The 55,545-nt window shown below is 57.4% G+C and carries 60 protein-coding genes, 2 tRNA genes and 1 riboswitch (2 of these 63 only partly in view); of the genes, 25 read left to right on the top strand and 37 right to left on the bottom strand.

Annotated features, from left to right (window positions below):
• On the top strand, positions 1-894 hold the 3' portion of the coding sequence (locus V1566_RS10990; protein WP_395305878.1) for a PDR/VanB family oxidoreductase. Its footprint begins 42 nt before the window's first position; 894 of the gene's 936 nt are visible here — the last part of the coding sequence; its start codon lies off the left edge, out of view; the stop codon is at positions 892-894.
• Positions 895-1,042: 148 nt separating this feature from the next.
• Here V1566_RS10990 and V1566_RS10985 read toward each other — a convergent pair whose 3' ends face one another.
• From V1566_RS10985 to V1566_RS10975, 3 genes are read right to left on the bottom strand one after another with little or no spacing between them, the layout of a single operon-like run.
• Positions 1,043-2,233: a glycoside hydrolase family 88 protein gene (locus V1566_RS10985; protein WP_395305877.1), complete on the bottom strand. Its 1,191-nt coding sequence runs from the start codon at positions 2,231-2,233 to the stop codon at positions 1,043-1,045.
• 13 nt (positions 2,234-2,246) lie between these two features.
• Positions 2,247-3,527 (bottom strand): oligosaccharide MFS transporter, encoded by a 1,281-nt coding sequence (locus V1566_RS10980; protein ID WP_395305876.1) that lies wholly within the window; start codon positions 3,525-3,527, stop codon positions 2,247-2,249.
• Positions 3,524-5,362, bottom strand: coding sequence for a DUF2264 domain-containing protein (locus tag V1566_RS10975; protein ID WP_395305875.1), 1,839 nt, complete (start codon positions 5,360-5,362; stop codon positions 3,524-3,526). Before V1566_RS10975 ends, V1566_RS10980 begins: the two co-directional genes overlap by 4 nt.
• A 228-nt stretch (positions 5,363-5,590) precedes the next feature.
• Here V1566_RS10975 and V1566_RS10970 point away from each other — a divergent pair, with 228 nt between their 5' ends.
• A complete protein-coding gene (locus V1566_RS10970) occupies positions 5,591-6,448 on the top strand; it encodes a helix-turn-helix domain-containing protein (RefSeq protein WP_395305874.1) in 858 nt (285 codons plus the stop codon).
• Positions 6,449-6,486: 38 nt separating this feature from the next.
• On the opposite strand, the gene cobT is transcribed toward V1566_RS10970, so the two are convergent.
• Genes cobT through V1566_RS10865 form a run of 21 tightly spaced genes read right to left on the bottom strand, consistent with a single transcriptional unit; the run spans position 6,487 to position 23,592 of the window.
• Positions 6,487-7,542, bottom strand: a complete 1,056-nt coding sequence (cobT, locus tag V1566_RS10965) for a nicotinate-nucleotide--dimethylbenzimidazole phosphoribosyltransferase (RefSeq protein ID WP_395305873.1) — start codon at positions 7,540-7,542, stop codon at positions 6,487-6,489.
• A gap of 11 nt (positions 7,543-7,553) precedes the next feature.
• Positions 7,554-8,162, bottom strand: coding sequence for a histidine phosphatase family protein (locus tag V1566_RS10960; protein WP_395305872.1), 609 nt, complete (start codon positions 8,160-8,162; stop codon positions 7,554-7,556).
• Between the two features lie 3 nt (positions 8,163-8,165).
• Positions 8,166-8,924 (bottom strand): adenosylcobinamide-GDP ribazoletransferase, encoded by a 759-nt coding sequence (gene cobS, locus V1566_RS10955; RefSeq protein ID WP_395305871.1) that lies wholly within the window; start codon positions 8,922-8,924, stop codon positions 8,166-8,168.
• Positions 8,915-9,466: a bifunctional adenosylcobinamide kinase/adenosylcobinamide-phosphate guanylyltransferase gene (gene cobU, locus V1566_RS10950; protein WP_395305870.1), complete on the bottom strand. Its 552-nt coding sequence runs from the start codon at positions 9,464-9,466 to the stop codon at positions 8,915-8,917. The genes cobS and cobU overlap by 10 nt, the downstream gene beginning before the upstream one ends.
• Positions 9,463-10,986, bottom strand: coding sequence for a cobyric acid synthase (locus tag V1566_RS10945; RefSeq protein ID WP_395305869.1), 1,524 nt, complete (start codon positions 10,984-10,986; stop codon positions 9,463-9,465). Before V1566_RS10945 ends, cobU begins: the two co-directional genes overlap by 4 nt.
• A complete protein-coding gene (locus tag V1566_RS10940) occupies positions 10,983-11,801 on the bottom strand; it encodes an energy-coupling factor ABC transporter ATP-binding protein (protein WP_032649044.1) in 819 nt (272 codons plus the stop codon). The genes V1566_RS10945 and V1566_RS10940 overlap by 4 nt, the downstream gene beginning before the upstream one ends.
• A gap of 11 nt (positions 11,802-11,812) precedes the next feature.
• Positions 11,813-12,490 carry an energy-coupling factor ABC transporter transmembrane protein gene (locus V1566_RS10935; protein ID WP_159515610.1) on the bottom strand — a complete coding sequence of 226 codons (678 nt, stop codon included), beginning with the start codon at positions 12,488-12,490 and terminating at the stop codon, positions 11,813-11,815.
• Positions 12,477-12,758 (bottom strand): energy-coupling factor ABC transporter substrate-binding protein, encoded by a 282-nt coding sequence (locus V1566_RS10930; protein ID WP_024908226.1) that lies wholly within the window; start codon positions 12,756-12,758, stop codon positions 12,477-12,479. Before V1566_RS10930 ends, V1566_RS10935 begins: the two co-directional genes overlap by 14 nt.
• A gap of 1 nt (position 12,759) precedes the next feature.
• Positions 12,760-13,497 (bottom strand): cobalt ECF transporter S component CbiM, encoded by a 738-nt coding sequence (gene cbiM / locus V1566_RS10925; protein ID WP_395305868.1) that lies wholly within the window; start codon positions 13,495-13,497, stop codon positions 12,760-12,762.
• Entirely contained in the window at positions 13,494-14,207 is a 714-nt protein-coding gene (locus tag V1566_RS10920) for a cobalt-factor II C(20)-methyltransferase (protein ID WP_395305867.1), read from the bottom strand. The genes cbiM and V1566_RS10920 overlap by 4 nt, the downstream gene beginning before the upstream one ends.
• The gene (locus V1566_RS10915) at positions 14,204-14,998 is read right to left on the bottom strand and encodes a sirohydrochlorin cobaltochelatase (protein ID WP_395305866.1); all 795 of its coding nucleotides are present in this window, start codon (positions 14,996-14,998) and stop codon (positions 14,204-14,206) included. Before V1566_RS10915 ends, V1566_RS10920 begins: the two co-directional genes overlap by 4 nt.
• Positions 14,999-15,008: 10 nt before the next feature.
• Entirely contained in the window at positions 15,009-15,794 is a 786-nt protein-coding gene (locus tag V1566_RS10910) for a cobalt-precorrin-6A reductase (protein WP_395305865.1), read from the bottom strand.
• The gene (locus tag V1566_RS10905) at positions 15,791-16,516 is read right to left on the bottom strand and encodes a precorrin-3B C(17)-methyltransferase (RefSeq protein ID WP_395305864.1); all 726 of its coding nucleotides are present in this window, start codon (positions 16,514-16,516) and stop codon (positions 15,791-15,793) included. Before V1566_RS10905 ends, V1566_RS10910 begins: the two co-directional genes overlap by 4 nt.
• On the bottom strand, positions 16,516-17,571 hold the full coding sequence (gene cbiG, locus V1566_RS10900) for a cobalt-precorrin 5A hydrolase (protein WP_395305863.1): 1,056 nt from the start codon (positions 17,569-17,571) through the stop codon (positions 16,516-16,518). The genes V1566_RS10905 and cbiG overlap by 1 nt, the downstream gene beginning before the upstream one ends.
• A complete protein-coding gene (locus V1566_RS10895) occupies positions 17,552-18,325 on the bottom strand; it encodes a cobalt-precorrin-4 methyltransferase (protein WP_208763720.1) in 774 nt (257 codons plus the stop codon). The genes cbiG and V1566_RS10895 overlap by 20 nt, the downstream gene beginning before the upstream one ends.
• Positions 18,318-18,887 (bottom strand): decarboxylating cobalt-precorrin-6B (C(15))-methyltransferase, encoded by a 570-nt coding sequence (locus V1566_RS10890; RefSeq protein WP_395305862.1) that lies wholly within the window; start codon positions 18,885-18,887, stop codon positions 18,318-18,320. The genes V1566_RS10895 and V1566_RS10890 overlap by 8 nt, the downstream gene beginning before the upstream one ends.
• The gene (locus tag V1566_RS10885; RefSeq protein WP_395305861.1) at positions 18,877-19,482 is read right to left on the bottom strand and encodes a cobalt-precorrin-7 (C(5))-methyltransferase; all 606 of its coding nucleotides are present in this window, start codon (positions 19,480-19,482) and stop codon (positions 18,877-18,879) included. The genes V1566_RS10890 and V1566_RS10885 overlap by 11 nt, the downstream gene beginning before the upstream one ends.
• Entirely contained in the window at positions 19,476-20,615 is a 1,140-nt protein-coding gene (cbiD, locus tag V1566_RS10880; protein ID WP_395305860.1) for a cobalt-precorrin-5B (C(1))-methyltransferase CbiD, read from the bottom strand. The genes V1566_RS10885 and cbiD overlap by 7 nt, the downstream gene beginning before the upstream one ends.
• On the bottom strand, positions 20,612-21,244 hold the full coding sequence (locus V1566_RS10875) for a cobalt-precorrin-8 methylmutase (RefSeq protein WP_395305859.1): 633 nt from the start codon (positions 21,242-21,244) through the stop codon (positions 20,612-20,614). Before V1566_RS10875 ends, cbiD begins: the two co-directional genes overlap by 4 nt.
• A 12-nt stretch (positions 21,245-21,256) precedes the next feature.
• On the bottom strand, positions 21,257-22,216 hold the full coding sequence (gene cbiB, locus V1566_RS10870) for an adenosylcobinamide-phosphate synthase CbiB (RefSeq protein WP_395305858.1): 960 nt from the start codon (positions 22,214-22,216) through the stop codon (positions 21,257-21,259).
• Positions 22,213-23,592 (bottom strand): cobyrinate a,c-diamide synthase, encoded by a 1,380-nt coding sequence (locus V1566_RS10865; protein WP_395305857.1) that lies wholly within the window; start codon positions 23,590-23,592, stop codon positions 22,213-22,215. Before V1566_RS10865 ends, cbiB begins: the two co-directional genes overlap by 4 nt.
• Before the next feature lie 99 nt (positions 23,593-23,691).
• A riboswitch (cobalamin riboswitch) is annotated at positions 23,692-23,868 on the bottom strand.
• 453 nt (positions 23,869-24,321) lie between these two features.
• Here V1566_RS10865 and V1566_RS10860 point away from each other — a divergent pair.
• The gene (locus V1566_RS10860) at positions 24,322-25,188 is read left to right on the top strand and encodes an L-threonine kinase (protein ID WP_395305856.1); all 867 of its coding nucleotides are present in this window, start codon (positions 24,322-24,324) and stop codon (positions 25,186-25,188) included.
• Here V1566_RS10860 and V1566_RS10855 read toward each other — a convergent pair.
• Genes V1566_RS10855 through cobA form a run of 3 tightly spaced genes read right to left on the bottom strand, consistent with a single transcriptional unit; the run spans position 25,180 to position 27,707 of the window.
• On the bottom strand, positions 25,180-25,824 hold the full coding sequence (locus tag V1566_RS10855; protein WP_395305855.1) for a bifunctional precorrin-2 dehydrogenase/sirohydrochlorin ferrochelatase: 645 nt from the start codon (positions 25,822-25,824) through the stop codon (positions 25,180-25,182). The two genes, V1566_RS10860 and V1566_RS10855, sit on opposite strands and share 9 nt — an antisense overlap.
• Before the next feature lie 4 nt (positions 25,825-25,828).
• Positions 25,829-26,899 (bottom strand): threonine-phosphate decarboxylase CobD, encoded by a 1,071-nt coding sequence (cobD, locus tag V1566_RS10850; protein ID WP_395305854.1) that lies wholly within the window; start codon positions 26,897-26,899, stop codon positions 25,829-25,831.
• A gap of 37 nt (positions 26,900-26,936) precedes the next feature.
• Positions 26,937-27,707: a uroporphyrinogen-III C-methyltransferase gene (gene cobA / locus V1566_RS10845; RefSeq protein WP_395305853.1), complete on the bottom strand. Its 771-nt coding sequence runs from the start codon at positions 27,705-27,707 to the stop codon at positions 26,937-26,939.
• A 518-nt stretch (positions 27,708-28,225) separates the two neighbouring features.
• Between cobA and glmS the strand changes: the two genes are divergently transcribed.
• The 10 genes from glmS (at position 28,226) to cobO (ending at position 39,316) form a co-directional block, all read left to right on the top strand.
• A complete protein-coding gene (gene glmS / locus V1566_RS10840; protein ID WP_121425791.1) occupies positions 28,226-28,675 on the top strand; it encodes a methylaspartate mutase subunit S in 450 nt (149 codons plus the stop codon).
• The gene (gene glmL, locus V1566_RS10835; protein ID WP_395305852.1) at positions 28,675-30,063 is read left to right on the top strand and encodes a methylaspartate mutase accessory protein GlmL; all 1,389 of its coding nucleotides are present in this window, start codon (positions 28,675-28,677) and stop codon (positions 30,061-30,063) included. The genes glmS and glmL overlap by 1 nt, the downstream gene beginning before the upstream one ends.
• A gap of 18 nt (positions 30,064-30,081) precedes the next feature.
• Entirely contained in the window at positions 30,082-31,527 is a 1,446-nt protein-coding gene (locus V1566_RS10830; protein ID WP_028019186.1) for a methylaspartate mutase subunit E, read from the top strand.
• The gene (locus V1566_RS10825; protein WP_395305851.1) at positions 31,527-32,768 is read left to right on the top strand and encodes a methylaspartate ammonia-lyase; all 1,242 of its coding nucleotides are present in this window, start codon (positions 31,527-31,529) and stop codon (positions 32,766-32,768) included. The genes V1566_RS10830 and V1566_RS10825 overlap by 1 nt, the downstream gene beginning before the upstream one ends.
• A 3-nt stretch (positions 32,769-32,771) precedes the next feature.
• Positions 32,772-34,142: an acyclic terpene utilization AtuA family protein gene (locus V1566_RS10820; RefSeq protein WP_395305850.1), complete on the top strand. Its 1,371-nt coding sequence runs from the start codon at positions 32,772-32,774 to the stop codon at positions 34,140-34,142.
• Positions 34,139-34,456 (top strand): DUF4387 domain-containing protein, encoded by a 318-nt coding sequence (locus V1566_RS10815; protein WP_121425786.1) that lies wholly within the window; start codon positions 34,139-34,141, stop codon positions 34,454-34,456. Before V1566_RS10820 ends, V1566_RS10815 begins: the two co-directional genes overlap by 4 nt.
• Positions 34,457-34,621: 165 nt before the next feature.
• The gene (locus V1566_RS10810; protein WP_395305849.1) at positions 34,622-35,914 is read left to right on the top strand and encodes a dicarboxylate/amino acid:cation symporter; all 1,293 of its coding nucleotides are present in this window, start codon (positions 34,622-34,624) and stop codon (positions 35,912-35,914) included.
• Between the two features lie 53 nt (positions 35,915-35,967).
• A complete protein-coding gene (gene glsA, locus V1566_RS10805) occupies positions 35,968-36,969 on the top strand; it encodes a glutaminase A (RefSeq protein ID WP_395305848.1) in 1,002 nt (333 codons plus the stop codon).
• An 82-nt stretch (positions 36,970-37,051) separates the two neighbouring features.
• A complete protein-coding gene (locus V1566_RS10800) occupies positions 37,052-38,704 on the top strand; it encodes a class I fumarate hydratase (protein WP_395305847.1) in 1,653 nt (550 codons plus the stop codon).
• A gap of 9 nt (positions 38,705-38,713) precedes the next feature.
• Positions 38,714-39,316, top strand: coding sequence for a cob(I)yrinic acid a,c-diamide adenosyltransferase (cobO, locus tag V1566_RS10795; RefSeq protein WP_395305846.1), 603 nt, complete (start codon positions 38,714-38,716; stop codon positions 39,314-39,316).
• 45 nt (positions 39,317-39,361) lie between these two features.
• Here the strand turns inward: cobO and V1566_RS10790 are convergent, their stop codons facing one another.
• Both V1566_RS10790 and V1566_RS10785 read right to left on the bottom strand, forming a co-directional pair.
• The gene (locus tag V1566_RS10790) at positions 39,362-40,267 is read right to left on the bottom strand and encodes a LysR substrate-binding domain-containing protein (protein WP_121425781.1); all 906 of its coding nucleotides are present in this window, start codon (positions 40,265-40,267) and stop codon (positions 39,362-39,364) included.
• Positions 40,268-40,728: 461 nt separating this feature from the next.
• Positions 40,729-40,816: transfer RNA gene (locus V1566_RS10785), tRNA-Ser, on the bottom strand.
• A 277-nt stretch (positions 40,817-41,093) separates the two neighbouring features.
• On the opposite strand from V1566_RS10785, the gene V1566_RS10780 reads away from it, so the two are divergent.
• The 6 genes from V1566_RS10780 to V1566_RS10755 all read left to right on the top strand — a co-directional run bounded on the left by V1566_RS10780 (position 41,094) and on the right by V1566_RS10755 (position 46,231).
• Entirely contained in the window at positions 41,094-42,230 is a 1,137-nt protein-coding gene (locus V1566_RS10780; RefSeq protein WP_395305976.1) for a D-alanyl-lipoteichoic acid biosynthesis protein DltD, read from the top strand.
• Complete coding sequence (locus V1566_RS10775) at positions 42,227-42,349, top strand: hypothetical protein (protein WP_023335174.1); 123 nt, start codon at positions 42,227-42,229, stop codon at positions 42,347-42,349. The genes V1566_RS10780 and V1566_RS10775 overlap by 4 nt, the downstream gene beginning before the upstream one ends.
• A 9-nt stretch (positions 42,350-42,358) precedes the next feature.
• Positions 42,359-43,477, top strand: coding sequence for an MBOAT family O-acyltransferase (locus tag V1566_RS10770; RefSeq protein ID WP_395305975.1), 1,119 nt, complete (start codon positions 42,359-42,361; stop codon positions 43,475-43,477).
• Complete coding sequence (locus tag V1566_RS10765; RefSeq protein ID WP_395305845.1) at positions 43,474-44,907, top strand: AMP-binding protein; 1,434 nt, start codon at positions 43,474-43,476, stop codon at positions 44,905-44,907. Before V1566_RS10770 ends, V1566_RS10765 begins: the two co-directional genes overlap by 4 nt.
• A gap of 17 nt (positions 44,908-44,924) precedes the next feature.
• Positions 44,925-45,143, top strand: coding sequence for an acyl carrier protein (locus V1566_RS10760; protein WP_008499867.1), 219 nt, complete (start codon positions 44,925-44,927; stop codon positions 45,141-45,143).
• Between the two features lie 251 nt (positions 45,144-45,394).
• On the top strand, positions 45,395-46,231 hold the full coding sequence (locus V1566_RS10755) for an alpha/beta fold hydrolase (RefSeq protein ID WP_395305844.1): 837 nt from the start codon (positions 45,395-45,397) through the stop codon (positions 46,229-46,231).
• A gap of 71 nt (positions 46,232-46,302) precedes the next feature.
• Here the strand turns inward: V1566_RS10755 and V1566_RS10750 are convergent, their stop codons facing one another.
• From V1566_RS10750 to V1566_RS10740, 3 genes are all read right to left on the bottom strand, one after another.
• Positions 46,303-46,560 (bottom strand): YjhX family toxin, encoded by a 258-nt coding sequence (locus V1566_RS10750; RefSeq protein WP_395305843.1) that lies wholly within the window; start codon positions 46,558-46,560, stop codon positions 46,303-46,305.
• 290 nt (positions 46,561-46,850) lie between these two features.
• Positions 46,851-46,938 (bottom strand) — tRNA-Ser (locus V1566_RS10745).
• 130 nt (positions 46,939-47,068) lie between these two features.
• Positions 47,069-48,697: an ABC transporter substrate-binding protein gene (locus V1566_RS10740; protein ID WP_395305842.1), complete on the bottom strand. Its 1,629-nt coding sequence runs from the start codon at positions 48,695-48,697 to the stop codon at positions 47,069-47,071.
• A 269-nt stretch (positions 48,698-48,966) separates the two neighbouring features.
• Between V1566_RS10740 and yccA the strand changes: the two genes are divergently transcribed.
• The gene (gene yccA, locus V1566_RS10735) at positions 48,967-49,626 is read left to right on the top strand and encodes an FtsH protease modulator YccA (protein ID WP_023335168.1); all 660 of its coding nucleotides are present in this window, start codon (positions 48,967-48,969) and stop codon (positions 49,624-49,626) included.
• 87 nt (positions 49,627-49,713) lie between these two features.
• Complete coding sequence (gene tusE / locus V1566_RS10730; protein WP_213328351.1) at positions 49,714-50,043, top strand: sulfurtransferase TusE; 330 nt, start codon at positions 49,714-49,716, stop codon at positions 50,041-50,043.
• On the opposite strand, the gene yccX is transcribed toward tusE, so the two are convergent.
• The 3 genes from yccX to V1566_RS10715 are packed head-to-tail and all read right to left on the bottom strand — an operon-like array spanning position 50,040 to position 51,689.
• Positions 50,040-50,321 carry an acylphosphatase gene (gene yccX / locus V1566_RS10725; protein ID WP_395305841.1) on the bottom strand — a complete coding sequence of 94 codons (282 nt, stop codon included), beginning with the start codon at positions 50,319-50,321 and terminating at the stop codon, positions 50,040-50,042. The two genes, tusE and yccX, sit on opposite strands and share 4 nt — an antisense overlap.
• 11 nt (positions 50,322-50,332) lie before the next feature.
• Positions 50,333-51,121, bottom strand: coding sequence for a helix-turn-helix transcriptional regulator (locus V1566_RS10720; protein WP_395305840.1), 789 nt, complete (start codon positions 51,119-51,121; stop codon positions 50,333-50,335).
• A gap of 10 nt (positions 51,122-51,131) precedes the next feature.
• Positions 51,132-51,689: a kinase inhibitor gene (locus V1566_RS10715; RefSeq protein ID WP_395305839.1), complete on the bottom strand. Its 558-nt coding sequence runs from the start codon at positions 51,687-51,689 to the stop codon at positions 51,132-51,134.
• A gap of 174 nt (positions 51,690-51,863) precedes the next feature.
• Here V1566_RS10715 and rlmI point away from each other — a divergent pair, with 174 nt between their 5' ends.
• Both rlmI and hspQ read left to right on the top strand, forming a co-directional pair.
• A complete protein-coding gene (gene rlmI / locus V1566_RS10710; RefSeq protein ID WP_061715623.1) occupies positions 51,864-53,054 on the top strand; it encodes a 23S rRNA (cytosine(1962)-C(5))-methyltransferase RlmI in 1,191 nt (396 codons plus the stop codon).
• Between the two features lie 60 nt (positions 53,055-53,114).
• On the top strand, positions 53,115-53,432 hold the full coding sequence (gene hspQ / locus V1566_RS10705) for a heat shock protein HspQ (protein WP_008499919.1): 318 nt from the start codon (positions 53,115-53,117) through the stop codon (positions 53,430-53,432).
• Positions 53,433-53,469: 37 nt separating this feature from the next.
• Here the strand turns inward: hspQ and V1566_RS10700 are convergent, their stop codons facing one another.
• Positions 53,470-53,883 (bottom strand): CoA-binding protein, encoded by a 414-nt coding sequence (locus V1566_RS10700; protein ID WP_047346875.1) that lies wholly within the window; start codon positions 53,881-53,883, stop codon positions 53,470-53,472.
• Positions 53,884-54,056: 173 nt separating this feature from the next.
• Here V1566_RS10700 and V1566_RS10695 point away from each other — a divergent pair, with 173 nt between their 5' ends.
• Together V1566_RS10695 and mgsA are read left to right on the top strand one after the other, a co-directional pair.
• On the top strand, positions 54,057-54,719 hold the full coding sequence (locus tag V1566_RS10695) for a DUF2057 family protein (protein ID WP_395305838.1): 663 nt from the start codon (positions 54,057-54,059) through the stop codon (positions 54,717-54,719).
• An 80-nt stretch (positions 54,720-54,799) separates the two neighbouring features.
• Positions 54,800-55,258 (top strand): methylglyoxal synthase, encoded by a 459-nt coding sequence (gene mgsA, locus V1566_RS10690; RefSeq protein WP_115874655.1) that lies wholly within the window; start codon positions 54,800-54,802, stop codon positions 55,256-55,258.
• Between the two features lie 58 nt (positions 55,259-55,316).
• On the opposite strand, the gene helD is transcribed toward mgsA, so the two are convergent.
• On the bottom strand, positions 55,317-55,545 hold the end of the coding sequence (helD, locus tag V1566_RS10685; protein WP_395305837.1) for a DNA helicase IV. Its footprint extends 1,826 nt past the window's final position; only the last 229 of its 2,055 coding nucleotides appear in the window; the start codon falls outside the window, past its right edge — the gene reads right to left on this strand; its stop codon occupies positions 55,317-55,319.

Below are 55,545 nucleotides of genomic sequence, written 5' to 3'. Positions count from 1 at the left end.
AAAAGCCTCGCCGTCAGGCTGGTGGCTGAAGACGGCGAAGCGCTGCCGCCGTGGCAGCCCGGCGCGCATATTGACGTCCACCTGCCCTGCGGCGTGGTGCGCCAGTATTCCCTGACCGGGTCATGTCAGGACGAGAGCTATCTTATCTGCGTGGGCCGGGAAACCGCCTCGCGCGGCGGGTCGCGCTACGTTCACGAGACGCTGCGGCCCGGACAGACGCTGACCATCTCTGCCCCGCGCAATCTGTTTCCGCTTGCTCAGGCAGAGCGGGTTTTGCTGCTGGCGGCGGGCATTGGCATTACACCGCTGTATGCGATGGCCCTGCAGCTGAAGGCGGCCGGAACGCCGTTTTTGCTGCACTATTACGTCAGAAACCGCGAAAGCGCGGCGTTTGCGCGCGAACTCTCGCAGTGCGATGGATCCATCATTCATACCGCCAGCCCGCGCACAGCGCTGGCAGAGCATCTTCCGGCGGCCGAGGCGGGGCTTCATGCCTGGATCTGCGGTCCAGCGGGGTTTATGGAAAAAGTGCGTGAGGTCGCCACGGCGAAGGGCTGGGAGGACGCCCATCTTCACAGCGAGGCGTTTCAGCCCGCAGCCCCTGCCACAGGCGGCGTCGCGGGTGAGATCTTTACGGTCAAACTCGCTTCCACCGGGGAGCGCTGGCCGGTGCCTGCGGACAAAACCATCGCCCAGGTGTTACAGGCAAACGGCGTGGACGTGCCGCTGTCCTGCGAGATGGGGATCTGCGGCGCCTGTCTGACGCCAGTGATTGACGGCGTAGTGGATCACCGGGATAGCGTGCAGTCGGAGGCGGAAAAAGGCGCGCCGGACCAGCAGGTGGCGCTGTGCTGCTCGCGGAGCCATTCCGGGGAGCTGGTGATCGGACTGTAAAACGACATCAACATTTTAGCGGCCCTTCTTGCCGGGTGGCGCTGCGCTTACCCGGCCTACATTGTGCAAATATATCAATTGGTTGCATGTTTTATTGTAGGCCCGTGCAAGCGTAGCGCCGCCGGGCAAACGCACAAGCGCTTAAGGGTTACCAGTACAGATGCCAAATCTGTCGCAGCCGCGCCAGCAGCTCAAGATAGAAATAGTCCCCCCAGCTACAGCACTGATCGACCCCCTTACCGCTGCCCATATGATAAACCGAGTGCTGCAGTAGCCCTTCAGTCGGATCGTCGTCGTGAGCAAGGTAGTTATCGGTCAGCGACAGCGCGATACGCAGCGCCATTTCTTCATAATACGCACGGTGTGCGTCGAGCGTCGGCAGCGCCTTAACCAGCTCCAGCAGGCCGCAGGCGGCAATCGCCGCCGCTGAACTGTCGCGCACGGCGTCGGTACCGAGCAGGGCCAGATCCCAGTGGCAAACATCATCTTCCGGCAGACGGTTGAGGAAGTAATGCGCCAGGCTGCGCGACAGCTCAACCATCTGCTTATCGCCGGTGTGCTGATAGCTGAGCAGAAAGCCGTAAATGCCCCACGCCTGGCCGCGCGACCAGCACGAGGTATCGCTGTAGCCCTGATGGGTGTTGCCAAAGCGCGGCTCACCCGTCTGCACATCCATATACCAGGTGTGGTACGTCGAGGCATCCTCACGCACGATATAGTTCGCGGCCTGTCCTGCATGAGCCGTCGCCGCTTGCGCATAGCGCGGATCCCCGGTCTGTTCGCTGGCCCAGTACAGCAGCGGCAGGTTCATATTACAATCGATGATCATTCGCCCCTGCTGCTCCGGGTCGTTTAAATCACCCCACGCCTGAATAATGTTGGCCGTCGGATTAAAACGCTCCATCAGGCACTCGGCTGCCAGCAGCGCCGACCGGCGAGCGGCCTCGTTGCCGGTGAGCCGCCAGGCGCTGATGCAGGAGAGCGAATAGAGGAACCCGAGATCGTGCGTTGCGGTGTCGATACGCTGCTCAATACGCCGGGCGAATGACGGTAAATAGCGCTCGGCGGCTTCGCGATAATGCGCTTTGCCGGTCATCTCCCACGCCAGCCACAGCTGGCCTGGCCAAAAGCTGGTGGTCCACTCCACGTTATCGGTGAGCGGCCAGACCCCCTTCTCACAGGCTTCGCCGGGGAACTTATCCCCGAAGGCGACAATATTGTTGTCGAGCTTGCGCGTTACGCGGGTCAGCGCCGCTTCCAGCTTCTGGCTCAGTGCCAGGCGATCGACCTGATGCAGTTCGATCGGCCGCAGCGCTTCGGTGATAACAGATTTGGTCATAACAACTCCTGAATTAATGTTTGGCCGGTTCAACCGGGGCGGTATCTAAAGCCGGAGCAAAGGGTCGTGAGGCATCGCGCGTCGACTGGCAGCGCGACAGCGTAAAGGCGGAAATCAGCGTAAATATCAGGGCGCAGCAGCCCATCAGCAGATAGGTATGCTCAAAGCCTATCCTGTCGTACAGGTAGCCGGCAGGCGGGGCGACCACAATCGAGCCAACGTAAATCATCGCCTGATAGCCCAGCAGGTACATCGTGGCGTTAACCCGACGATGGAAATGTTCGGCGATGTATTTGAAGACCGAAATCAGCAGCAGCGCGATCTCGACGCCATAAAACGGTTTGATGATGGAGATAACAATCGGGTCGCTGGTCAGTCCGGAGGCGATCAGCCGTGCTCCTACCACGCAGCCGCAGAACAGCAGGCCGCGCTTCGCGCCGTAGTGGTTCACCAGCCACGGGATAAACATCATCATCACGAACTCCATCCCCGACTGGACGGTGCTCAGGTAGCCGTACCAGGCATTCCCCTGCTCTTTGGTGGCGAAGAACGACACGAAGTAGCGCGGGAACTGCTGCTCGGCGATAAACATCATCCACGCCACCCCGGCAACATAGAGGCTGAACATCCAGAATTTGCGGTTTTTCAGCAGCATCAGCACGTCGGCAAAAACGATCTTATTGGCGGAGATGACGCTGTTGTTGCGCAGCTGCTCGTCGCCGATTTTGAGGCTGATCAGCACCAGCAGCATCAGTACCGAGGTACCGCTGCTGAGCAGAAAGTTGGCCAGCGGCGTGACGTTAAACAACAGCCCGGAGACCGAAGCCGCCATCGCCCAGCCCAGCGAACCCCACATTCTGATGCGGCCAAACTCCAGCCCGTACAGGCGGCTAAAGCGGTCGGCGTAAGATTCTGACGCCGCCACGCCGGCGTACCAGCCCAGGCTCAGATACAGCGCGCCGATGATAATCCCCACCATCGCATGGCTTTGCAGCAGCGGCTGATACACCAGCGCGAAGAACGGCGCCATCAGCGCAGAAATGGCGCAGACAAAATAGAGCAGCCACTTGCTCATGCCGATTTTGTCCATGATGTAGCCGTACACCGGCTTCAGGACCACCGCGAAGACGCCGTTGATGGCGAACACGCTGCCGATGGTGATGCTATCGAGGCCCACTTTCTGGCTCAGCCATAGGGCGTACAGGCCAAAGCTGGAAGACCAGGTGAAGAAGTAAAGAAAAATAAAGGTACTCATTTTGTACTGTGCGGCGCGTACGGACGATGATGTGCTCATAGCGATGCCTCCGGGGCCAGAACGAGCGTCGTTTCTTGTCGTGCCGTCACGAAGCGTACCGCGTCATCGCTAATGATGGCCTGTGGGCAGAGTTGCGGATCGAAGTCGGCGGCATTTCCCGCCCACACCGCGCATATCAACAGATGCTTGCCGGGGTCGAGTTCACCGCGCAGCAGCGGCACCGCCGCGCGCTCGGCGAACAGCAGATTACTGTTTGGCGGCGTCAACACCGTCTCGCCGCGGCGGGCGTACGGGTGTAGACAGAAAATGGCTGATACGTCCCGGGCATTGCGTAACCAGCAGGCGCGGTCACTCTCGTGTGCCTGCGGCTGCGGGCGGTTTGCCAGGCTAAAGCCGCCCTCCGCGTAATCCAGCGCGCGCTGGGTATTGATACGATGGACGCGCAGCTGCCAGTCGCCCTGCGCCAGCAGCCAGCTCTCAATCACCACATCGCGCCACGGCAGCCAGAGGCTGTAAATGGTGCCGTCTGCGGTGACCACGCGCTGGCATTCGCGGCGGCCACGCCAGTAGTTATCCTTTTCGGCCAGCAGCAGCATCGAATCGGGCGCGGCATGGTTCAGGCCGTAGCGCCCGCGTTCGAGGGTGAAGCCAAAGCGGGTGGAATAGGCAAATTTGCAGTATTTCGCTTCGGTATTGACGAAGTTGTTCAACTCCAGCTGGCCGGAAGTCAGCATCCACAGGTGATCGGCCTGATGCACCACCACCTGATCCGCATGAGCTATCGTGTGTTGGACGGGCAACGGCGGCAGCGGCAGCTCAGCCGCCTGCCAGAAGGCATCGCTCTCATCTAATGCCAGCACCAGCAGGGTCTTCAGGCCCCAGTAGGGCGAACCCGGCGCGTTGTAGTCTTCCGCCATCGCCAGATTCGGGTAGCTGTAGCCGACGCTGAGTACGCCGTCGCGGTCAAACATCGACTGCTTCAGCCACCAGCGCAGATGGCGCAGAACGATGCCCTTAATCACGCCAGGCGAAAAGACCTCCAGCCCGGCGAAGGCCGCCGCACTCCAGAACGCCGCCTCGGCAAAGCGGTAGGTCAGGCTACGGCCAAACGGGATCGCCGCGCCGTCTTCGGCAAAGAAATGGATGAAGTCAGAGGAGAAACGCGCGGCCCGCTGACGCAGCGTTGCACAACGCTTTGGATCGACCTCGACCATAAGCTTCGCGTAAATCAGGCCATAGAAATGAAAGCCCATTGAGATGTAATAGTCGCGCGGCCGCCCCGGACCATCGGAGTACCAACCATCGCCGAGATAGTAGTGCTCCATGGCAGAAAAATGATTTTCCAGTACCTGCGGGTTGGTCGGCATGCTGCAATGATGGAAGCCGACCTGCACCAGAATCGGAAAGAAGTGCCAGTTGTTATCGGGGATCTCCAGGGTCTCGCACTGCTTTAACCAGCGCCATAAATTCGCTTTCTCCGTCTCGGTGAAGTGCGCCAGTACGGTATCGCCCGCCAGCGCCAGCAGCACTCCGTAGGCCGCCATCTCGACGATTCGCTGATCGTAAGGCCCGACGTTGCCCCAGTAATCGGCATGCTGCGGATTGGTGCCGTTTTTTATCGCCTGTAAATAGAAAGAGAAGTGTTGCGGCTCACTGCCGCCAGCCAGCAGCGGCGTCACGCCCCACAGCAGGCGGGAAAACGTTTCCATGCTCGCGACCTGCTGGCCGTAGTGAGCGGTAAAGTTCGCTAAATCAATGCGGCTGGCGTCTTTTTTAAACCAGGGCGCCACCGCATTCAGCATGTCGTTGACCAGCCGTAGCACCTCTTCCCGGCTTGTCAGTGGATTATCCAGATGAATATTTTCAGGTTGCACAGGGTCCTCCCGCATTACACGAGGGTAGAGATAAGTTATTGTTATTAGGCTTTTTAAAGCCACAAGTGCGACGTCTGAATGAAGAGTAACTGCTTTTTTTCACGGCGCTGAGTGAGCAGACTCACAAAATTAAACCGCCATTTCATTTTTTCTGGCTTTTGTCGATCGCGAGGGGGATAAATTACAAATGATGGCCTAAAAATTTAAATCTGTTGTCCTGGAGGTAAAATGGGTGAAACGCATCTGCTGGAACGCATTACGCTCGATCAGCAGGCCATTTCATTTAACCGCATGTACGCCACCAGCGCGATTTACTACCACTGGCATCAATGCGTTGAATTACTTTATATTTCCAGCGGCTACGGCATCGTGGTGGTGGATAATCAGCACTACACCGCCCGTCCGGGGCGATTATTTATCTTCCCGCCCTTCCGTTTGCACAAAGTGCAGGTCGATCATAGCGATAAGAACCCCTATCACCGCACCACCATGCACATTGAGCAAGCGGTCGTCGAAAATGCGCTCAGCGCCTTCCCGCGCCATCAGGCCCGGTTCGCCGCGCTGGCCGCCAGCAATCTGCCCGCGCAAATCTACGATCTCAGCGAGCACGCGGCGTTTATTGAGAGGATCCTTGAGCAGTTTCAGCGTCTGGAGGGCAGCGAGCAGACCGAGGCCTGCGAGGTGGCATTTCTGGTGATGCAGCTCATGACATTTCTCCCCGAACAGCCGCAGCCCTACCCGCCGCGCCAGCAGACCGTCGCCTCGCGGATTATGAGCTGGATCGAAGCCCACTATGCCAGCAAGTTTTCGCTCGACCAGCTAGCGCACGACCTGGGGCTTTCGCGCAGCTATACCTCACGCATCTTCCGCCAGCAGACCGGGGGCAGCATTCACGAATATTTGCTGACCCGGCGGATAAAAAGCAGCTGCGATCGGTTACGGTACAGCGATGAGACGATTGACGCCATTGCCCTGGCCGTCGGGTTTAGCGAGGTGACCTACTTCATCACCTGCTTTAAAAAGATGATGCGTCAGACGCCACTGCAGTATCGACGTCGTATCCTCAACACCAGAATGCCAGGTTAACGGGGTTTTGATGACTGCCCAAAGCTGAACGCTTTCCGTCATGCCGGAACCGGCAACTCAATGCCGCTTTGCGCCAGCTGCCCCATCTCGCAGTACATTGCACAGGCCGCACTGACGATAGACATAGCCAGCGCGGCACCGCTCCCTTCTCCAAGGCGCATGTCAAGATGGATAAACGGTGCCAGACCAAGGTGCTCCAGCGCGCGCCGGGCCCCCTTTTCGGCGGAAAAATGAGAGGGAATACAGTAGTTCTTAACCTCTGGCGCAATCTGACAGGCGGCGATGGCGGCGGCATACGAGAGAAAACCGTCTAACACAACGGGCAGTCCGCATGCGCCAGCGCCCAATATCACCCCGGTCATGCCCACCAGGTCATAGCCGCCGACTTTGGCCAGAACATCCACCGCATCGCGCGCATCCGGCTGGTTAATGCGTATCGCCTGCCGGACAATGGTTTCCTTATGCTGCACCCGGTCCTGCGGCAAATTGGCCCCAATCCCCACCACATCATGCGGATCGCTGTCGGTCAGCACGCTGATGATTGCCGAGGCCGGCGTCGTATTGGCAATACCCAGTTCACCAACGCCAAAGATGGAGATCCCCTCCTGAGCGCGTTTTTTAACGAGGCTGGCACTCGCCAGCAGCAGGTGCTCGGCATCCTGACGGCTCATCGCCGGTCCCTGAGCAATATTACCGCTGCCTCGCGCGAGTTTAAGGCTGAGCATATTGTCGATAGGCTCGCCGTCAATACCGATGTCAACGGGCAGTACCGACGTCTGGCTATTGCGGGCCAGCACACACACCCCGGTCAACCCCTTTTGCATATTGACGGCCTGAAGCCAGGTCACCACTTTCGGCGTCACGGCCACGCCTTCATCAAACACGCCGTGGTCGGCGCACATGACGATAATCTCTTTTTGCAGATTATCGAGCCTGTCGATGCCCCACATTCCCGAAAGCTGTATTGCCAGACTCTCCAGCCGACCGAGGCTGTTTGTCGGCTTTATTAAGCCATCAACATGCCGCGAGGCCGCCTGAATCTTCTGTTTATCAAGCGGTCTGATGGCCGCCGCCAGCGCCTTCACTGTCCCCATCCTCATCACCCTCACTCTTCAGTTTGCCAAACGCTTCTGCCATTAAATACGCGTAATACCCAATACCCGGCCCGATTTTCAACGACCGTGTAGGCATCGTGACTGAACGGGAAATGCCACATCGCCGCCACGGGCATCCCCAACCAGGTTGCCAGCATCAGGCTCAGCACGCCCTGATGCGCCACAATGAGCGTGTCTTCGCCCCGCTGCAGTTGACTCATCTCATCCGCCGCTGCCCTGACGCGCGCGGCGAAATGCGGGAAGGCTTCGCCGCCGTCGGGCGTGGCGTTTTGCCAGTCATCCATCCAGCGCTGCCACGACGCGGGACTCTCTTTTTCGATGTCGCTGAAGTGGCGCATCTCCCATTTGCCAAAATCCAGCTCGTTAAGTCGCGCATCAACCTGGGCATCATCGGCTGTCGGCACGATAAGCCGCGCCGTCTGCTGCGAACGCTGCAGCGCGCTGACGCGCGCGTGCCCGAACGCGACGCCGGACAGGTATCCGGCAACACGCTGGCTTTGCGCAATGCCCTGCGGCGAGAGCGACAGATCGGTGCTCCCGTAAAATACGCCGCTGATGTTAGCGGTTGTTTGACCGTGTCGGACCAGAAATATACGCATACATCAGACCCACAGTAGCGACAGCAGGAAGACCATTTCGCCAATCTCTTCCATCGCGCCCAGGGTATCCCCCGTCAGCCCGTTCAGTCGGCGGCTTAAAAAGGTCTTTACGGCGTTGACGACAATCCAGGTGATGACGCTGGCGACCAGCCCCTGCATTCCCGCCAGCAGCCCTATGAGCGCCAGGCCAATGCAGAGGGTGATGACCGTCTCTTTGCCGCTGATATGGCCGAGATACGCGTTTGCCATTCCTGCACCTTCGCGCGCATAGTGCTGCCGGTACATGGCCAACACCATTCCCGTTCGCCCGACGATCGGCGCGCACACCAGCAGCGCAAACAGGGTATTAACCGGAAGGTGAGCCAGGGAGATCACCGCTGCGACCTTGATAAGAATGCAGAATACGATAGCCAGACCGCCGTAGGTCCCCAACCGACTATCGCGCATAATCTCCAGCATCCGTTCGCGGGTGCGGGCAGAAAAAACGCCATCGCAGGTGTCCGCCAGACCGTCCAGATGAAACCCGCCGGTCAGCAGCACCAGCGCCAGGACCCAGGCGACCGCGCCGATAGAGATCCCCCCGCCGGTCTGGCTCACCGCCAGATAGCCTAAGGCGGCCAGGACACCAACGATCAGGCCCACCACGGGGAACCAGGGGACGCCACGGCCATACTGTGAAAATTCAACGCCGTCGCTCCATTTTTGCGGCACCGGAATGCGGGTAATGAATCCCAGCGTCGCCCACAACATTTTTAACGGCATTTAATCTTTACTCCAATTCCCGAGACCACCAGCCACACTTCCTGCGCCGCCCGCGCCAGCCTTTGGTTCGCGCGCCCGGCAATATCAACAAAATGACGCGCCAGCCGATTCTCCGGCGTGATGCTCATGCCCAGCTCGTTGGTCACAATAAAAACCGGCGCCGCCGACTGCTGGCAGGCCGCAATCAGGTCGTCCACCTGCTGTTGCAGCACCGCCTCAAGCGCGGAAAAATCGAGGGTCTCCGGCGAAGCGCCGCCGCTGGCGTCATAAAGCAGGTTCGACAGCAGGGTGGTGACGCATTCCAGAACCACGCCTTCGCCCGGCTGCACATGATGGCGAATCACGTCGCCCAGATCGCGATGCCCTTCCCAGGTTCGCCAGTGCGCAGGACGCTGGGCGCGGTGCTTATCAACGCGCAGCGCCATCTCTTCATCGGTAATCACCGACGTCGCGATATACAGCACGCGCTCGCACTGCTGCGCCGCCAGCTGCTCGACGTGCGCGCTTTTCCCGCTGCGCGCGCCTCCGGTGACTAAAATCATGCGCCCTCCTCCTGATGCTCCCGCATTATTTGATAGATCTTTTTAATATCAATATGTTCTCTCATCGCGCTCGCCAGGATATCAAACTGTTGCGCTTTGTAGCCCGCGTAATCTACCGCAACGTCTAAGGGCGCCAGCCCTTTGCGCTGGCGTAGGCCGTCCACCATCGCGCGCGTGAAGGCATCGTTATCGAATAGCCCGTGGAGATAGGTCCCTATCACCTGCCCGTCAGCGCTGATGGCACCGTCCGCTATGCGCTCGCCCTCTTTTTCCAGAAACAGCGCCGGGCTATCGTCGGATGTCAGCCGGGTCTCTCCCATATGAATCTCATAGCCCTGCACCTTAATGCCCGCCGCCGACTTAAGCCACGACGGCAGCGCCGGTGCCATCTGCGCCGAGACCTGCGTCGTGGTTTTTCGCTGCGCGAAGCGGGTCACGGTATGGAGCAGCCCCAGCCCCGGCAGGGTTCCCAGCCCCGACTCCACCTCATCAATGATGGTGTCGCCAAGCATCTGGTAGCCCCCGCAAATGCCCATGACGGGCACGTTCTGCTGGTGGGACTGGAGTACAGCGTGCGCCATGCCGCTTTCCCGCAGCCAGGCCAGATCGCCCAGCGTATTTTTACTGCCGGGTAGAATCACGAGGTCAGCCCCCGCCAGCTCCTGGGGATAACGGACATAGCGCACGCGAACATCGGGCTGCGCCGCCAGGGCGTTAAAATCGGTGAAGTTGGAGATATGCGGTACCTGCACCACGGCAATGTCGATATCGCGCTCTGCGGTTCGCAGGTATTTTCCCTTTTGCAGCGCCACGCCGTCTTCATCTTCCAGATCCACATCCAGCCACGGCATCACGCCCAGCACGGGCACGCCGGTCAGGTTTTCTATCTGCTCAATACCCGAGTAAAGCAGCGCAACATCGCCACGAAATTTATTGATGATGACCCCTTTCACCCGTGCCCGCTCGTGGTCGTGTAAAAGCGCCAGCGTGCCGTAGATGGCGGCAAATACACCGCCTCTGTCAATGTCCGCCACGAGGAGCACCGGACACTGCGCCATTTCGGCCATTCCCATGTTGACGATATCGCGATCGCGCAGGTTAATCTCCGCCGGGCTGCCCGCCCCTTCCAGCACCAGCACGTCATACTCCCCGGCCAGGCTGTTATAGACGTCGCGGATCTGCTCCCGCAGGCGCGGTTTGTACTCGTGGTAGCTGACCGCGTCCATATCGGTTGCCACCTGCCCCATCAGCACCACCTGCGCTTTACGGTCGCTGGTCGGTTTTAACAGCACCGGATTCATCCGTACGTCCGGCGTAATCCCCGCCGCCTCAGCCTGAAATATCTGCGCGCGCCCCATCTCTTTTCCCTCCGGCGTGATACCGGAGTTGAGCGCCATATTCTGCGACTTAAACGGCGCGGTACGCAGGCCATCCTGATAAAAAATCCGGCACAGCCCCGCCACCAGGACGCTCTTTCCCACATCAGAAGCGGTGCCCTGCAACATAATTGCCTGCGTCATGAGGCCTCCTTCATTACGTTTTTTTGTCGCATACGGCTGAAAAATTCATCTTCGGTTTTACATAACGGCAGGCCAAGCTGTGCGTGCAGTTTGACGAGCCAGGGCTGCGTTAATCCGGCCCGTTCAATCAGTTCGCCGCGGGCAAAGACCTCACCCGGCGCGCCGTGCGCCAGCACTTCTCCCTGGCGCAGCACGTAGACGGCATCGCTGACTTCGTAAATCAGATCAATATCATGACTGGAGATCACCACGTGGTTCCCCTGCGCCACAATGCGCCTGATGATCTCGATCATCTGCGTGCGCCCTGAAGGATCGAGCCCGGCCGTGGGTTCGTCCAGCAGAAGATAGCGGGCCCCCAGCACCAGCGCTCCGGCAATGGCGACCCGCTTCTTTTGCCCATGGCTCAGGCACTGGATCGGCTGCTGGCGAAAACGCTGCGCGTCGACCAGCGTCAGCGCATCGTCGACGCGCCGCGCAATCTCCGGTTCCGCCACGCCCAGGTTGCGCAGGCTGAAGGCGATGTCGCTATCAATATCGGTATAAAAGATCTGCTGATCGGGATCCTGAAACACCGTTGCCACCTGCTGACGGAGCGCCAGCAGTCCGCGCTTGCTGTAGTCCAGCGGCTTCCCCTGCCACAGCACCGCCCCCTGCTGCGGCTTCAGCAGGCCGCTCAGGTTCATAAATAACGTCGACTTTCCGCAGCCATTAGCCCCGACCAGCCCGGTGACGGGATGGGTCGAAAAATCCAGCGTCAGCCCTTTGAGTACCTGCGCCTCCTGATAGCGAAACCAGAGATCGGCGGTGGTCAGCATGGTGCGATTCCTTACAGGGGAAAATCACCCTGGTAGAGTTTAATATCCAGCGTGGTCGCCATCTGCTGATAGCGAATCAGCACCCGGGTGAACAGCAAACCGACCAGCATCGCCAGCGAGCGATAGCCTTTTGGCAGGCTACGATAGCCAAAACGCAGCGTCTGCGCGCGGTGAATCGCCAGCGCTTCGTCTAACAGAATAAAAATAAAGCGCCAGGTCAGCAGGATCTGCTCGGTGAGCAGGCGCGGCACGCGCGCCCGCTTAAGCAGCACAATCAGCTGCGGAAACGGCAGGTTCAGCACCAGCCAGAAGGTCGCCGCCAGCGCGGCAAGGCTGCGCCAGAAGGTTTCATTGGCAACGGTCAGCCCGGACGCGGTTATCCCCAGCCAGTAGTGCCCCACCGGGACGCCTGCCGCCAGCGTGTGCGGGTCGCGGGTGACGCTAAAGAGGATCGTCAGCACGCCAACCAGCAGAAAGCCAAACGGCAGCGCCATCCAGCGGCACCAGCGCCAGAAGGTCATCCGCAGCAGCCAGCAGGTCAGTCCCGCCGTCAACGCCAGGACGATCCCCTGCCCCAGCGGCGGCAGCGCAAACGCCAGCATCATCAGCGCCAGCCAGAGCAGAAACTTGCGTTCCGGCGCCACGTGAGCCCAGCGGCTCTGGTAGCTAAGCCTGTCAAGCCCGGTCATCACGGCGCTGTCTGCCTTTGGTGTAGCCCAAAATATAGAAAATCACCGCTGCGCCAATGGACCCCTGGAGCGTAAACAGCAGGCTTTCAATTTCGCCGCTGGCGGGTTCATAGAGCGGCGTGAACCACGGCGTGTAATGCGGCGCCACAACCTGAATTTGATTTTCGGCTTCGCCATCCGAGCCGCCAAATTCACCCCCGTGATCGATAAAAAATGGCAGTACGATCAGAGCAAGCACCATCGCCAACAGCATCAGCGTCTTTTTCATCTCAGTGTCCTTGTGCGGTAATCAACTGACGTTTGGTCAACTGGTCATAAATCATGACGGTTAACAGCCCCTCCGCGATGGCGATGGGGATCTGCGTCAGGCAGAAAATGCCCATGAATTTCACAATCGAACCCGTTGCACCTGTCGCCGGGTCCGGGAACGCCGCGCCAAGCTGGACCGAGGTGACAAAATAGGTCACCAGATCCGCCAGCATCGCGCACAAAAATACCCCGACGTCACGACGGATCCCGGCACGGCAGGCCATCTTCCACACCATGTACCCGACAACCGGCCCAATCACCGCCATCGACATGCCGTTCGCGCCAAGCGTGGTTAACCCGCCGTGCGCCAGCAGCAGCGCCTGAAACAGCAGCACGATGGCGCCGAGAATGGCGACGACGCCCGGCCCGAACAGAATCACGGCGAGCCCCACGCCGGTCGGATGCGAGCAACTGCCGGTCACCGAAGGGATCTTCAGCGCCGACAGCACGAAAATAAATGCCCCGCACAGCGCCAGCAGGACTTTCTGGTGGCTATCCTCCTGCACGATACGGCGCAGGCGCACCAGCCCGTACCACAGACACGGTAAGAAGATCAGCCACCACGCCAGCGCCCACATCGGCGGTAAAAACCCTTCCATGATGTGCATCGCGAACGCCTGCTCCGGCACCACCATCAGCAATAGCGCCGCCGCCAGGCCACTTAATGACAGCTGTTTAAGCTGTTGTTCGAGTTTCATTGCGCATACTCCCACTGTTTGTTGACCAGAATGGTCGAGAAATAGGGTAACGGCTGGTCGTCAGCAACCTCATCCAGATGCCGCCAGCACTGCTCGCCGTGGAGCGTGGCCTCTGACATCATCAGCGCGCAGTTCAGCAGCCCGGCCTGCGTCAGCAGCGCTTTGATGCGCGCAAACCGGCCATAGACCTTCATCAGCACCAGGCTGTCGTGCTGCTGCAGCGCCTGCGCAATCTCCGCTTCCGGCGCGGTGCATGCGATCACCGCCAGCGACTGCTGTTCCATCGCCAGCGGCGTTTTGGACCGCGCGGCAATCGCGGCAAACGACGTCACGCCGGGCACAATTTCCAGCCAGTCCGGGCTGCCGATGCGCTGAAGTAAGAACACCCAGGTGCTGAACAGCATGGCGTCGCCCAGGGTGATAAAGCCAACCTGTTTTCCGGCGTTCACCTCCGTCACTAACGCGTCGGCCACCGCATCCCACACCGCCTCCTTTTCGGCGCTGTCGGCGCTCATGGGAAAGTGGCAGCAGCGGATTTCAGTCTGCTTGCCGACATATTCACGAACGATAGAAAGCGCCAGGCTATCGCCGCCCTTGCGGCCCGCCGGGGCGTAGAGAATATCCAGCGAGCCGAGGATCCGTGAGGCGCGCACGGTGATGAGGTCCGGCGCGCCCGGCCCGGTACTGAGGGCGTACAGTTTGCCGCTCATGCTGCCTCCTCCATCGCCACGCTCAGCGCCTGCTGGAGATGGGCAACGAACATCGCGCGCACCGCCGGGTTTTCACCCAGCCCGCTCAGCCACGGCGTTGCCGGGATCCCGGCGGCGTTAAACAACGTCTTCCAGGAGTCCTCGTCGTCAGAGGCCATATCGTTGATGGCGTGATCGCCGGCCACCAGCATCAGCGGCATCAGATGCACGGCGGTGACGCCTTGTTTACCAAGGCTCTCAATCAGGATGTCGACTTCCGGATAGCTCTCCACCGCGCCGACGCGGGCCGGGAAGCCCTGGGCCATCATCATGTGATCGAGGCAGGCATAGGCCGCAAAGGCGTGATGGCTGGCGCCGTGGCCCATAAACACCACTTTTTCCGTGGCTCCAAGCGTCGGCATCTGCTGTTGCAACGCGCGCATCAGTTGTGCGTAATCGTCGTGGCTGCTCAGCAAAGGTACCCCCAGCGTCAGGCGAGTAAACAGCGGGCGCAGGCTCTGCACTTCACGGACGATTTTCTCGTACTCATCGCCGTTGATGATGTGCAGGGACTGGATCGCCACGTCCTGATATCCCTGAGCCGCAAGTTTTTTCAGCGCCTGCAGCGGCGTATCGATCTCAATGCCGTCACGCTGTTTGAGCTTGCGAATAATCATCCCGGAGGTGAATGCCCGAAACGGCTCGCGGTCAGGGCAGCTTTCCGCCAGCGCACGCTCGCAGGCCACAATGTTTTTCTCGCAGGTATCGTGGTAGCTGGTACCAAAGCTGACCACCAGAAGCGCCTTTTTCATCTCTAACTCCTTAAGCAGCGGCCAGCCAGCGGGCTAAGCGCCCGGCGAATGCGGCCTGACTTTCCAGTAACTCGTCTCCCGTCACCAGCGGCGCCGGGCGTGTAATCACGATGCAGGGGATGCCCGCATCCAGACAGGGTTGAACCTTTTCCCGATAGCCGCCTTCCGCACCGGACGCTTTGGTGATCATCACGTCAGCCCGGCACTGGCGGTAAAACGCCGCGTTAAACTCAGCGCTGAAGGGCCCGCACATCGCGAAGATCTCGGTAACGCCAAAGCCAAGCCCGGCGCATTGCTCAAGGACCTCGGGCACCGGCAGCACCCGGGCCAGCAGCGTTTTCTCCGGCAGCCCGGCGCGCCAGCGCGCCAGATCTTTACTGCCGGTGGTCAACAGCACGCGTTCGCCCAGCCGCCGCGCGACGTCGCAGGCCTCGTCAATTCCCGGCACGCTGTAGAGCAGCGGATGCGTCAGCTCGCTGAGCTGTTCGGGGCGCTGATAGCGGCTAAGCAACACGCCCACCGCTTCACAGGCCGTCAGGATGTTGCGGCTGACCACCTCGGCGTAGGGATGCGATGCGTCAATCACCCAGCGGGTCCTGTTTTTTGCAAGCCAGTTAACCATCTGCTGCGGCTCAAGGCGGCCACAGCGCACCCGGCCGTTAATGTCGCCCGCCAGCCGCTGCCCGGTGGGCGTCGCCACCGACAGGGTGTAGGCCACGCCCGCCGCGTCCAGCTGCTGGCAGATCGCGCGGGCGTCGCTGGTGCCGCCCATGACCAGCACGTCGCCATAGTTCACAGCACATAGCCCCGGGGCGTGATCATCAGCCCCTCCTGCACCCAGGTGGCCTTATTTCCGACGATCACCAGGCTTGTCATATCGACCGGCTCAAAGTCCATGTCGCCCAGCGTGGTCAGCCACTTCTCCTGCTTTTTACGCCCGGCAGACTTCACTACCCCTACCGGCGTTTGCGGGCTTTTGCTGGCGGACAGCAGCTCAAACGCCCGCGCCAGGTGGCCCTCGCGACCCCGGCTGCGCGGGTTATAGAAACAGATGACAAAGTCCGCTTCTCCCGCGGCGACAATACGTTTTTCGATGACCGGCCACGGCGTCAGCAGATCGCTCAGGCTGATATGGCAAAAATCGTGCATCAGCGGCGCGCCAAGCAGAGACGCGGCGGCGATACTGGCCGTCATCCCGGGGATCAGGCGAACCTCAACGTCCAGCTTCTGTTTGCTGACCAACTCCAGCACCAGCCCCGCCATGCCATAAATACCGGCGTCGCCGCTGCTGATAAGCGCGACGTTATGCCCGGCCTGCGCCAGCTCGATCGCCGCCTGACAGCGTTCAATCTCTTTGCACATACCGGTTTTGATCACCTGTTTGTCACCGGTGAAGGCCTTCACCAGATGGGTGTAGGTTTTGTAGCCAACGATGATTTCTGCCGCCTGCAGCGCGTCCACGGCTTCCATGGTCATCATGGCCTGCGAGCCAGGGCCGATTCCAATTACGGTTAACATCAGTGTGAAACTCCCAAAGTGATAGTGACGCCCTGTTCGCGCAGGGTTTCTCCTCGTAGCTGCCCATGGCTCAGCAGCCACGCTGCCGGTCCCGAGACGCTCCCTACCCCAACCGTCTGGCGTACAAACGGTGAAGCCGGAAAGCGATGTTCGTGCTCACGCAGCGCGTCAGCGGTAAAGGTTTCAAACGGCACGCCCCAGCAGGCGGCAAGCTGAAGCAGGCCCGCTTCGTCCTTTTTAAGGGAGACGCTGCCAATCGCTTTCAGCGCCAGCGGATCGAACTGCTGCGCCTCAAGCTGACGCGCGAGCAGCGTTGCCAGCAGCGGAAACGGCGTGTCGCGTCGACAGCCGATGCCCGCCACGACCCGCTGAGGGACCAGCTTCCAGTGCGGCAACGGCAGTTCCGGCAGCGTGTTGCGCAGCGTGATACACACCAGCGCATCCAGTTCCGGGCGGTGCTGCAGGTCGCTCACGGTGATAAACCCGCGCCGATCGCACCGACTGACGTCGTCGTCGAGTTCCGCATCCCACCACAGCCCTACCCGCTGGTGGCTCACCAGCATCTGGTTGACGATTTTTACCGTCGTTCGGAAATCGCTCATTCGGGCATTCAGCTGGAAGGCAAGGGTATCCAGCGCGGCCATCTCGTTGACGTCCGTGGCGGTGGTAATCACCGGATCCGCCCCCAGCATTCCCGCCAGATCGCGGGTCAGCGCATTCGCCCCGCCAGCATGGCCGGAAAGCAGGCTGATGACGTGCTGCCCACGCTCGTCGATCACCACCACCGCCGGGTCGCTCAGTTTGTCGTGGATGAGCGGTGCCAGGACGCGCACCGCAATGCCGGTTGCACCGATAAAAACCAGCGCCGGGTAGTGCGTGAACGCCTCGCGAACCGCCGCGGCAAAGCCCCCGTCGAAGGAGACAAAGCCCTCTTCCTGCAGGCGCTCGCTGGTAAAGCAGGTGACCGGCAGCATCGTCGCCAGGCGCTTCGCCAGCCGGACGCCGCCCGGCGTCAGGCAAAACAGCGCGATGGACTCAGGCTTTACGGTATTCATGGCTAAAATCCGCGGCATAGAGTTTTGAGTAGTGATACTCCTCGCCCAGGAACTTCCCGACCAGGATGAGCGCCGTTTTGCGGATCCCCGCCTCGCGTACTTTGTCGGCGATATCCGCCAGCGTGCCGCGTACGGTGTGGCTTTCCGGCCAGGTCGCTTTATAAATGACGGCAACGGGCGTGGTGGCCGGATAACCGCCCTCAATCAGGCGTTCCGCCACCCGGTGAATACGCTGGACCGAGAGATAAATCGCCATGGAGGTCTGATGACTGGCAAATGACTCCAGCTGTTCACGCGCCGGCACCGGCGTGCGGCCTTCAAGGCGGGTAATAATCAGGCTCTGTGAGACTTCAGGCACGGTGTATTCCACCCCAAGCTCCGCCGCGGCGCCGAGGAAGGCGCTGACGCCGGGCACCACCTGCCAGGCGATGCCGCGTTTGGTCAGCTCTTCGCCCTGCTCGCGGACGGAGCCGTAGAGCGAGACATCCCCGGTCTGTAAACGTACCACCGTTTTTCCGGCCTTCACGCCCGCCGCCATCAGGTCAATTATCTGTTCTAAATGGAGTTCCGCACTGTCGTGGCATTCGGCCCCCTGCGGGCAATACGCCAACAGTTCGGTATTGATCAGCGAACCGGCATAGATAACCACCTGCGCCTGCTGCAGCAGCCGGTAGCCCTTGAGCGTGATGAGCTCACGGTCACCGGGACCTGCTCCGACAAACCACACGCAACGGGAATCAAACGTCTCAGACATGGTGTTCTTCCTTCTGACAGGCGATAACAAAAACGGGATTATTCGGTTTGAAATAGTGGCCGCTGCCGAGCGGGGTCAGCGCGGAGACCTGCATTTGCAGGCAATCAATGTCCTGGACGCCGACCTGCTGCAGATGGGCCAGCGCGGTATGGAGGTTTTCCATCAGGATAAACGTCATCACCAGACGTCCGCCCGGATGTAGCTGGCGCAGGGACCAGTCAATGAGCGAGGTCAGATGGCCGCCGCTGCCGCCCATAAATACCGCATCGGCCTTATCCGCTACCGGCAACGGCGCGACGCCGGGCAAAATCGCGATATTGCGGCAGGCAAAATGCTGGCGATTTTCCGCAAGCAGCCGCAGGGCCGCAGGGTTACGCTCAATGGCCGTCACCCGCAGCGAGGGAAACAGCAGCGCCGCCTCTATCGACACGCTCCCGGTCCCCGCGCCGACGTCAATCAGGTGGCTGGCGCGGTGCAGCTCGAGCTTCGTGAGGGCCAGCGCGCGTACCGCCTCTTTGGTCATCGGCACCGTTTCGCCGCGCAGAAACAGTTCATCTTTCATCGAGGATCACCACCGCATTCATCTCATAGTCGGCACTGACCTCACTGACGGGCAGCCAGTGGATCCGTTCGTTTTCCATCGCCAGGTTTTCACCAATCACCATCCAGCGATGGCCCTTACCGCGCGCCACCAGCTGCGCGGCAATCTCTTTCGGCCCGCACTGGCTATCGGTGACCATCGCCACTTTGCGATGCCGCGCCAGCTCGTCCACATTCACGCTGCGGCCATGGCTGCTGGTGAGCCACATCTCATTCATATCAATACCCGCCTGCGCGCACAGGTACTGCACCGCGCTGATGCCGGGAATAATGCGCACGCGCGCAATACCGAAATGCGCCACCATCCGCGATCCGATGCCGTAAAAGAGCGGATCGCCGGAGGCCACAATCACCACCTTTTTCTCCTGACGTGCCTCAACCCAGGCCAGCAGCGCCGGAATGTTGGCGCCCAGGACAAACGTCTCGCCGCAAAACGCCGGGAACTGCAACAGATGGCGTTTTCCGCCGACCAGCGCATCGGCGCGATCGATGGCTTCACGCGCAGCGGGCGTCATCAGGCGCAATCCCGCAGGCCCCATTCCCACGACCGTTAACATTGCAGCTCCCGGGCTATCGCCTCGACCGGGCGGTTGCTGCCCAGCACCTGGTTATCAAAGGAAAACAGAATGGCGTCGCAGGTCGGCGGATTTTTGGTAAAGCGCAGCATCTGCATTACGCGCAGGCAGATCCGTTCGGCAAGGTGGCTGTAAAGCGCCTGAAAACCCCAGGCGTCGATGTGCTCCATCGCCGCTTCGGTGGTATCGCACTCGCTGACGACGGTGAGTAATTCCCGCGGCGCGCCGAGCAGCGCCAGATGCGCCACCAGCGTTTCCATGCGCGCATCGGCGATATGGCTGTGGGTGTGGAATATCCCGGCGGCAATTTTGATGAGCTTGCCGGGATGGCCGACCAGCACTATCTGGCGAAACCCCAGCCGCACCGCCTCTTCGATCATGTAGCCGACAAAGTTGCTCATGGTGACCACGACATCTTTATCGATGCCCATCTGCTCGCGCACAAAGCGTTCGCCATGATTGCCCGGCACCAGCACGACCCGCTCCAGCCCGGCCGCGCGTTTAATCTCCAGTTCCAGAGAAAGCGAGCGTTTCCAGCTCTCCTCTGACATCGGCGTGACAATCCCGGTGGTGCCGATGATTGAAATACCGCCCAGGATCCCGAGGCGTGAGTTGTAGGTTTTCTGCGCCCGCTCTTCGCCTTCAGGCGCGAAGATTTCAACGTCGGCCCCGCGCGTCGGGCCAATCGCCTCGCGCACGACGGACTCAATGGTGTGACGCGGGGTGCGGTTGATCGCCGCGCTGCCGATGGGCAGGCCAATGCCTTTGCGCGTCACGGTCCCCACGCCCTCGCCGCCCGCCAGCGTAATCTCGCCGCTGTCGTTGAGCGTCACGCGGGCGAAAATCAGCATGCCGTGGGTGGCGTCGACGTCATCACCGCCATCTTTGCGGATGGCCGCCATCGCCTGCTGCCCTTCGATGTGCGGCGATTCCACGTTCAGACACAGCGTGACGCCGGAGGGCGTCACAATGGAGACCTGATGAATGAGGTGCTGGCGCAGCACCATCAGCGCGGCGACTTTCGCTGCCGCGGTCGCGCAGGAACCGGTGGTGTAGCCTTTACGTAATGCCTTCCCGTTATGCCATACCGGGGCATCGAAGGTGGACTCGCTCATCGCGCCCCCTGCAGGTAGTAGAGCATGGCGTTCATAATCGCCGCCGCCACATTGCTGCCACCTTTGCGCCCGAGTGCCGCAATCGCGGGCAAATGGCTGTGCGTCAGCGCCTCTTTCGATTCCGCCGCCCCCACAAACCCCACCGGTACCCCCACCACGCCGCTGACGGCAACATCATGCTCAAGCAGGCGAAACAGCGCCGTGGGCGCATTGCCAAAGACGAAGATCTTCTCGCTCTCTTCCGTCACCGCGATATCCACTGCCGCCATCGAGCGGGTAATTCCCTGTGCTTTTGCCTGGGCCACCACCCGCGGGTCGCTGATATAGCAGCGGCATTCGCCCCCGAATGTGGCCAGCAGCGTTTTGTTGATCCCGGAGAGCGCCATCGTGGTATCGGTATAGATAACGGACGGGCGACAGAGCGCCGCGCAAAGCTGCTCCAGCGCGTCATCTGAAAACCAGAGAATATCCAGCCAGTCGAAATCTGCGGTGGTATGGATCACCCGCTTGACGATCGCCTCATGCAGCGGGCTGGCGAACCGGTACTTCGGCCGCGTTTCGCGAATGATTTCGCCAATGATGTCGAAACTTTTGGCTTCAATCGCCTGGGGTTGCTGGATGTATTGCATTGTCTTTTGTCCTCAGGCCACGCCAGCCATCAGCCAGCGTGCTGCGATAAACAGCGCCAGCGCCAGGGTGGAGGAAACCCACATCAGTCGGATGGTTCGGGAAATGTCGTCTACCGCAATCGGGCGCAGCGCGTCGCCGATCCACGGCTTTTCCACGCGCTGGCCAAAATAGGTGTTGGGTCCGCCAAGCCGGATGCCCAGCGCACCGGCAACCGTCGCTTCTGCCCACGCGCAGTTGGGGCTGCTGTGGTTGTAGCGGTCGCGCCAGCCGACGCGCAGCGCGCGGGGAAAATCGTCACGGCATAGCCACGCCGCAGCGCTCAGCAAGAGCCAGCTCAGGCGCGCGGGGATATAGTTCGCCACGTCATCCATACGGGCGCTGACCATGCCGATTGCGCGGTATTTTTCATGCTTGTAGCCCACCATTGAATCGAGGGTATTCACCGCCTTATAGGCCATCGCCAGCGGCGCGCCGCCCAGCAGGAGGAAGAACAGCGGGGCGATAACGCCGTCGACCGTGTTCTCCGCGACGGTCTCCACCACCGCCCGGTTGATCTGTTCCGGCTGAAGCTGAGAGGTATCACGCCCCACTATCCATGAGAGCTTTTCGCGGCTTTCATTAAGGTCGCCCGCCCGCAGAGGGCGTTCAACATCCCGTGCGGCGTTTGCCAGACTGCGCCCGGCCAGCACGGTAAATATCATCCACACCTCAATCGCCCAGCCCAACCAGGGATGAACCCACCGTCCGAGCGCCAGCACGCCCCAGGCCATGCCCCAGGTCAGCCCCACTACCGCCAGCCACATGACGCCGCCGCCCACGCGCAACGCCGCGTCGGTATGGCAGCAGCGGCGGATCCCCCGCTGCACCGTATTGATCAGGTTGCCTATCCAGCGCACCGGATGCGGCCAGTGTTGCGGGTCGCCGATGATGACATCGAGCAGCCACGCGAGGCACCAGGCAATCAAGGTCATATCGCTCCCCTCGCCGCCGTCAGCCAGCGGCTGAGCATCATGGGGCGTTGGGCAAAATGGAGGTGCAGGTAGCCTGCGAACGTGTTGCCAACCTGCCAGCCACCCGCCCATTCCTGCATCGTCACGCCATCGCGCACTTTGCGGCACGCCAGCACCGCAGGGGTTTGCGGGGTGAAGTCGGAATAGTGAAATTCATGCCCACGCAGCACCTCCCCGCTATCGGCCAGCAGCGTGGGCTGGCGCGCCTGCGCCTCACAGTAGCCAAAACGGGTCAGCCGTTTACCCATCCTGCTGTGGCCGGGGATAATATTGGCCATCCGGTGGGTGACCCCCTCGCTATCCTCCAGCGTGGTGCCGAGGTACATCAGCCCGCCACACTCGGCGTAGATCGCCACGCCGCGCCGGTGCGCCTCCCGCAGGCTGGCGAGCATCGCGGTGTTTTCCGCAAGCCGTGCCGCATGCAGCTCCGGGTAACCGCCCCCGAGCCAGACCATCTGGCAGTCAGGTAAACGGCTATCGCGCAGCGGGCTAAAGCGGATAATGTCGACCCCGGTACGTTCGAGCAGCGTGATGTTATCCGGGTAATAGAAGTTGAAGGCCTCGTCATCGGCCATCGCGAGCGTCAACCCGCGACCGGCGTCCCCGTCAGGAAGCGCGGGCCAGGCGCCCTGCGGCAGCGACGCCATCTGGCTGAGCGCGAGAAGTTGCCCGATATCCAGCGTTCGTTCGAGAATGGCGGCAAAATTCTGCCAGGTCTGCGGGTCCGAGACCGACTCCCGGGCGGTGACCAACCCAAGATGGCGTTCGGGCAAACCGACGCCCTCAACGTGCGGCACATAGCCCAGGACGGGTACCGCGCAGTAGTGCTCAATGGCCGTTTTGAGCAGCTGATAATGTGATTCGCTGTTGACGCGATTAACAATCACCCCGGCAATATTGAGGGTGGGATCGAACCGCTGAAAGCCCATTACGGTAGCGGCAATCGACGTAGAAACCGCCTTGCCGTCCACCAGCAGAATCACCGGACAGCCCAGCTGTTTCGCCATCGCGGCGGTGCTGCAATAGTTCGGATCGGTGCCGTAGCCGTCATACAGCCCCATCACGCCTTCAATGACCGCGATATCCGCCTGCTGCATATGCTCGCAAAACAGCGCGTTGAGTATCGGTTCAGGAAGCATGAAGCTGTCGAGGTTGCGGGAGGCGGTGCCGCTGACGTTGGTATGCCAGCCGGTGTCAAGATAGTCAGGACCGACTTTGTACGGCTGGACGCGTAATCCACGCTGTTTTAACAGACTCAACAGGCCCAGCGTTACCGTGGTTTTACCACAACCGCTTCCGGTACCTGCCAGAACAAACGCGTACTGCATTGCCGCCATGACCCCGATCCTGTCCAGGGTGGTAGGGAGGTATAGATACACGTCATCCCAGTCTTTCGACTGTATGATGCATCAGTACAACCCACTTCCCACCGAAGTTGTTGAACGTTCCCGACAGGCAGGTCTTCTGGCTTAGCGTCCTCCTTGCCCGTCCTTCCCAATCTCGCGATCAGTGGTCATTACGGGGTCGTCAGCATCACAGCAGCGGGGGCTGCGGGGGATTGTCACCCCCTTCCCTGCCACAAATGTGGCAAAACCTGTCGGCTTACATTATGAAAAAGAGTACGTTCTCAAAACAGCAATGCTATTTACGACGCTTCAATTCACCTTAGGCAAATACTTAACCGCAAATGAAAACCATGCTGAGTAAAACGTGGCGTCAGAATAATTGGCGCCCTTCTCAATAACTCAACGTTTTATCACAAAAAATAAAAAGCAAAGATAATTACGCTTAAAATCTCAATATTTATTGCGCTATGACAAGTTATTGCACCACTTGATATTTTTTCATTTTATCGTGATCAAAATTCATCAGGATATTAAAATCCGGCAAACACATAATATTGCTATTCAACGCAGGGCCGTGTGGTTTAATTTATGCATTACGCGTTCAGCAGGATCGCAGACTAATATGTAGGTTGTGCAGGGGGGAATTTGCGATATATCAAGGTAAGAGGAATATCCTCATGACACTATGCTCCAGAAATTGCTGAGCAGAAAGGTGGAAAGGTGGCTGTTGCGCAATGCCCCGCGTCGTGCGGTGAGCTTATCCAGGGCTGGATCTTGGGCAGTGAGAAGCTGGTCTCCTGCCCTGTCGAATGGTACAGCACCGTTGAGGTGAGCCAAGGCTCGCCCGTGGCGGATGAACGCCCGCTGTCGCGCGCGATGGTCGAGCGGTTACTTCAGCACTGGCACTACCCGGCGCAGCTAAGCCAGGATATCCGCATTGACGTGCACTCGACCATCCCGGTTGCCAAAGGGATGGCCAGCAGCACCGCAGATATTGCCGCCACCGCCGTCGCCACCGCCCGTCATCTGGGGCATCAGCTCGACGAAAGCACGCTGGCAGCGCTTTGCGTTTCGCTCGAACCCACTGACAGTACCGTGTTTCGCCAGTTGACCCTTTTCGATCATAACGACGCTTCCACGCAGATTGCCTGCGACGCCCAGCCCGATCTCGACCTGCTTGTTCTCGAAAGTCCGCAAACGCTGCGCACGGCAGACTACCACCGCATTCCGCGTCAGGCGGGGCTACAGGCCGGTGCGCCAGCGCTGAAACGCGCGTGGGAAAAAGTCCGGGAGTCCTGTCTGACGCAAAACCCTTACCGGCTGGGCGAAGCGGCAACCCTCAGCGCCATCGCCAGCCAGAGGCTGTTGCCTAAACCGGATTTTGACGCGCTGCTCGCACTGGTGGAGGAGTGCGGTATTTACGGGGTGAACGTGGCGCACAGCGGCAGCGTGGTTGGGCTGATGCTGGACAGAAATAAAGACGATGTCGATTATGTGAAATGGCTGCTGGCGAAAAAACAGCTCACCCGCCACTGGCCTCAACAACACCTGCTGCGGATGGTAAAAGGCGGCGTGACGCTACTCTGACAGCAGCCTGTGAATAAGCCACTCGACCTGCTGCTTGACCTCTTGCTCGTGCTCCTGCGCTAAAGCCTGCTGCAGCGGAGCATGCCGGAAGAACGCGGCCCAAAATGCACGCTTGCGCTCCCGGTCACCGCATGCGCCATTAATCCTTTCACGAAGCGCCCCCGCCAGCCGCACGCTTTCCCGCATGCCCGCAGGAAGATGGTCTGCGACATGCGCTTTGAGGATCTTGCTGTAGACCGGTGCGTTGCCCCCGCAGCTCAGCGCAATAATGACCGGCGAATGGTCGATAATGGCCGGTGAGATAAAGGTGGCAGCCGAAGGGTCGTCGGTGACATTGCAAAAGACACGCTCCGCGCTGGCGGCCCCGGCGACCTGACGGTTCACCTGCCGATCGCTGGTCGCGGCAATGACCAGCCAGCATGACTGCAGATACTGCGGCGAAAACGTCGCCGGGAACCACTCGATGTCACCGCTCGCGTGCAGGCTGGCGAGTTCCGGCGTCAGGGTGGGCGCAACCAGGCGCAGCGCCGCTCCGGCGGCCAGCAGCCCCTTTGCCTTATGCGTCGCCACCTGCCCGCCCCCGACGATCAGGCAGCGTTTCCCCTTCAGGTTGCAAAAAATCGGGAAATAGTCCATCGCCCTAGCCTTGTAAAATGTGAGTCAGCGCGTCAATAAAGCGGCGGTTCTCCGCTTCGGTACGCACGGCAATCCGGTAGTAGTCGCGATCGAGCCCGGGATAGTTTTCGCAGTGGCGGATAAGGATGTGATGGCCGAGCAGCGCCGCCTTCAGGTCGAAACCCTGACGCAGGCAGCGGAAGAAAATAAAGTTGGCCTGCGGCTTCCAGACCGCCAGCGAGGAAAAGCGCGTCATCGCCTGCCACAGGAAATCACGCTCCCGGGCGATAAAGGCGTGGCTGCGCGCAATATAGTCTTCATCCAACAGCAAATGTTGCCCCACAAGCGCCGAGAAGGCATTCACGGACCAGGGCTCGCGGGTGCGTTTCAGCTGGCGAATGGTTTGCGTATTTCCGCTCAGCAGATACCCAAGACGCAGCCCGGGAATAGCAAAAAACTTGGTCAGGGAACGCAGCAGGTAAAGATAGCGTGACTTCGCCAGCCGTGGCGCCAGCGTGGAGCCCTGCGGCAGAAAATCGATGAACGCTTCATCCACAATCAGCGCAATCTGCAGCGCTTCGCACAGCGAGGCCAGCCGGTCGAGAAGACTGGCATCAGGCATGAGCCCGGTAGGGTTGTTTGGCGTCGCGATGAACAGGCAATCGGGCCTGTGTGCACGAACGGCGTCCAGTATGGAAGCATCCATCTGAAACCTGTTCTGCTCACTCAGCGCATAGTCGATTATCTCGCAACCCTGCTGCTGTAAAGCCCGGCGATATTCAGCAAAGCCCGGCACCAGCAGCATCGCCCGGCGAGGGGCAAGCGTTCGCACCAGGCCATATATCAGCTCCGTTTCGCCATTCCCGGCAATCGTCTGGTCATAGTCACACCGACTGGCGCTGGCCAGCGCCTGATGAAGATGACGGTATTCAACGTCCGGGTACTGCATGATGATATCCAGATGGGACACAATGAGCGACCTGACGCGCTCGGGCAGCCCTAACGGATTGATGTTCGCGCTAAAGTCCAACAGCAGCTCGGGATCGATCCCCAACTGCAGCCCCGTTTCCAGAACGTTACCACCATGCTCACTCATTCGTTTCACTCGTCCATTTCAAAATGTCAGGATAACATCAGACCACAACCTGATTCAGCGCGAGATGTGATGCGGTAAACGCCAGTATCTCCTGCAGGTTGACGACCTCACCGATGACGATAAGCGCCGGAGCATGCAGTTTTTGACGTTCAACCTCCAGGTGGATATCGGTCAGCGTGCCTTTGGCAATCTGCTGACGAGACTGGCTGGCATACATCACCACCGCCACCGGCGTCCCGGCGGACATGCCTCCCTCGATAAGCTGCTGGCAGATTTCCGCCAGGCGGGTCATTCCCATCAGAACAATCAGCGTTCCGTTGATTTGCGCCAGGGCATGCCAGTTTTGCGGGTCGTTTCCCTGGCACATATGGCCGGTCACAATATGAAAGCTGGAGGCGTAATGACGGTGCGTGACCGGGATCCCGGCATAGGCCAGTCCGCCAATCGCGGAACTGATCCCCGGCACAATTTCGAACGTCAGGCCGTCTTTCGCCAGCTGCTCGGCCTCTTCGCCCCCGCGGCCAAAAACGTAGGGGTCTCCGCCTTTCAGACGCACCACCTGCCGCCCTTCCCCGGCATGCCTGACCAGCAGGGCATTGATTTGTTCCTGAGGCACCGGATGATGGCTTGGGGTTTTACCGACATCAATAATCAGACAGCCTGCCGGAGCCTGGGCCAGAAGTTCAGGGTTAACCAGGCGATCGTGAACAATCACCTCCGCATGGCGGATACAGTGCAGACCTTTTACCGTAATTAAGGACGCATCGCCAGGCCCTGCCCCTACAAGCCAAACCTTCCCTTTACTCATCGTTATATCCTCAGATTAAATATTTAAAGACGCAAGAAAGCGGATAATTAAAATTAGCGCTGAATTATACATCCCCTACACGCGTCAAAAATTTGATGTATTTATCACTCTTTCTTAATTTTACGAATGGCGTTTATGACCAATATCAATAAAACAGTGAATACCGCTTCTCCTCTGCCATTGCGACATTATTGCTTTGGTCACCATGCTTAAAAAAACATATTAATCACCCTCAACAATAAAACAGGCGCGCGATCACAAATATTACAATGGTTTTGTCAGCGACGTTTACAGATAAATATCAAACCAAAAATAAATAACGCCCAACCAATTGATATAAAACACTTTTAAATGTCACGCCATTACCATCATCATTTTTGGAAGGATTTTTTGAAAATAGATCAATTGCTTCCCTTTCGTCTTCAAAACACACTCCAACACCATTAACAGACCCAATGTACATTAACCGTTTTTAATACCCATTTTATTTTCACTATCAGCCCTACAGAGGATTACCCATGAAGAAATCAACACTTGTTATTGGCGTCATTGGTGCTGACTGCCATGCGGTAGGCAATAAAGTTCTGGACCGCGTTTTTACTTCCCATGATTTTCACGTCATCAATCTTGGTGTGATGGTGAGCCAGGATGAATATATTGATGCGGCCATCGAAACGGGTGCTGATGCTATTGTCGTTTCATCCATCTACGGCCATGGCGACATCGACTGCCTGGGGCTGCGCGAGCGCTGCATCGAACGCGGTATCGGCGACATTCTGCTTTATGTTGGCGGTAATCTGGTCGTAGGTAAGCACGATTTCGCCGATGTCGAAGCCAAATTCAAAGAGATGGGTTTCAACCGCGTGTTCGCCCCGAGCCACGACCTGGAAGACGTCTGTCAGCTGATGGCGAACGATATACAGCAGCGTCAGCGCGTTGAAGAGCTCTGTCTTGAAGAGGGCTTCTGATGCAAATCGTCTCAGTCGACATTGGCTCGACGTGGACCAAAGCCGCGCTCTTCACGCCGGAGGGTGATGCGCTAACGTTGGTCAACCACGTTCTGACCCCGACGACGACCCACCATCTGGCGGAGGGCTTCTTTGCCAGCCTGAACCAGGTGCTAAACGTTGCCGATGCGCGACCGTTGCTGAACAGCGGGGACGTTACGCTGAAATACTCGTCGTCGGCAAAAGGCGGGCTCGCCGTTGCCGCAATGGGTCTGGTGCCGTCGATAACCCTGGAATCAGCCAAAGTCACCGCCCATTCTGCGGGCGCCAAAATCGCCCAGTACTACTCCTACAAACTGAACCGTCACGATATCCAGGCGCTGGAGGACTCCCCGCCGGACATTCTGCTGTTCACGGGCGGTACGGACGGCGGCGAAGAGAGCCACGGACTGGCCAATGCCCGCGCGCTGGCTGCGTCAAAGCTGGACTGCGCCATTATCTACGCGGGCAATCGCGATATTCAGGACGACGTGCAGGCCATTCTTGGTCACAAAGATTTGATCGTGGTCGACAACGTGTTGCCTGACCTCGATCACCCGAATCCCTATGCCGCCCGCAAGGCCATCTGCGATGTCTTTCTCTCCCGCATCGTGAAGGGGAAAGGACTGGACGTTATCGTCGGGGAAACCGGCGAAGAGCCGATGCCCACGCCGTGGACCGTCTACGAGCTGGTGAAGGCGATCAGCGATGTCGACAGCGCGTGGAAAGAATTCATGCTGATCGACATGGGCGGTGCCACCACCGACGTCTACTCCGCCAGCGCCAATATGCTCTCTCCGGATACCGTTCTGCACGGCGTGCCCGAGCCGTTTGTGAAACGCACCGTAGAGGGCGACCTTGGCATGCGCGTCTCGGCGGTGGTGGTCGGCGAAAGTACGCATGAACTGGTGAACGCGGTGTTCGCCCACCAGCCTCAGCGCAGGGACGCGTTTTATGGCTATCTGCGCCATCTGGTCGCGCATCCGGACTATCTCCCTGTTACCGAAGAAGAAAAGCATTTCGACACGCTGCTGGCCGGGCTGTGCGTGGGGTACGCCAGCGAGCGCCATGCCGGCACCAAAAAACAGGTCTGCACCTGCGTAGGCAACGTCGATTTGCAGATGGGGCGCGATCTAACCACCGTGCGCAAGGTGGTGGGCTCCGGGGGATGGCTCTCCCGCGCCAGCCAGTTCGATATTCACCGCTGGCTGAAGTACCGCGAGCTGGACGACAGCAGCAGACGCGTGCTTTTACCCGGGCAGTTTGACTATTACCGCGATGCAAAAGGTCTGCTTCCTCTGCTGGCGAACGTCGCCAGGCTGGACCCGCAGGCGGCAGCTCGCACCAGTATTCATTGTTTAACCCTATAAAACCTAAGGCAGCAACGAATGGAACTTCGAAATAAAAAGCTAACCCATGACGAATTCATGACTGAGCGGCAGCAGGTCTTGCAAACCTGGCACACCGGCAAGGACGTTGAGAACTTCGAAGATGGCGTGAAGTACCAGCAAACCATTCCTGAACAAAAACGCTTTTCTCACGCCCTACTGAAGGCGGACCAGGAAGGTAAAACCCTGAGCCAGCCGCGCGCAGGCGTAGCGCTGATGGATGAACATATCGCCCTGCTCAAAACGCTGCAGGAAGATTGTGATTTGCTGCCCAGCACCATCGATGCCTATACCCGTCTGAATCGCTATGAAGAGGCGGCGGTAGGGATCCAAAAATCCATCGAAGCGGGTACCTCCAAGCTTAACGGCTTACCGGTCGTCAACCACGGCGTCGCCGCCTGCCGTCGCATGACTGAAGCGCTGGAGAAACCGATTCAGGTACGTCACGGCACGCCGGATGCGCGCCTGCTGGCGGAGATCGCGATGGCCAGCGGCTTTACCAGCTATGAGGGCGGCGGTATCTCCTACAACATTCCGTACGCTAAGCGCGTCACTCTGGAAAAATCCATCCGCGACTGGCAGTACTGCGACCGCCTGATGGGCCTGTACGAAGAGAACGGCATTCGCATTAACCGTGAACCGTTTGGCCCGCTGACCGGCACCCTGATCCCGCCGTTTGTGTCCCACTCGGTGGCAATTATCGAAGGTCTGCTGGCGCTGGAACAGGGCGTGAAGTCAATTACCGTTGGCTACGGCCAGGTCGGTAGCCTGACGCAGGATATCGCCGCGATTCAGGCTCTGCGCGAGCTGTCCCACGAATATTTCCATAACCACGGTTTTGACGATTACGAGCTGAGTACCGTCTTCCACCAGTGGATGGGCGGCTTCCCGGAAGATGAGTCGAAAGCGTTTGCCATTATCTCCTGGGGCGCAGCGGTTGCCGGTATGTCCGGGGCGACCAAAGTGATCACCAAGAGCCCGCACGAAGCGTTCGGTATTCCGACCGCCGCCGCAAACGCCCAGGGGCTGAAGGCCTCGCGTCAGATGCTCAACATGGTCAGCGATCAGAAATTCCCGCCGTGCGCCGCCGTCGAGCAGGAAGTGGAGCTCATTAAGAGCGAAGTCCGCGCCGTGCTGAAGAAAGTCTTCGAGCTGGGCAACGGCGATGTGGCGCGCGGAACGGTGCTGGCGTTTGAAGCGGGCGTGCTGGACGTACCGTTCGCCCCCGCCTCCTGCAACGCGGGCAAAATCCTGCCGGTTCGTGATAACGCCGGTGCCATTCGCGTGCTGGAAGCCGGTGCGGTTCCGCTGCCGAAAGATATCCTCGCCCTGCATCACGATTACGTCGCCGAGCGCGCGCGTTTTGAAGGCCGTAAACCCTCATTCCAGATGGTTGTTGATGACATCAACGCGGTATCCCACAGTAAATTAATAGGAAGACCATAATGAAAATTAAGCAGGCCCTTTTCACCGCAGGCTACTCCTCATTCTATTTCGACGATCAGCAGGCCATCAAAAACGGTGCCGGGCATGACGGGTTTATCTATACCGGCAATCCGGTAACGCCCGGGTTTACGTCCGTTCGTCAGGCGGGTGAATGCGTATCCGTACAGCTGATTCTGGAAAACGGCGCGGTGGCGGTGGGCGATTGTGCAGCGGTGCAATATTCAGGGGCAGGCGGTCGTGACCCGCTGTTCCTGGCTGAGCACTTCATTCCGTTCCTCAACGATCACATCAAGCCGCTGCTGGAAGGCCGTGACGTTGACCGGTTCCTGACGAACGCCCGCTTCTTTGACGAACTGCGTATAGACGGTCATCTGCTGCATACCGCCGTACGCTATGGCCTGTCGCAGGCGCTGCTCGACGCGGCGGCACTGGCGACCGGCCGTCTGAAAACGGAAGTCGTGTGCGATGAATGGCAGCTGCCGTGCGTCCCGGAGGCCATTCCGTTATTTGGTCAGAGCGGCGACGACCGCTATATCGCCGTCGACAAGATGATCCTCAAAGGCGTTGACGTACTGCCACATGCGCTTATCAACAACGTGGAGGAGAAGCTGGGCCTGAAGGGTGAAAAACTGCGCGAGTATGTGCGCTGGTTATCCGACCGCATCTTAAGCCTGCGCACCAGCCCGCGCTATCGCCCGACGCTGCACATCGACGTGTACGGCACCATCGGTCTGATTTTCGATATGGATCCGGTACGCTGCGCCGCCTATATCGCCAGCCTCGAAAAAGAGGCCCAGGGCCTGCCGCTGTACATCGAGGGGCCGGTGGATGCGGGCAACAAGCCGGATCAGATCCGCCTGCTGACCGCCATCACCCACGAGCTGATGCGTCTGGGTTCCGGGGTGAAAATCGTTGCCGATGAGTGGTGTAACACCTATCAGGACATTGTGGACTTCACCGATGCGGGCAGCTGCCACATGGTGCAGATAAAAACCCCGGATCTGGGCGGTATTCACAACATCGTTGATGCGGTGCTGTATTGCAACAAACACGGCATGGAAGCCTATCAGGGCGGTACCTGTAACGAGACGGAAATCAGCGCCCGCACCTGCGTGCACGTGGCCCTCGCCGCTCGCCCGATGCGCATGCTGATCAAACCGGGCATGGGCTTCGATGAAGGTCTTAACATCGTGTTTAACGAAATGAACCGCACCATCGCACTGTTGCAGGCTAAGGATTAACAGATGGCACGTACATTTAAGATCTTATCGCCAACGGCTATCCTGGGCTATGGCTTCCCGGAAGAGAGCTTTCGTAAGGCCATGGAAGCGTCGCCGGATCTTATTGCGGTTGACGCGGGCTCTTCCGACCCTGGCCCCCATTACCTGGGGGCAGGTAAGCCTTTCACCGACCGGGCAGGGGTAAAACGCGATCTGCGCTATATGATCGTGGCTGGCGTTAAGCACAACATTCCGGTGGTGATCGGTACCGCCGGTGGGTCCGGCGCCGCGCCGCATCTGGAGTGGTGCCGACAGATAATCCTTGAGATTGCTCAGGAAGAGAAGCTCTCGTTCTCTATGGCGCTGATCCCGTCGGATGTCGATAAAGCCACCGTGCATCAGGCGCTGGATGACGGGAAAATCACCGCCCTGGATTTCGTCCCGGGGCTGACCCACGAGGCCATCGAAGAGAGCACCTATATCGTGGCGCAGATGGGTATCGAACCTTTCCAGCGGGCGCTGGCGGCCGGGGCGCAGGTGGTGCTGGGCGGCCGGGCGTACGATCCGGCCTGCTTTGCCGCGCTGCCCATCATGCAGGGCTTCGATGAAGGTCTGGCGCTGCACTGCGGTAAGATCCTGGAGTGCGCGGCGATTGCCGCTACGCCGGGGTCCGGCTCCGACTGCGCGATGGGCATCATTGACGATAACGGCTTTACGCTGAAAACGTTTAATCCGAAGCGTAAATTCACCGAAACGTCGGCCGCGGCGCACACCCTCTATGAGAAATCCGACCCGTACTTCCTGCCGGGGCCGGGCGGCGTGCTGAACCTGAAAGGGTGCAGCTTCAAAGCGGTCAACGAGGGCGAAGTGTACGTCAGCGGTTCCCGCCACGAAGAAACGCCGTATGCGTTGAAGCTGGAAGGCGCCCGCCGGGTCGGCTTCCGCTGCCTGACCATTGCCGGTACGCGCGACCCGATCATGATTGCCGGGATCGATAATATCCTCGAAGAAGTGCAGGTCAGCGTGAAGCGCAACCTCTCGCTGAATGACGACAGCATCCGCATGACGTTCCACCTGTACGGAAAGAATGGCGTGATGGGCAACCATGAGCCGATGCAGTCCGCCGGGCACGAGCTGGGTATTTTGCTGGATGTCGTAGCCCCCACCCAGGATATCGCCAACAGCGTCTGTTCGCTGGTGCGCTCTACCCTGCTGCACTACGGCTATGAAAACCGGATCGCAACAGCGGGCAACCTCGCGTTCCCGTTCTCCCCTTCCGACATTCAGAGCGGCCCGGTGTATGAGTTCTCAATCTACCACCTGATCGAAGCGAGCGACGCGCTGCGTTTTGCTTTCCACCTCGAGCAGGTCACGCCAGAAGGAGTTCAGCTATGAAACACGGTATTTGCTCACTGGCGCAGGTTATTCGTTCTAAAAACGCCGGACCGTATGAGCTGGTTCTGGATATTTTATTTAAAACGCGTGAAGACTATCAGCGGGTAAAAGCCTCGGAGCAATTAACGCCGCAGCTTATTGCCCGTTTATACAACGTTAAGCCTGACTTTATACATCGCATTATCTGGTTCGACCCGGCCAATGCGGTCAAAATCGTCATGCCTCGCGATATTATCTCCGGCAACGTCGGCGACAATGATGTCTATGGTGCCCAGCAGCATGCACCGTTATTAAGTATCGAGTTCGATCTGTAACACTACAAATACAACAACGTCCATTGGGATATAGATATTTGCTGTATCACTGTATTCCAGATAATTCATGCGGTTGGTCACAACAAACGTGCGTCTGAGCGATTCGCAAGGGCTCAGGCGCACGCGACCCTACACATTAACCAACCTTTATCCGATGGAGTAAACATGAAAAAAATAAGCTTAACGAAAATGATCATCTTAGGTTTGATACTCGGCATGATAGCCGGGGTGGTCATTAATAATATGGCATCAGCAGATACAGCAAAAACGTACGCACAGGATATTTCTATATTCACCACCATATTCTTACGCATGGTGAAAATGATTATCGCCCCGCTGGTGATTTCCACCCTGGTGGTTGGCATAGCCAAAATGGGTGATGCTAAAACGCTTGGCCGAATATTCTCCAAAACCTTTTTCCTCTTTATTTGCGCCTCGCTGCTGTCCATCGCCCTGGGGCTGGTTATCGTCAACATCTTCCAGCCTGGCGCAGGCATTAACTTTGTTCCCCATGACGCCGGGGTCGTTGCGGCCGTTCAGTCCGAGCCGTTCACGCTGAAAGTGTTTATCTCTCACGCGGTACCGACCAGCATCGTTGATGCCATGGCCCGCAACGAGATTCTGCAAATCGTGGTGTTCTCGATTTTCCTCGGCTGCAGCCTGGCGGCCATTGGCGAGAAAGCCGAGCCCATCATTAAGGTGCTCGACTCTCTGGTGCACGTGATGCTGAAGCTGACGGGCTACGTCATGCTGTTTGCACCGCTGACCGTGTTTGCCGCGATCTCCGGACTGATTGCCGAACGCGGTCTGGGCGTGATGGTCAGCGCCGGTATTTTCATGGGCGAGTTCTACATGACGCTCGGCCTGCTGTGGGCGATTCTGATTGGCTTGTCCACGCTGATTGTTGGTCCGTGCATCAGTCGTCTGACAAAAGCGATTTTCGAACCTGCGCTGCTGGCCTTTACGACCTCAAGTTCAGAAGCGGCTTTCCCGGGCACGCTGAACAAACTGGAAAAATTCGGCGTCTCCTCAAGAATTGCCAGCTTTGTCCTGCCCATCGGCTACTCCTTTAACCTGGTCGGCTCAATGGCCTACTGCTCGTTTGCGACCGTGTTTATCGCCCAGGCGTGCAACATCGAACTGAGCATTGGCGAGCAGATCACCATGCTGCTGATCCTGATGCTGACCTCTAAAGGAATGGCGGGCGTGCCGCGCGCATCGATGGTGGTTATTGCCGCCACGCTCAACCAGTTCAACATTCCGGAAGCGGGCCTGATTCTGCTGATGGGCGTCGATCCGTTCCTCGACATGGGCCGTTCCGCCACCAACGTGATGAGTAACGCGATGGGTGCCGCTATCGTCGGTCGCTGGGAAGGCGAGCACTTTGGCGTCGGCTGCCGCGGCAAGGTTCCGGCCAAAGAAAGCACCGCTTCAGAAACTGAAATCGCCATGTATTGATTACAAAGGCCAACCGTCGTTGGCCTTTCGTCTTCCGATGACAGGATAGCCCCATGAAGATAAACATTTTCGGCGTCAGCCTCTTATCCGTGAGCCTGTTGTTTAGCGCCGCCGCGCTGGCGCAACCCGCGCCGGACTACGCGCAGCTGCTTGAGCAGGCTTACCAAAAATTCAAAGGTAATCATGAGGGGAAAGTCGCCGACTACATCCCTGCCCTGGCGACCTATAGCCCCGACAATTTCGCCATCACCCTCGCCACGGTCGACGGCAACATTTACCAGGCTGGCGACGTGAAAAAAGCGTTTCCAATGGAGTCGCTGAGCAAAGTTTTCACCCTGGCGCTGGCGATGGAGCAGCGCGGTCCGCAGGAGGTGCTGGATAAACTCGGCGCCAGCGCGACCGGTCTGCCCTTCAACTCCGGCTTAGCCATTGAGCTGACCAAAGGTGCGCCGGAAAACCCGCTGGTGAACGCGGGGGCGATGAGCACGGTCAGCCTGATTGAGGCGAAAGATAAGACCGACCGCTGGAACACGATCCTCAATAACCTGAACGCGTGGGCCGATGCCTCGCTGACCGTCAACGAGCCGGTGTTCAAATCAGAAATGGAGACCAATCAGCATAACCAGGCGCTGGCGATGCTGATGGCCTCCTACAACAGCTTTTATGGCGATACCCGGGAAGCCGTCGAAATCTACACCCGCCAGTGTTCCGTAGACATCACCGTTGAGCAGCTCGCCAAAATGGGCGCGGTGCTGGCGAACAAGGGCAAATCGCCTTTCAACGGTAAGCAGCTGCTGAATGAACGCTACGTGCCGCAGGTTCTGGCAGAAATGGCGATTGCCGGGCTGTACGACGGCAGCGGCAAATGGCTGTACACCGTTGGGATCCCGGCGAAGAGCGGCGTCGGCGGCGGCATGGTTGCCATCGTGCCCGGTCAATACGCCATCGCGGTCTACTCGCCGCCGCTGGATGCCGCAGGGAATAGCGTTCGCGCCCAGCAGACGATTGCGTATGTCGCCGGGGCGACGCAGGCCAGTCTCTTTTTAGCCCATTGATCCTAACAGTCTGTGATTTTGTCAGCCGGGCGCGGCAGCTGCGCCAGCGCCCGGCAAAAACAACCACAAAGTGAGAAGTACTATGTCTAAACCATTTGTCTGGCAGGACCTGTTTGTTCAGAGTAACGATACGACGGAATATGAACTCCTCAGCACACAGCACGTTTCAGTGACGGAGCTAGAGGGCGAGGAGGTCATTAAGGTGGCGCCTGAGGCATTGACCCTGCTGGCCCAGCAGGCCTTTTATGAAGCCTCATTTTTCCTGCGCGCCGGACATTTAACGCAGATAGCCACCATCCTGCACGACCCGCAGGCCAGCAGTAACGACAGGTATGTCGCCCTGCAGCTGCTGCGTAATGCCGAAGTATCGGCAAAAGGCGTTCTGCCAAACTGTCAGGATACCGGCACGGCCACCGTTGTGGCGAGCAAAGGCCAGCACGTCTGGACCGGCGGGGATGACGCCGAAGCGCTGAGCAAGGGGATTTACGCCACCTTTAGCGAGTGTAACCTGCGCTATTCGCAAAACGCACCGCTGGACATGTATACCGAGGTCAACACCCAAACCAACCTGCCGGCGCAAATAGACATCAGCGCCACGCCGGGGAGCGAATATCGCTTCCTGTTTGTCAATAAAGGCGGCGGATCGGCTAACAAAGCCGCCCTGTTCCAGGAAACGAAATCCATTCTGCAGCCGGAGAAGCTCACCGCGTTCCTGATCGAGAAGATGAAGTCGCTCGGTACCGCGGCCTGCCCACCGTACCACATTGCCTTTGTGGTCGGCGGCCTCTCTGCCGACCAGGCGCTGAAGGTGGCGAAGCTGGCTTCAACAAAATATTATGACAACCTGCCCACCAGCGGGAACGAACTGGGCCAGGCGTTCCGCGATACGGCGCTGGAAGCCACGCTGCTCAACGCCAGCCGCGAATTCGGCATCGGCGCCCAGTTTGGCGGCAAGTACTTCGCGCACGATATTCGCGTCATCCGCCTGCCGCGTCACGGCGGCTCCTGCCCTGTCGCCATGGCGCTCTCCTGCTCCGCCGACCGCAATATCAAAGCGAAAATCAACAGGCACGGTATCTGGCTGGAGAAGCTGGAGCATAACCCAGGGAAATATATCCCGGAGGCCAGCCGTGATGATAACGACGCCCGAGCCGTACAGATCAACCTGAACCGCCCGCTGCGCGAGATCCTGCACGATATGTCCGCCCTGCCGATCGGCACCCGGCTGTCGTTAAGCGGCCCGATCGTTGTCGCCCGCGATATTGTCCACGCAAAAATCAAAGCGCGGCTGGATAACGGCGAACCGATGCCGGAGTACATGAAAAACCATATCGTCTATTACGCCGGTCCGGCGAAAACGCCGGAGAATCAGGCCTGCGGCTCCCTCGGTCCGACCACCGGCGGGCGCATGGACGGCTACGTCGATGCTTTCCAGGCCGCGGGCGGAAGCCTGATCATGCTTTCCAAAGGTAACCGCAGCCAGCAGGTCACCGATGCCTGCCATAAGCACGGCGGCTTCAACCTCGGCAGCATCGGCGGTGCGGCGGCGCTGCTGGCGCAGCAGTATGTGAAAAGCCTGCGCTGCCTTGAGTATCCCGAACTGGGCATGGAGGCGGTATGGATGATGGAGGTCGAAAATCTGCCCGCCTTTGTGCTGGTTGACGACAAAGGGAATAATTTCTTCAGCCAGTTTGAGCAGCAGCATCGCTGCGCATCCTGCCCTGCCGGACATTAAGGAGCCACTATGGAAGCGCGAGCTAACGCAGACAAACACCGCCAACGACAGCAAAAGCGCAAAGAGCAAGTTGATATCCGCGTGGCGGCGGCAACAGAGAAGAAAGGCATTCTGATCGTCTTCACCGGCAACGGAAAAGGCAAGTCCACCGCCGCCTTCGGCACGGCGACGCGTGCCGTCGGCCACGGTAAAACCGTTGGCGTCGCGCAGTTTATTAAAGGCCAGTGGGATAATGGCGAATACAACACCCTGCATCCGCTCGGCGTCGAGTTTCACATTATGGGCACCGGCTTTACCTGGGAGACACAAAACCGGGAGACGGATATTGAGGCCGCAACGGCGGTGTGGCAGGAGAGCAAACGCATGCTGGCTGACCCGAGTTACGACCTGGTGGTTCTGGATGAGCTCACCTATATGCTGGCTTATCACTATCTGGATACGCAGGAGGTGATCGCGGCGGTAGAGAACCGTCCGGTGCAGCAGACCGTGATCGTCACCGGACGCGGCTGTCACTCGCAGTTACTGGCGCTTGCCGACACGGTCAGCGAAATGCGTCCGGTAAAACACGCATTTGACAGCGGTATTCAGGCTCAGGAGGGCATTGACTGGTAAGCGTGTCGGTACCGGATGGCGCTGTACTGCCGCCATCCGGTGTTATTACTCTACCGGCGATACCACTGATTTTTGTAATAGCCACTCGCGGAAGGTCTGTAACGGCAGGGACTGAGCCTTTTCCTCCCGCCACGTCATGATGAAGCGGTTGCCGGTGCGGATAGGAACATCACAGGGGATCACCATCTCGCCGCAGTCCAGGTCATGCTGGATGGCGAAGCGGGGAAGCAGCGCGACGCCAAGATTCGACCGTACTGCGGCAATCAGCATTGAGAGGAGGTCAAAGCGCGGGCCAAGATTCACGTCCGGACTGGTGATACCGGACAGCGCAAACCACTCCTGCCAGCCATTAATGCGGGTGCTTTGGTGTAACAGTGGAAATTCCCTTAGCAGCTCCTCAACCCCCAGCTTCTGCTCCGCGCTGGGGAGCAAGCTTCGGCTGCAGACCGGCAGGATCTCCTCTTCAAATAAATAATCGACTTCCGACCACGGGGGACAAAAATCGGCGCGCATAATAGCCGCATCGTATTCACGATTTAAAAAATCGCCGATATTGGCCAGCGAGTGAATGTTAACGATAATATCAGGATTTAATTTATTAAACTCCCATAAATTAGGGATCAGCCAATGCGTACTGAAGGTGGGATTTACCGCCAGCTCCACAACCTGAACGGCAGGCTGCCAGGACATTATCATATTTGTATCGCGTTCCAGCTTATTAAGCGTCTCTTTAACGATATTCAGATAATGTTTTCCCGCTGCATTCAGAAAAATCCGCTTTTTGGCATGATTAAATAATGAGGTGTGTAAAAACTCCTCCAGGGCCGTCACCTGTCTGAACACTGCACTCTGCGTTAACGCCAGCTCTTCTGCGGCGCGGGTATAGCTTTCGTGACGCGCCACAACTTCGAACGTCACCAGCAGCTCGCTCTTGGGGATTTTTCCTCTCATCATGTCTTCCATTCATGGTGGGTAACAGTAATTTTTTGAAGCGAATAAACCCTGCTTCAGAACGATACCGCCATTATATTTTAGTTATGCTCTGTCGGCAGTGATCCACACCATGATTTAATCAGTTTTGCGCGTCAGGCCAAACTACTTGATGAAAATGAAATGAAACATGAAAAATTATTAAGACCTGTTCAATTTGTGCCTTACATAATGGAAGCAGCGTCTTATTATACGAAAAACCGTATGGGCATTAAAAACAGGAATAGTGCAGGACAGGACGTTAAAAAATATAAAAAAACGTTGAACTAAAAAATAGAGAAGGGTTTTGGTGTGTACCTTTTGATCACCAGCGTACCAGCGTGACGGATGCCAGAGCGCCATACCAACCCCTCTTCAGCACGCATGCAGAAACCGGCTCAAAACAAAAAACCCAGGTCGCATAACGACCTGGGTTTCGAATTTGGCGGAAGCGTAGAGATTCGAACTCTAGAACCCTTTCGGGTCGCCGGTTTTCAAGACCGGTGCCTTCAACCGCTCGGCCACGCTTCCAAAGTGAGGCGCACTATAAACATCTATTAGCGCCTTGTAAAGCAGGAATTTTTCTATTTTTACCCACCGGCGTTTGACTGCGCAAAAATCACCCAGGCGCTGACGGCGCATCGGTCTCTGCTCACTTGTACATACCGTAACACAGCAACGCTCATCCTTTTAAATCGCTCTGGTATAGAATGCCACAAAAATAGACGGTCATTTGTTGTGTAATTGTTATAAATCTGAGTACCCACAGATTTTAGAAATTACTGCCATGCAGTGTTACTGGTTGATGATGAAAATCAAAAATACGCTTTGCTTACATATCCTGATGGCGACCCTGGCCATTTTGTTCCTGTGTGTTCACCCGCTGGTGACGAGCTTCGATCCGCCCCTCACCTTCCAGCCATTGATTAAATCAATGGAAGGCACGCCGAAAGAACAAGCGGAAAAAATTACAACTATTTCCCATGCCTTAGAAGGAAATGCTATTTTCTTCATTGGCGCGTCTGAGGTTGCCACCTCCGAAGATGAACATTACGCGGTATATAATTACTTTAATAAGCAATTGCACACACCCGTCGTGGCGTATGGCGATGCGTTTGTCGATGACGAAACGCAATTTTTACTGTTCTCACGTTTTAAAAATAGCCTTAACGCAAACAGTAAAGTGGTTTTGCTTCTGGCACCGGACAGTTTTTACTCAAAAGGGCTGCCACCGGCTATCTATGCCGATAATTTCCCCGGTTCTATTTTTAATCCGCTGATGAAGGATCCACAGGCGCGCCCGCTGCTGGTTAATTATTTAAAGCATATTGATAGTAAAGACATAAGCCATTTAACCTTTGGCCAAATGCGCGTCTTTGGCTGGCACCCCGAACTGATGTGGGACGAGCTGAGCTTCCAGTTTGCGAACGTCTGCACGATGATAAAAAACGACTGGCTGGCGCTGCTCAACGTCACGCCTCAGACGGTACAGCCCTGGCCGCAGCAGCCAACCACCCACATCACCCCAGACTGGGATAAAGAGCTGGCGAACGCGCGCGAGTTAAACAAAAAACGCCAGCAGAGCGCGGCCACGCTGTGGATGGACAAAACGATTTACGAAGAGGACGGTAAGCCGCAACAGTGGGATGACACGCCGGTCGTGCCTGCGCAAATCGCCGCGTTCAGTAAAACCGTCCAGCTGCTGAAAGAACGTCACGTGCAGGTGATTGCTATTGTCGACCCGGTTAACCCCTGGGCGCTTTACAATACCGATACCTTCCGCCCGGTTGATAAGCAAATTAAGACCATTCTGGAAAAGAACCAGATCCCTTATTTAGATATGTACGCCATGCCTTATCAGAATGGCTGGAACTGGGATCGTTTGCACCCTTCCGAACTGGCCTGGGTTCCTATGATTCGCTTTATTGCACAGAGTTTTAAATGATGAAAATCGCGATCCGTCTTTTTTTCCTTTATCTCCTGTTGGCGATCACCATCGTCGCATGGACCTCTGTCGATGACAGCATGAGTATGCAGCTGCATTTTGAATATCAAAAGTTCTGAGGCCGAATGATGTACAGCTCAGGAATGTTTTTTGTTTATTTGTTTTCCTCCGCCCTGGCGTTTACGCTGGTCAATCGCGTATTACGCCATCGCCTGACCTGGTTATCTGCGCTGTCGGTGCTGACGGCGCTGGGATGGGGATATATATTTCAGGGTGATTATATTGTCCCCGCCGCCGTCTTTTTCAGTTTTTATGTTTTCGCCACGCTAAAAGAGAAGGGATGGTTAAAAACGTGGCAGGCGGTCGTCCTGACATTATTGCCGTTGTTGCTGGTGAAACTTCACTTAAATAACCATTGGGGCATGATCGGCCTCTCTTTTATGACGTTCCGCGCGGTGGACGTGCTGCTCTATCGCAGTAAAAAAGAAGGTCAGAATTTCCTGCACTATTTCTGTTATCTGTTTATGCCCTTTATCATCCTGGCCGGCCCCATGTACCGCTGGCGGACATGGATGAGCGATGTCAGCAAGCCCGTATTTGCCCTTAACCGTGAACAGTTTTTAGTCGCGTTAGAGCAAATCATTACCGGCATTGTCCAGAAGTTCCTGTTTGCCATGCTGATCGATTCGCTTGTCGTGCAGCCCTGGAGCCATAAGCCGTTTACGCTGACCGTGGGCGTGGTGATGTCGATTGCCTATAGCACCTACCTGTACTTTGATTTTGCGGGCTACAGCAATATGGCCATCGGTGCAGGCCGCCTGTTTGGGCTCAACATTCCGGCAAACTTCAACATGCCGCTTCTGGCAAAGAACCCGCAGGATTTCTGGCGCCGCTTCCACATCAGTTTGTCTGAATGGCTGCGCGATGTGGTCTTTATGCCCGTTTACATGAACCTGATGAAGTTCAATTTTTTCCGTCAGAACAAAACGCTGGCGCAAAATATCGGTATTTTTTGCACCCTGTTCTGCATGGGGGCATGGAATGGCCTGGAACGCCATTACGTTATCAGCGGCGCGCTGTTTGGCGCGATTTCCGTCACCCATAACATGCTGCTGTGGTCAGCCAAACGCAGCCCGGCATTGCACCGCGGTTTGCAATATCCGGCCGTTGCGTTTTTAGGGCGAATTCTGACGCTGGGAAGCGCCGCGGGATCCCTTTACATCTTTAGTGGAATGTCACCTCTATGAAAAATCACTCCGATCTTCAGGAACTGCAGGATTTCTTACGTGCGGCATTATGCGATCCCGCCTCCCCGCAGCAACTGGCCATCAGCGGCAGCGACGAATCCTTAAGCTGGCTGCAGCTTTCCGTTGCCGTGACGGACTGGGCGCAGCGCTATCAGCATTGCCAGCCTGTTGCCGGTACGCCGGTTGTCCTGTACGGACACCAGCAGGCCGAGTTCGCCGTGGCGATTTATAGCTGTCTGCTGCACAACATTCCGTACATCCCGGTGGACTGCATCTACCCGCAGGAGCGCCTGCGGGAGATCTGCCATCTGGCCAATGCCCCTTACTATTACGACGTCGCGACCCGGCAGTTCATCGCCACCGGTGAACCGGGCAAGGTGCTGGAGGAGCAGGAGCTGGCCTACATCATGTTTACCTCGGGCAGCACCGGTAAACCTAAAGGCGTGCAGATTGGGCGTGAAAGCGTATGGCACTTCATGAAATGGGTCAGCCAGGACTTTTCACTGCCGGAAAAACCGGTCCTGATGAACCACGCGGTATTCAGTTTTGACCTCTCCCTGATCCCTTTGCTGGCGAATCTGGCGATGGGCGGACACATCGTGCTGAACGCCAAAGAGGATATTCAGAAAGAGAACTGGCTGGAGCGACTGAAAAGCAACGCAGTCTCCGCCTGGGTTTCCACCCCCTCTTTTGCATACCAGCAGCTGCTTTCCCCGCAGTTCAACAGCGAGTATTTGCCTGCGCTGAGCGTCTTTATCTTCATTGGTGAAGTGTTAAATAAGGCGCTGGTTAAACAGCTCCGCCGCCGTTTCCCGCAGGCCAAAATCATTAACTCCTATGGCCCAACCGAAGCGACCATCGCGACGACTGTGGTTGAAATCACGGATGAGATCCTGAACAGCGACAGCGCCGTGCTGCCGGTCGGGGTCATGATGCCTGAGAGCAAAATGGAAATTTCCGCCGACGGCGAGCTGATTATCTGGGGTAAAAACGTCATGCGCGGCTACCTCGGCCTGCCGCACGAAAACGCGGAAAAATTACTCCGTCGGGAAAATGAAGCGTTTCGCGGCTACCGGACCGGCGATCTGGGCTATAAAGCGGGACTTATCTATTGCCAGGGCCGCAACGACAGCCAGGTCAAACTGAATGGCTACCGTATTGAAATCAATGAGATTGAAAACCGCCTGCTTGCCATGTCCGGCATCAACGAAGCGGTAGTTCTGCCGCTGATGAAATCCTGCGGCAGCGTGCTGCGCATAGCCGCGTTCTGCGTGACGGATATGGCGCCGGATACCATCAAAACGTCGCTATCGAAGGTGGTTCCGCACTATATGGTGCCTTCACAAATTATCGTAAAAGACGCTTTGCCGCTGAATCCTAACGGCAAAATTGACCGCAAGCTGCTGGACGCTTACGCCCGCACAAATTAATGACTCCAGGAAAAATTATGGAACAAGAAATTCTCGCCCTGTTCGAAAAAGTGTTATCCCGTAAGGTGGGCTTTCACGATGAACTGATTGAATCCGACATTCTCGACTCCATCCTGGCGGTCGATATGGTGCTGGAAGTGCAGGACGTTTACGGCTGTATGATCCCGCCAACTGACGTGGCAACGGTGCTGAAAACCCCGGCGGATCTTGCCCGCTATATTGAAGAAAACCGCTAACCCCCCTGCTATTCATGCTGCCCTGAAGGCTCTGGAGGATCTCCCCTGAGCCTTCATTCGTTCCCCCTCCCGCCTGAACGCGGTCTTGCTCCCTTTAACAGGAATGAAACCGACTGCTTTTACTATTTCTCCTACACTTTAGGAGTACTGTCGGTACGGGAAACAGAAAAAAGCCAACTTAATTAAGGTATTAATGATTCGCTGTGCGCTCAGCCGGGGATCGTTTTGCCTTTAACAGAGGAGTCTGCGGTATGGCATTCGTAACAACGAAAGACGGCGTCAATATTTACTACAAAGACTGGGGCCCAAAAGAGGCTCAACCCATTGTTTTCCACCATGGCTGGCCGCTGAGTGCCGATGACTGGGATAACCAGATGCTCTTCTTCCTCGCGGAAGGCTATCGCGTTATCGCTATCGATCGCCGTGGTCATGGGCGTTCGGACCAGGTGAGCGAAGGCCACGACATGGATCATTATGCGTCCGATGCGTCAGCCGTGGTTGAAAGCTTGGATCTGCGCAATGCCGTGCACGTCGGTCACTCCACCGGCGGCGGCCAGGTCGCCCGCTATGTTGCCCGGTATGGACAACCGCAGGGGCGTGTCGCCAAAGCGGTGCTCGTCAGCGCCGTGCCGCCTCTGATGGTCAAAACGGACAATAACCCAGGCGGAACGCCCATTGAGATTTTCGACGGCTTCCGCAAAGCGCTGGCGGCTAACCGCGCTCAATTTTACCTCGACGTCGCCAGCGGTCCTTTCTACGGCTTTAATCGGGAGGGCGCAGACGTTTCACAGGGCACGATCCAGAACTGGTGGCGTCAGGGAATGATTGGCAGCGCTAAGGCCCACTACGAGGGGATTAAGGCGTTTTCAGAGACCGACCAGACGGAAGATTTAAAAACCATCACGGTTCCCGTTCTGGTGTTGCAAGGCGATGACGATCAGGTCGTGCCGTTTAAAAACGCTGCCTTGCTGCAGGACAAGCTGCTGGCGAACAGCGTACTGAAAATTTATCCGGGCTTCCCGCACGGGATGCATACCACCCATGCGGACACCATCAACGCGGACATTCTGGCCTTTATCCGCTCTTAAACGTCACCGTTATTGCCGGGTGGCGCTACTCACACTCTGACGCCACCCGCGGGTGGCGTTGTTTATTCCGCTTAGCGATTATCCAACTGGGCGCGAACGTTGTTCAGCCCGGTGGTGTTGATGCGGTAAGGCTGCCCGTTCACGGAGCGGATCAGCTTTTTGGTGCGGAGTTTTTTAAAGACGCTGAGCGTGCAGTCGCTGAGCACCAGCCCTTCACGGGTGTAGCACTCAACGGACGTGACGCGGCCAGAACTGTCGCGGACGTGCGCAATACATCCACCTTTGGCGAGAACATGTAAGGTACGTTGTTCCTGACGGGATAAATTCATACTGGAAAACCTGTGTAATCATCATGCGTAAAAACGAGCCCACACCAACAGGTGCGTGCGTAAGGTTTAAGCGCAGCGATAACCAGTCCGTCCTGAAAAGGGCGGAAAACTGATTATCTGATGAAAACATTCTCCAGCATCAAAGCCTCGGTGAGAGATGAAAAGATATTTACGGGCTGAATGATAACGCCTGGTTTTTACAGGGGAATAGCGGGGTTTTAAAAGTGTGAGGCGGATCGGTCAATCCAAAAGAAAAACCCCAGGTTAACGAGTAACCTGGGGTTTATGTTTGGCGGAAGCGTAGAGATTCGAACTCTAGAACCCTTTCGGGTCGCCGGTTTTCAAGACCGGTGCCTTCAACCGCTCGGCCACGCTTCCTAAGTGAGGCGAACTATAAACACCTCACCGCGTGCTGTAAAGAGTGGCTGCACTCGTTCGCTTTAAAAATAGTCAAAACGTGTTTAATCGGTTGAACTGACGACACATCGACGATTTTATCAGCACAGGCTTAGTGTTTTTTGATGTACATGTCTTTCGTGAAATAGTACCCCAGCTTATCCGGCGTAAATCCACCGACCCACGGTTTTACCAGGTGCGTGCGGACGTAGTGATAAACCGGAATGGCCGGTACATCACGCCCCAGCAGATCTTCCGCCTGCTGGTAGTACTTACCCCGCTCCTCAGCCGTTTTGGCTTTTGCGGCATTCACCAGCGCCCCATCGTAGTCCGGATTGCTGTACTGGCTGGTGTTTTCGCTGTCTCCCGTGCGGAAGTTGTTCAGGAAGGTCGCCGCATCGTCGTAATCGGCAATCCACGCGTAGCGCACCGCGTCAAAGTTGTGGGTGTGCATGGTATCCAGCATGGTTTTCCACTCCTGGTTTTGCAGCTTTGCCTCCACGCCAAGGTTTTTCTTCCACATGGAGCTGGCCGCAATCGCGATGCGCTGGTGCGATTCAGAGGTGTTGTAGAGCAGGTTGAAGCTCAGAGGATGGCTGGCGTTGTACCCGGCCTCGTTCAGCAGCTTTTTCGCCTCCGCGATGCGCTTGTCCAGCGGCCAGCTGGCGTAATCCGGGTTCTGTAGCTTAACGCCGCCGATATCCGGCTGGCTGATGAGCCACGCCGGGCGCTGCCCCTGCCCTAATACTTTCCCGGCAATGATGTCTTTATCCAGCGCCATGTTCAGCGCCTTGCGCACGCGCGCGTCGTTGAACGGCGGACGGGTGGTATTGAATTCGTAGTAATAGGTCGCCAACTGAGGTGAAACGTCCAGCTGGCTGCCCAGGGTTTTCTTGAGTTGAGCAAACTGGTTAATCGGCACCGTGTACACAATGTCAATTTCGCCCGCCTTATAGCGGTTCACATCCGAGGCCTCGGACGTGATGGGGAGGTAGGTGACCTTGTTAATCACGGTGTGCGCGTTATCCCAGTAGCGCGGGTTACGCTCCGCCACGATGCGTTCGTTGACCACCCACTGCGACAGCTTATACGCCCCGCTGCTGACGAAATGCTCCGGCTTGGTCCACTTATCTCCGAAACGGCTAATCAGCACTTTATCCACCGGCACCAGCGACGGGTGCGCCAGCATCGCGAGGAAGGCCGCGTTTGGCTGCGTGAGCGTCACTTCCAGCGTGGTGTCGTTAATCGCTTTTACACCCAGCGTATCGGGCGCTTTTTTCCCCTGGGCGATATCGGCCGCGTTGGCGATATGCATGTTGCCCGGATAGCTCGCATAGGGCGAAGCCGTTTTCGGGTCGATCAGGCGCTGCCAGCTCCAGACCACATCCTCTGCGGTAATCGCTGTGCCGTCGCTCCAGGTGATGCCCGGACGCAAATGGAACGTCCAGACGGTGTTGTCCTTATTCTCCCATTTTTCCGCCAGGCGGGGCTGGACTTCTCCTGCTGGAGAGACGCTGACCAGCCCTTCGAATAAATCACTGATAATATTGAATTCGACATCGCTTTCGACTTTATGCGGGTCGAGCGAAGCCGGTTCACTGCCATTATTCCTGACCAGTTCCTGTTTATCGGCCAGCGCGGTTCCTGCCGGCACGTTAGCCGCCCAGGCTGCCGTGCTGGCGCACAGGATCCCGGCGGTTAACAAAGAGAGCGTAAAGTTCGTGCGTGTTTGTGGTTTCATTTCCTTCGCCTTATTGTCTGTTTTATGACGATCCGGAAATAACTCTTAGCGTTCGAATGGTAATAAAGCAATATTTTTCAGTAACCTATAAGAGCTTGATCTGGTAAATTGTTGCAAACCGCTGTTCATACTGGTGAAACGCACTTCTGCAGAAGAAATAACCACCTCCAGCGCTAACGTGCTGAGTAAAGATGGGTAAAACCACTTTGAGACTGGCGTGCCGTTTCCTATTCTTTCCGCTAATTACATCTGTCATAAGAGAGTGACTCATGGATCGTATAATTACTTCTTCACGCGACCGCACATCGCTACTCAGTACCCACAAGGTGCTGCGCAATACCTATTTCATGCTCAGCCTGACGCTGGCATTCTCAGCGATCACTGCCACCGCCAGCACCGTGCTGATGCTGCCGTCTCCGGGGCTGATCCTGACGCTGGTGGGTATGTATGGTCTGATGTTCCTGACCTACAAAACCGCTGACAAACCGGTCGGTATTCTTTCTGCTTTTGCCTTCACCGGCTTCCTGGGCTATATCCTGGGGCCGATGCTGAACGCGTATCTGTCTGCCGGTATGGGCGATCTTATCGGCATGGCGCTGGGCGGTACCGCGCTGGTGTTCTTCTGCTGCTCGGCCTACGTGCTGACCACCCGTAAGGACATGTCCTTCCTCGGCGGTATGCTGATGGCGGGTGTTGTGGTGGTGCTGGTGGGTATGGTGGCAAACATCTTCCTGCAGCTGCCTGCCCTGCATCTGGCGATCAGCGCCGTGTTTATTCTGATTTCTTCAGGCGCGATCCTGTTTGAAACCAGCAACATCATTCGCGGCGGTGAGACGAACTATATCCGCGCCACGGTGAGCCTGTACGTGTCGCTGTACAACATTTTCGTCAGCCTGTTGAGCATCCTTGGCTTCGCCAGCCGCGATTAAGCCGCAGCGCTGTGAACCTGGCCCCGCTTATGCGGGGCTTTGTTTTTTGGTACACTGCTGCGGTTTTTGACTGACGCGTGAATGACTATGTTGAGTTTTGAAGGCAAAGAGATCGAGACCGATAACGACGGTTATCTGAAAGAGAGTGGCCAGTGGAGCGAAGCGCTGGCAGAAGTGATTGCTGAGAAAGAAGGGATTACCCTCTCTCCCGAACACTGGGAAGTGGTGCGTTTTGTCCGCGAGTTCTATCTTGAATTCAACACCTCTCCGGCCATCCGCATGCTGGTCAAAGCCATGGCCAATAAGTTCGGCGAAGAGAAAGGCAACAGCCGCTATCTGTATCGTCTGTTCCCGAAAGGCCCGGCAAAACAGGCAACAAAGGTTGCTGGTCTGCCGAAGCCGGTGAAGTGTATTTAATAGCGGATACCGAAATTAACGTACTCCCGGCCGGGTTGATGCGGTTCCGTTAAGACCTTATCAACCCGTGCGCTGCGCGGCCCACCCGCTTTCAGCCAGGCCACCAGCTTGTCGACCTGCTCCGCCTCGCCGCAGGCGACCACCTCCACGCTGCCGTCGTCCATATTTCGCGCGTATCCCGTGAGCCCAAGCTCAATCGCTTCGCGCTGGGTACTGTAGCGGAATCCGACGCCCTGAACGACGCCGTGAATCCAGGCGATGGTGCAGACTTTTGACATATTTCTTCTCCTTAACGTAGCGTTTTCGGCAAACAGCCATAGTGTTGCCGGAAACGGGCGGTGAAACGAGAGCTGGAAAGATACCCACATTGTAATGCGATTTCGCCAATCGGTAATCGGGTTGACTGTAGCTGTGACAAAGCAACGGCCATCCTCACCTCCTCCACAATCTGGCGAAAACTCTGTGACTCGTCACGCAAGCGTCTTCGCAGCGTCGGCACGCTTAAGGCCAGACGGCTGGCAACATCCTGCGCGGTCCAGACTCTGGCGGGCGACAGCATAATGAACTGCCGCACCTGCTCGGTCAGGTTACTGTTTCGCTCAATAAGCAGCGGACCTGCCACACCATCATGCAGCAAGGCCAGCAAAAGACCGAAGGCCTGATGCTTTTGTAGCGCCTCCGGTAAATCCTGACGCACGGCGTGCAGCAGGTTGTCCCACATAAACGCCAGCCCCTCGCTCAGCGGGGCGCAGAGCGAATGCAGCGTCGTGCGCGGCCAGGATTTCAGGTAATGCGCTTTAAACTCGGCAACGATCTCCGGAGACAACATCAGCAAGTCGGATCGAAACATGCCGTTCGCGGGTTGATTGATAATCTCCATTACCGTATTGGCAGGGATAATGATGAGTTGATCCCGTGTCGCCTCCAGGCGGTTATCATCCTGAACAATCACCTTACTGCCGTGAGTGATATGACAAATCGCCGGAAAAAAGAGTTTAACCTGGTGCAGGCGATGCATTTTGCTGGCGGTCACTTCACCCGCTGTAAGATGTTTATGTCGAAAATGGAACTCCTGCACCCGGCCATCCTTATCTGCTGTAGGTTGCTGTTAACTGTGCCTTTGCCAGAACATGACTATTGATCATAAAACCGACCAGCGCGCCGCTGGCATTTTTATCGACGGGCAGTTTATCCACGTCCAGGGCCCAGACGGTAATCTGATAGCGGTGCGGCTTGTCCCCGGCGGGTGGACATGCGCCGCCGAATCCAGAATAGCCGAAATCATTACGCCCCTGTACAACACCGGCAGGTAATTTCTCGCCGTTCGGGTTACCGGCATCAGCGGGCAGCGTCATTGTAGTCGCCGGAATATTGGCTACGGTCCAGTGCCACCAGCCGCTGCCGGTGGGGGCATCGGGGTCATATACCGTAACGGCAAAACTTTTTGTACCGGCGGGCGGATTTTTCCATGCCAGCTGGGGAGAGATATTCCCACCGTGGCAGCCAAATCCCTCAAATACCTGCTGCTGCGCTAACCGGCGTTCGCCGGAAATATCCTGGCTGGTGATGCCGAAAGGCGTTGCTGCTAAAACCTGAAAACTTATCGCCGCCAGAGCGGCTATTGCGATTACACTGCGCTTTTTCATGGGTGCTCCCTCTGCTGTACCGGAAGCCCCACTGTAAAGCCTGCTGCAATATCATAATGTGCCTAAGCGATTTGATTTTGTGCCGAAACGCTCAACGGCATCCGCAGATGATTGCGCCTTGCTGAATGTGCTACTCTACGCGCCATTTCCCTGAAATCGACAGAACAGCAAATTATGAGTGTACGTTTAGTGTTAGCCAAAGGGCGCGAGAAATCATTACTGCGCCGTCATCCCTGGGTCTTTTCCGGCGCGGTTGCCCGCATGGAAGGCAAAGCCAGCCTCGGTGAAACCATTGATATCGTTGACCATCAGGGGAAATGGTTAGCGCGAGGCGCCTACTCGCCAGCGTCCCAGATCCGGGCTCGCGTCTGGACGTTCGATAAAGACGAAACCATCGACATCGACTTCTTCGTCCGCCGCCTGCAGCAGGCGCAGCAGTGGCGCGACTGGCTGGCAAAACGCGACGGGCTGGACAGCTACCGCCTGATTGCCGGTGAGTCCGACGGTCTGCCGGGCGTGACCATTGACCGCTTCGGTAACTTCCTGGTGCTGCAGCTCCTGAGCGCCGGGGCAGAATACCAGCGTGCCGCGCTGATTAGCGCGCTGCAAACGCTGTTCCCGCAGTGTGCCATCTATGACCGCAGCGACGTTGCTGTGCGCAAAAAAGAAGGTATGGAGCTGACTCAGGGGCCCGTAACGGGCGAACTGCCACCGGCCCTGCTGCCGATTGAAGAGCACGGCATGAAGCTGCTGGTGGATATTCAGGGCGGGCACAAAACCGGTTACTACCTCGACCAGCGCGACAGCCGTCTGGCTACGCGTCAGTACGTTGCCGACAAACGCGTGCTGAACTGCTTCTCCTATACCGGCGGTTTTGCCGTTTCGGCACTGATGGGCGGCTGTGCCCAGGTGGTGAGCGTGGACACCTCGCAGGAAGCGCTGGATGTGGCAAAACAGAACGTCGAGCTCAACAAGCTGGACTTGAGCAAAGCGGAGTTTGTACGCGATGACGTCTTCAAGCTGCTGCGTAAATATCGCGACCAGGGCGAGAAGTTCGACGTCATCGTGATGGATCCACCAAAGTTTGTGGAAAACAAAAGCCAGCTGATGGGCGCGTGCCGTGGGTATAAAGATATCAACATGCTGGCTATCCAGCTGCTGAACCCGGGCGGGGTTCTGCTCACCTTCTCCTGTTCCGGCCTGATGACCACAGATTTATTTCAGAAAATCATCGCCGATGCCGCAATAGATGCTGGCCGTGATGTACAATTTATAGAGCAGTTCCGTCAGGCCGCCGATCACCCGGTGATTGCTACCTACCCGGAAGGGCTCTATCTGAAAGGGTTTGCCTGTCGCGTCATGTAACTTGAAAAGAGAAATATTGCCCGCACATAACGTGTAAGTCGTATTTCCCGGGAGGTGACTATGATTGCCAGCAAATTCGGTATCGGCCAGCAGGTCCGCCACACTTTGCTAGGGTATTTGGGTGTGGTCGTGGATATCGACCCGGAGTATTCCCTTGATGAACCGTCAGCAGACGAGCTGGCGGTGAACGCAGAGCTTCGCGCCGCGCCCTGGTACCATGTGGTGATGGAAGGTGATGATGGACAACCCGTCCACACCTATCTGGCCGAAGCGCAGCTGAGTAGCGAGCTGCAGGAAGAGCATCCGGAGCAACCCACGATGGATGAACTTGCTCAGACTATCCGCAAACAGTTACAGGCTCCACGCCTGCGGAACTAAGCGTGTAAAAAAAGCCCGATGAACGGGCTTTTTTTTATTACTTCGCCAGCCCCAGACGGGGGATGTCGATCGCTGGACAGCGATCCATGACGACATTCAACCCTGCATCCCGCGCCAGCACGGCGGCCTGTTCGTTTATCACACCCAGCTGCATCCACAGCGTTTTTGCGCCTACGGCGATAGCGTCCTGCGCGACTTCCCATGCTGCCTCGGAATTACGGAAGACATCGACCATATCAATTTTTTCCGGCACCTCAGCGAGCGTGGCATAACCCTGCTGACCCAGTAATGTTTTCCCCGCTACTTTTGGCGACACCGGGATAACGTGATAACCCTGATCGAGAAGGTATTTCATCACCCGATAACTTGGACGATCGGGTTTGTCGCTCGCGCCCACCAGCGCAATGGTGCGCGTGGATGTCAGAATCTCGGCAATATCGTTCTCTTTCATGGCTTTTCTCCTGGCTTTTTTAAAAGTGTACGCCAAACCGCACATCTCAACCATCCATCCCATACAGATGCATGAGGGCAAAACGGCGAAATATGTCTATATGTTAGTAAACGTGATTCTCGAAAAATCTAGATACATTAATGCGGCGACAGGATTTCTGACGGGAGCCTTCTATGAAAACCGGTATTGCCACTGCTCTGATTGCATTAGTGATGCCGGTCTGCGTTTTTGCTACCACGCTTCGGCTTTCAACCGACATCGATCTCCTGGTTCTGGACGGAAAAAAGGTCTCCAGCTCGTTACTGCGCGGTGCAGACAGCATTGAGCTGGATAACGGACCGCATCAGCTGGTATTCCGGGTGGAAAAATCGCTCGGTCTGGCTAATCATGAGCAAAGGATGTACATCTCCCCGCCGCTGATCGTCAGCTTTAATACCCGACAAATCAGTCAGGTGAACATCACCCTGCCTCGCCTTGAAACGGAAAAGGAATCTGCGACCTTCGACGCGTCACCGCGCGTTGAACTGCTGGATGGGAATGCGATGCCGATTCCGGTGAAGCTGGATATTCTGGCGCTGACGGCCTCGCCGAAAGGCCCGGATTACGAGGCGGCGACCCAGACCTATAACAAAGCGGGGAAACGCGCCTCGCTTCCGCAGTTTGCCACCATGATGGCGGACGACAGTACGCTGCTATCCGGTGTCTCTGAACTGGACGTCATTCCTCCCCAGTCCCAGACCCTGACGGAACAGCGCCTTAAATTCTGGTTCCAGCAGGCCGATCCCGACACGCGGGCCCGCTTTTTACAGTGGGCAAAACAACAACCTTCATCCTAAGCCACATTTTTTACGCCTTTCTCTTGCAGCATCAGACGGTTCCCGTCATCGTGTAGTCAGTTAACCTGATGGATATGATTATGGAACTGACAACACGCACGCTGCCTGAACGCAAACACATTGCTCTGGTGGCGCACGATCACTGTAAACAAATGCTGCTTAACTGGGTTCGCCGCCATCAGTCTTTGCTGGAGAAGCACGCCCTGTCGGCGACCGGTACAACCGGTAACCTGATCCAGCGCGAAACGGGTCTGCAGGTGAATGCCATGCTGAGCGGCCCGATGGGCGGCGATCAGCAGGTCGGCGCGCAGATTTCCGAAGGGAAAATTGATGTGCTGATCTTCTTCTGGGATCCGCTGAACGCGGTTCCGCACGATCCAGATGTTAAAGCGCTGCTGCGTCTGGCGACGGTGTGGAATATTCCGGTGGCGACGAACCTGTCCACGGCGGATTTCATCATCGAATCGCCGCAGTTTAACTCGCCGGTTGATATCCTTATTCCGGACTATCAGCGTTATCTTTCCGACAGATTGAAGTAGCTTTTTTGCCGGGTGGCGGCTACGCCTTACCCGGCCTACAACACCTTGCCCGAAATCGCTACGGCTTCCTCGCCACCGGCACATCAATACTCTTCAAAATATCGACAAACGCGGATGGCTCCTCTTTATTGAACAGTAGCCACACGCGATGCCGCGCGCGGGTGATGGCCACATACAGCAAACGCCGCTCTTCGGCATCCGGGAAATCTTCCGGCACCGGCAGTAAGGCCTCTTCCATTACCGACTCGCGGGCCGGGGCCGGGAAACCGTCGCTGCCCTCTTTCAGC

This window comes from Enterobacter sp. ECC-019 (assembly GCF_043974075.1).
Taxonomy (GTDB): domain Bacteria; phylum Pseudomonadota; class Gammaproteobacteria; order Enterobacterales; family Enterobacteriaceae; genus Enterobacter; species Enterobacter asburiae_D.
The sequence above is the reverse complement of the archived record's forward strand: the minus strand, read 5'-3'. Positions and strand labels throughout refer to the sequence as shown.

Bases quoted from the DNA above. Each gene is read 5' to 3' on its own strand.
- V1566_RS10985 (WP_395305877.1), bottom strand. From the start codon at position 2,233: ATGACCAAATCTGTTATCACCGAAGCGCTGCGGCCGATCGAACTGCAT.
- V1566_RS10980 (WP_395305876.1), bottom strand. From the start codon at position 3,527: ATGAGCACATCATCGTCCGTACGCGCCGCACAGTACAAAATGAGTACC.
- V1566_RS10970 (WP_395305874.1), top strand. From the start codon at position 5,591: ATGGGTGAAACGCATCTGCTGGAACGCATTACGCTCGATCAGCAGGCC.
- cobT (WP_395305873.1), bottom strand. From the start codon at position 7,542: ATGGGGACAGTGAAGGCGCTGGCGGCGGCCATCAGACCGCTTGATAAA.
- V1566_RS10960 (WP_395305872.1), bottom strand. From the start codon at position 8,162: ATGCGTATATTTCTGGTCCGACACGGTCAAACAACCGCTAACATCAGC.
- cobS (WP_395305871.1), bottom strand. From the start codon at position 8,924: ATGCCGTTAAAAATGTTGTGGGCGACGCTGGGATTCATTACCCGCATT.
- cobU (WP_395305870.1), bottom strand. From the start codon at position 9,466: ATGATTTTAGTCACCGGAGGCGCGCGCAGCGGGAAAAGCGCGCACGTC.
- V1566_RS10945 (WP_395305869.1), bottom strand. From the start codon at position 10,986: ATGACGCAGGCAATTATGTTGCAGGGCACCGCTTCTGATGTGGGAAAG.
- V1566_RS10940 (WP_032649044.1), bottom strand. From the start codon at position 11,801: ATGCTGACCACCGCCGATCTCTGGTTTCGCTATCAGGAGGCGCAGGTA.
- V1566_RS10935 (WP_159515610.1), bottom strand. From the start codon at position 12,490: ATGACCGGGCTTGACAGGCTTAGCTACCAGAGCCGCTGGGCTCACGTG.
- V1566_RS10930 (WP_024908226.1), bottom strand. From the start codon at position 12,758: ATGAAAAAGACGCTGATGCTGTTGGCGATGGTGCTTGCTCTGATCGTA.
- cbiM (WP_395305868.1), bottom strand. From the start codon at position 13,497: ATGAAACTCGAACAACAGCTTAAACAGCTGTCATTAAGTGGCCTGGCG.
- V1566_RS10920 (WP_395305867.1), bottom strand. From the start codon at position 14,207: ATGAGCGGCAAACTGTACGCCCTCAGTACCGGGCCGGGCGCGCCGGAC.
- V1566_RS10915 (WP_395305866.1), bottom strand. From the start codon at position 14,998: ATGAAAAAGGCGCTTCTGGTGGTCAGCTTTGGTACCAGCTACCACGAT.
- V1566_RS10905 (WP_395305864.1), bottom strand. From the start codon at position 16,516: ATGTTAACCGTAATTGGAATCGGCCCTGGCTCGCAGGCCATGATGACC.
- cbiG (WP_395305863.1), bottom strand. From the start codon at position 17,571: ATGAATACCGTAAAGCCTGAGTCCATCGCGCTGTTTTGCCTGACGCCG.
- V1566_RS10895 (WP_208763720.1), bottom strand. From the start codon at position 18,325: ATGTCTGAGACGTTTGATTCCCGTTGCGTGTGGTTTGTCGGAGCAGGT.
- V1566_RS10890 (WP_395305862.1), bottom strand. From the start codon at position 18,887: ATGAAAGATGAACTGTTTCTGCGCGGCGAAACGGTGCCGATGACCAAA.
- V1566_RS10885 (WP_395305861.1), bottom strand. From the start codon at position 19,482: ATGTTAACGGTCGTGGGAATGGGGCCTGCGGGATTGCGCCTGATGACG.
- cbiD (WP_395305860.1), bottom strand. From the start codon at position 20,615: ATGAGCGAGTCCACCTTCGATGCCCCGGTATGGCATAACGGGAAGGCA.
- V1566_RS10875 (WP_395305859.1), bottom strand. From the start codon at position 21,244: ATGCAATACATCCAGCAACCCCAGGCGATTGAAGCCAAAAGTTTCGAC.
- cbiB (WP_395305858.1), bottom strand. From the start codon at position 22,216: ATGACCTTGATTGCCTGGTGCCTCGCGTGGCTGCTCGATGTCATCATC.
- V1566_RS10865 (WP_395305857.1), bottom strand. From the start codon at position 23,592: ATGGCGGCAATGCAGTACGCGTTTGTTCTGGCAGGTACCGGAAGCGGT.
- V1566_RS10855 (WP_395305855.1), bottom strand. From the start codon at position 25,824: ATGGACTATTTCCCGATTTTTTGCAACCTGAAGGGGAAACGCTGCCTG.
- cobD (WP_395305854.1), bottom strand. From the start codon at position 26,899: ATGAGTGAGCATGGTGGTAACGTTCTGGAAACGGGGCTGCAGTTGGGG.
- cobA (WP_395305853.1), bottom strand. From the start codon at position 27,707: ATGAGTAAAGGGAAGGTTTGGCTTGTAGGGGCAGGGCCTGGCGATGCG.
- glmS (WP_121425791.1), top strand. From the start codon at position 28,226: ATGAAGAAATCAACACTTGTTATTGGCGTCATTGGTGCTGACTGCCAT.
- glmL (WP_395305852.1), top strand. From the start codon at position 28,675: ATGCAAATCGTCTCAGTCGACATTGGCTCGACGTGGACCAAAGCCGCG.
- V1566_RS10830 (WP_028019186.1), top strand. From the start codon at position 30,082: ATGGAACTTCGAAATAAAAAGCTAACCCATGACGAATTCATGACTGAG.
- V1566_RS10825 (WP_395305851.1), top strand. From the start codon at position 31,527: ATGAAAATTAAGCAGGCCCTTTTCACCGCAGGCTACTCCTCATTCTAT.
- V1566_RS10820 (WP_395305850.1), top strand. From the start codon at position 32,772: ATGGCACGTACATTTAAGATCTTATCGCCAACGGCTATCCTGGGCTAT.
- V1566_RS10815 (WP_121425786.1), top strand. From the start codon at position 34,139: ATGAAACACGGTATTTGCTCACTGGCGCAGGTTATTCGTTCTAAAAAC.
- V1566_RS10810 (WP_395305849.1), top strand. From the start codon at position 34,622: ATGAAAAAAATAAGCTTAACGAAAATGATCATCTTAGGTTTGATACTC.
- glsA (WP_395305848.1), top strand. From the start codon at position 35,968: ATGAAGATAAACATTTTCGGCGTCAGCCTCTTATCCGTGAGCCTGTTG.
- V1566_RS10800 (WP_395305847.1), top strand. From the start codon at position 37,052: ATGTCTAAACCATTTGTCTGGCAGGACCTGTTTGTTCAGAGTAACGAT.
- cobO (WP_395305846.1), top strand. From the start codon at position 38,714: ATGGAAGCGCGAGCTAACGCAGACAAACACCGCCAACGACAGCAAAAG.
- V1566_RS10790 (WP_121425781.1), bottom strand. From the start codon at position 40,267: ATGAGAGGAAAAATCCCCAAGAGCGAGCTGCTGGTGACGTTCGAAGTT.
- V1566_RS10780 (WP_395305976.1), top strand. From the start codon at position 41,094: ATGAAAATCAAAAATACGCTTTGCTTACATATCCTGATGGCGACCCTG.
- V1566_RS10775 (WP_023335174.1), top strand. From the start codon at position 42,227: ATGATGAAAATCGCGATCCGTCTTTTTTTCCTTTATCTCCTGTTGGCG.
- V1566_RS10770 (WP_395305975.1), top strand. From the start codon at position 42,359: ATGTACAGCTCAGGAATGTTTTTTGTTTATTTGTTTTCCTCCGCCCTG.
- V1566_RS10765 (WP_395305845.1), top strand. From the start codon at position 43,474: ATGAAAAATCACTCCGATCTTCAGGAACTGCAGGATTTCTTACGTGCG.
- V1566_RS10760 (WP_008499867.1), top strand. From the start codon at position 44,925: ATGGAACAAGAAATTCTCGCCCTGTTCGAAAAAGTGTTATCCCGTAAG.
- V1566_RS10755 (WP_395305844.1), top strand. From the start codon at position 45,395: ATGGCATTCGTAACAACGAAAGACGGCGTCAATATTTACTACAAAGAC.
- V1566_RS10750 (WP_395305843.1), bottom strand. From the start codon at position 46,560: ATGAATTTATCCCGTCAGGAACAACGTACCTTACATGTTCTCGCCAAA.
- V1566_RS10740 (WP_395305842.1), bottom strand. From the start codon at position 48,697: ATGAAACCACAAACACGCACGAACTTTACGCTCTCTTTGTTAACCGCC.
- yccA (WP_023335168.1), top strand. From the start codon at position 48,967: ATGGATCGTATAATTACTTCTTCACGCGACCGCACATCGCTACTCAGT.
- tusE (WP_213328351.1), top strand. From the start codon at position 49,714: ATGTTGAGTTTTGAAGGCAAAGAGATCGAGACCGATAACGACGGTTAT.
- yccX (WP_395305841.1), bottom strand. From the start codon at position 50,321: ATGTCAAAAGTCTGCACCATCGCCTGGATTCACGGCGTCGTTCAGGGC.
- V1566_RS10715 (WP_395305839.1), bottom strand. From the start codon at position 51,689: ATGAAAAAGCGCAGTGTAATCGCAATAGCCGCTCTGGCGGCGATAAGT.
- rlmI (WP_061715623.1), top strand. From the start codon at position 51,864: ATGAGTGTACGTTTAGTGTTAGCCAAAGGGCGCGAGAAATCATTACTG.
- hspQ (WP_008499919.1), top strand. From the start codon at position 53,115: ATGATTGCCAGCAAATTCGGTATCGGCCAGCAGGTCCGCCACACTTTG.
- V1566_RS10700 (WP_047346875.1), bottom strand. From the start codon at position 53,883: ATGAAAGAGAACGATATTGCCGAGATTCTGACATCCACGCGCACCATT.
- V1566_RS10695 (WP_395305838.1), top strand. From the start codon at position 54,057: ATGAAAACCGGTATTGCCACTGCTCTGATTGCATTAGTGATGCCGGTC.
- mgsA (WP_115874655.1), top strand. From the start codon at position 54,800: ATGGAACTGACAACACGCACGCTGCCTGAACGCAAACACATTGCTCTG.